Genomic DNA, 54,336 nt, shown 5'->3' on the forward strand with positions numbered 1-54,336 from the left:
GCCCGTCCGGGCTGAACGCCACCGACAACACGGCACCGACGTGGCCGGTGAGCGTGGCGGTGGTCTTGCCAGTGGCCGTGCCCCACAGCCGCACGATGTGGTCGGCTCCGCCGGTGGCGAGGGTGCGCCCGTCCGGGCTGAACGCCACCGACAACACGGCACCGACGTGGCCGGTGAGCGTGGCGGTGGTCTTGCCAGTGGCCGTGCCCCACAGCCGCACGGCTTCGTCGCTGCTAGCGGTGGCGAGGGTGTGCCCGTCCGGGCTGAACGCCACCGAATTCACGGTATGGGTGTGGCCGGTGAGGATGGCGGTGGTCTTACCGGTGGTGGTGTCCCACAACCGGGCGCTGTCGTCGTCGCCGCCGGTGGCGAGGGTGCGCCCGTCCGGGCTGAACGCCACCGACTTCACGGCACCGACGTGGCCGGTGAGGATGGCGATGGTCTCGCCGGTGGTGGTATCCCACAACCCCACGCTGTCATCCGCGCCGCCGGCGGCGAGGGTGCGCCCGTCCGGACTGAACGCCACCGAATTCGCGTCATTGCTGCGGTTGAGGGTGGCGACGGTTCTGATGGCGGCCGCATTCCACAGCCGCGTGCTGTCAGAGTGGCCGCCGGTGGCGAGGGTGCGCCCGTCCGGGCTGAACGCCACCCATTCCACTTCAGCGGGGAGGGAGGCGGCGGGCTTGCCGGTAGCGGTATCCCACAGCCGCACGGCTTCGTCGCCGCTAGCGGTGGCGAGGGTGCGCCCGTCCGGACTGAACGCCACCGACTTCACGGCACCGGTATGGCCCCCGGGGGTGACCGTGATCTTGCCACTGGCCGGGTCCCACGTCTGCACCTTGCCGGTGAGGGTGGCGGTGGTCTCGCCTGTAGCGGTGTCCCACAGCCGCACGCTGCCGTAGTAGTCGCCGGTGGCGAGGGTGCGCCCGTCCGGACTGAACGCCACCGAATTGACGTTGGTGGCGAGGGTGGTGAGGGCCTTGCCGGTGGTGGTATCCCACAGCCGCACGCCGTCGTAGTCGCCGGCGGCGAGGGTGCGCCCGTCCGGACTGAACACCACCGACAACCCGATTCTGCTGAGGCCGGTGAGGGTGGCGGCCCCCTTGCCGGTGACCACGTCCCACAACCACACGCTGCCGTCCTCGCCGCCGGTGGCCAGGGTGCGCCCGTCCGGACTGAACGCCACCGAACGCACGGCACCGCTATGGCCGGTGAGGGTGGCGGTGGTCTTGCCGGTGGCCGGGTCCCACAACCGCACGGTGGCGTCGTCACCGCCGGTGGCCAGGGTGCGCCCGTCCGGACTGAACGCCACCGAACGCACGGTACGGGTGTTGCCGGTGAGGGTGGCGGTGCGCTTACCGGTGGCCGCGTCCCACAACCGCACGCCGTCGTAGCCGCCGGTGGCGAGGGTGCGCCCGTCCGGGCTGAACACCAAGGACGACGCGCCCCCGGAGGCATCGAGGCGATGGCGCAAGGGGAGGTGCGCGCCGACGCGGAGGGCGAGGATGGCCTCCGGGGTGGGGCTGGCACGGTAAGCGGCGACCGCGAGGAGGGCGGCCAGATCCGGGTCGGTGGCGATCAGGGAAGCGGACTGGGCGGCGAGCAGCCGGGACTGCGCGCCCTGCTGGGCGGCGATCTCGATGCCGGCGGCGATCGCGGTCTGTTGGGCGGCGAGCGTGGCCTGCCATTGCAACAAGGCGATCCCCGAGGCGATCAGGGCGAGAGCGAGCGCGGTGGCCAGGACGATGTTGAGGCGTCGGCTGCGTCGGGCGGCGGCCTGCTGGCGGTGGCGTCCGGCCCGCAGGAAGTCCTCGAGGCCGGCCGGCAGCCGGCGGCGTTCCGACCAGTCGGTGCCTTCCGCGAGGAGGGTTCCGGAGGGCAGGTCCTGGGGATCGCGGTGTTCCTGCCAGCGGGCATGCTGGAGGCGGGCACGGTGGAGCCAGTCGTGGAAGCGGAGGTCCTGCTCGACCCATCCGCGCAGGGTGTCCCAGTCGCGGATGAGCGCGTCGTGGACCAGTTCGGCCACCGCGGTCCCCTCCGGGTCGTTGGGCCGTGTGCCCTCGTGTAGCCGGTCGGTGGTGACGATGCGGTGCCGGGCGAGGACCGCCAGGACCTCGTCGACGGCCCGCAACGTGTCGGGGGCGGCGTCGGCGGCGGCCAGCTCGCGAAGCTCGCCGAGCGGGAGCTGCTGGCGCGCCGCCGGAATGTTCAGGGAGGCGTCGGCGGGGCGTACCAGTGCTGTCAGGATCCTGCGGGCGATGTGCCGCTGGTCTTCGTCGAGTTCGCGCAGGGCGGTGTCGCACCACTCGGTGAGGGCACCGGTGACGGCGCCGATGCTGCGGTAGGCGTCGTGGGTGAGGCGGCCGTCGTGGTCCAGGCGGCGTTCCCACAGCCGGGTGAGGGCGACTTCGAGCAGGGGCAGGACGGTGACGGGCGCGTCGCCAGCGGTGCGAGGATTCAGGGCCAGGACGTCCGCGATGATCCGCTCCGCGAGGTCCGGGTCGAAGTGCGTGTCCAGGTCGCGGGCGGGGCCGGTGACGATCGCCTCCAGGTCCGCGGCGGTGAGGGTGGCGGGGACGTTGAGGACGCCCCTCGCCCGCAGCGCGGCGTCCAGCAGGTCCGGGGCCAGCGCGGACAGGCGGGAGTAGAAGTCGTCGCGCATCACGAGAACCACGCTGAGGGCCGCGTCGGAGCGGATCGCGGCGGTGATCCGGGCGAGCACTTGGAGGGCCTCGGGGCCGGCGGAGGGGGCGAGGAGTTCCTCGAACTGGTCGACGACCAGCACGACGCGGGTTTCAGGGGCCGCAGCGTCCGCCCCGCCGATGGCGTCCACTCCACCGGCGATGTCCGGCCCGGCAGTGGTGTCCGCCCCGGTGCCTTCAGCCTCGGCGCCGGGCAGGCCCGCCTGTGTGAGGGCGGCCGGCAGGGCAGGGCCCGGCCGCACGACCACGGGCCGCCAGCAGTCACTGCCCGGCAGCCGCCCGGCGGCCAACGCCGGCAGCACCCCCGCCTGGACCAGGGAGGACTTTCCCGCCCCGGACGGCCCGAGGAGCAGCACCACCCGCCGCCCCCCGGCCAGGCCCGTCAGGACCTGGCGCACCGCTTCCTCGCGGCCGTGGAACCAGCGGGCGTGCTCGGCGGCGAACGGTTCCAGTGCGCGATAGGGCGACACGTCGTGCTCGTCCAGCGCGGGCCACACCTCGCGCAGGACGGCGGTCGGGGTGGCGTAGGCGATGCCCAGGCCCCGGTCGTGGGGGTCCGGGGCGGTGATCGCGGTGAGCATCCCCACCACCAGGCCGGTCGTCTCGTCCAGAACCGGCCCGCCGCTGAACCCGGTGGTGAGGTCGTTGGCGGCGGTGAGCTGCAGCAGCTCGCCGGCGCTGTCAGCGGCGGGCAGCAGACCGCCCGCGGCGGCGAACCCGAAGTGCCCGCCCGGCGGCGCCTGCACGGGGAACCCGAAGGAGCGCACCCGGTGCCCCCGCGCGCCCGCCGCCGAGCCCAGGCGCAGCGGCGCCACCCCCACCACCGCGCGCTCCAGCCTCACCAGCGCGACGTCCTGCTCGTGCGGCTCACGCCACGTCTCCTCCAGCACCCGGCCGGTGACCGCCGGGGCGCCGGGTATGTGCGGGAAGACCAGCGCCACCATCGAACCGGGCCCGTAGCCGCCGTCCGCCAGGACGTGCGCGCACGTCACCACCAGGTCCTCGGCGACCAGGAAACCCGTCCCCACCACCAGATCGGCCCCGTCGCGGACTTGCGCGATGGCCGCCGGCACGCCACCGGCCACCCCGCCCCGCACTCCCCGTTCCACGGTCATCCGATCAGGCCGTCGGCTCGCCGTCGGCCACGGGATCACCGGCCGCGGAAACGTCCACCCCCAGACCGTCGGCCTCGCCCTTGCGCCACACCACACGCACCGTCAGATGGCAGTTGGCCGCAGTCTTCGTGATCACCACCCCGGCCTCCGTGGCGAGATCGACCCCGAACTCCACCTCCACCTCGGTCGGCCCCGCATCCCGCAACCGCCGCAGCACCGTACGCGCCAGACCCGTCACCGGCTCCAGCGCCGCCCCCAGACTCGCCGGAAGCTCCCGCACCGCGTCACCGACCCGGCCCGCCTTCACCGGCCCCGCCGCGACCTCCGCCGCCTCGACGAGAATCGAACCCCCGCCCTCCAGCGACACCCGCGCCAACTGCTGTCCCACGTCACCCCTCCCTCGACGCCGCCCCCACGGCGGCCACAACCACACCGTACTTGCGCAGACACACAGCGAAGCGGCGAACTCTCGAACAGGCATGGCCAGCCAGAGCGTTCACTGACCGGCCGCACGAGCACCATACGGTGAGGCGCGGGCGCACGCCGCCCAGGAAGCGATCTCCACGCTGTGGGGAAGGAAGTCTCGAAGTCCACCACGAAGTCCGACGTCACCGGATTCCGTCGGTTGGCCTTCGGCTCCCCCGCAACCTCCGACACACTGCTCGGAGAGGGCGTGCTCACCGCGTACGGCACCTGGATCCGGGCGCCCCCCGCCGCGAGCCCAGGTGCTGGTGGGACTGGCAGATCGGCGGCCGTGTCTTCACCCCGACCGTCTTGGTCGCCTTCCGACTGGGCAAGAACAGCGGCACCGCCAGCCGACCAGCCGGGCGACATGACCCTCCTGGCCGACGGCCTCCTCGCTCAGGTGCCCGGCCTCGCGGTCCTCCACCTCGACCACGAAGATATTGGCATCTCCGCTCTGGCAGGTGATCACCGAGGAGGACACCGTGCTACCGAGGCCGGTAGCACGCGAAGGCGCTGCCCGCGAGGCCCGGCACCACGACGGTGCCGGGCCTCCTGGTCACTAGCGGCGCTTCTTGCGCTTCCGGCGCGGGCCCTGCTTGCCGGTCGGCCGGGTGTCGACCGGACGGATGTTCAGGGGCCGTCCGGTTCGCCGCGACGGCTGGCCGGCGGAGCGGTTCCGCCACAGCTTCCACAGCCAGCGGGCAACGGCCTGGGCGGAGCTCACGGTGATGCCGACGATGAGGCGTTCGGCCAGGCTTCCTTCATTGTGACCGAAGTGGGCGAGCATGGAGTCGCCCGAGGTGGTGTCCTTGTCGGACATGGATGCTCCCTTGCGGAGGTTCATCGCAACTAGTGTTCACGGGAGTCGACTTGTCGAGTCTTGACAGCGACCAGGCGCCACAAGGGGCGGCGGGGCGCGGACCGGTGAATCCGCTAGGCGGCGAGGGCCGGGACGCGGTTGAGCGCGCGCGGGTGTGCCTCGGCGGTCGTCGGGCCGGAAAGGCCCGGGGCCCTTGGGGCGAGCGGCACGGTCAGCCGCGTGATCCCGCAAGCGACGGCGAGCGGCTCGATCTCAGGGCCACCGGGCGGGATCGGAGCCTGCGCCTCCTGCGGCCGCACCTTGGCGAACTGCCGCCGCAGGAGGAACCCGGACTCAAGGCGCGCCATCCGCTGGATGAACTGACTGGCCGAGTACCGGTGGAGCCGGCCTGCCGACTGCGGCAGGCCGTCAGGCTCGGCCTCCACCGGGGGGACGGTCACCGAAGGGCGGGCACCGACAGCGGTCTCGATCAGCGTCGTCAGGAATGTCCCCGGACTGCTGCCGCGCTCCTCCCGATGCCCCTGCAGCCGCTTCGCCTGGACGAAACAGACCGTACGGTTCGACCGCTCCAATGCGTCGTAGATGTCATAGACGACGTCGGCCGCAAGGCCGGGGTCGGACGACATCACGAAGTCGTATGTTGTGTCTAGGTGCTCGAGAAGCATCGCCTCGACGCGGCTGTTGCCGCGCTGCAGCGGGAGGCGGGGATTGTGGAACTCGGGCCCGAGGGAGGAGCCGTGGAAGCGGATGCCATCGCGAGGGGTAAAGATGCCCGCCTGGACGGGGGCGACCGGGATCTGCGCGGGGGGAGGCTGGAGGCGGCCGTGCAGACGGAAGGACTCGGCGGTGATGCCGGGTAGCTCCGTCGCCAGCCTGGTGTCCATGGCGGTCATGATACTGGGCGCGGCTTGGGAGCCGGACCATCGGCTGGACGTCCGCGCTGAGGGCTTCCCTCTGCAGCGCACGCCTTCGGCGGCTGCACGGCCCGAGGGCCGCGAGGAAGGTGGCGAGTGCGAGCAAGGGAGGAATCAGGAGCCTCGCCGGGGCTCAACTGGCAGCGATCACGGCGGAGATCGCGCGCCAGGTCGTCACCGGCCTTGGCGGGCGCCGGCGCGGTAGCGTCTCGTCGAGCACCATGTTGATCGGCAACCTGTCCGGCATGCAGTCCTACCCGCCGCACCGCCTGGGGACCGCCCCTCGTAGAAGCCGCGAGGGACAGCAGGAGAGGTCGTGGCCGACCCGCTCCGGAACCCTCGTCCCGGTGGTGGAGGGTGGCGGGCGCCCACACAGAAGGCCTCGATCGACAACCGCGGCCAGTGAGCCGATCCGCCAATCCGGCGGGAGCGTTCGTACCTGGCGGCCGGCGGCCCCTGCACCCAAACAGGCATGCCTGGGGGATTCTTGCCCGCGTTTGCACGGACACCTCTTCGACGGCTTCCGCCGCGATCGGAGGAGTAGCTTTGAGTACCGAGGCCGCAACCCGCTGTGGGGTTGCCCTGGCCGGTGTCGTTACCACCGACCAGGGCGAGAAGGCCGATCAACCAGGAGTGCTCGCCATGCTTGACCGACCCGTCTGGGATCGAGCGATGATCCTCTCGATGGCGCCCCACGCTAGCAGGGCCGTGCGGCCCGCCGTGGGACCCCGACTGCTCGCTGCGGTCTTCACCGTGCGCTTGAACGCGCTGTTGACGATCCCCGTGTTGGCCTGGGCGGTGACCACCGACGGGCCCATCGGATGGGAGCGGGCCGCGCTGATCCTGGCGCTGCTGCGGATGTCGCAAGACACGCAGGTCAGCGGATCGCTGCTCGGCCTTCACTGACCGAGTGTGCTGAGGTCCGCCTAGCGGGCCGGACGCCAGCGCGAACCCCTGCGAGCGGCCGGTGCGCCGGGACTTCCGGCGCACCGGCCGCGCTTCGATGCGTCTTCACCCGTATTTGCCCTTCTGCCGTGCCGAGTTGACGCCGGAGGAGCCGCGGTGCCACCACGCAGGACCGTCCTCACCCTCGGATACGCGGCGTTCGTCCAGCTGCGCCTCCGCCCCTACGAGCAGTACGCCCGCGCCCGGCTGGGCGATGGCGATCTCAGCCGCCGCGCGGTCGCCCGCGCCCTGCGGCGCACAGAGTTGAACTGGAGCACCGTGCTGGCGGGGGATCCGGCCGCCTTCGCCTGGCGCGTCCTTCGCGAAGCCATCACCGACGCCCTGGCGAGGTCCCCCGCCCCGGACCTCGACGATCTGCACCGCGTGCTGCCGGCACGCGCGGCCGATGCCGCGCTGCTGCACGAGCGGCTCGGCATGCCGACGGGCGCCGCAGCGGAGCTGATGGGACTGGACGAGCCGGAGCTGCACGTCGACCTGATGACCGCACGACGCCTGCTCGCCGAGAAGAGGAGGGCCTCACCGGACTAGCACCGACCGCTCACCCCTCTGGGCCCGCGCGGCCCCGGCGTCCTACGCCTGGAGGGGTGCGCGGGCGCGGTTGGTCACACGTGCCCGCGCCAGGTTTCGCCACATCGCGCCACACATCACCCATGTGAGTGGTGCCATATCGGCATGCCCGTCGATAGCATGACGATCCGTCATAGTTGTTTCGGAATTCGCGCCTTATGGCAACGCGAAGGGGGAACGCGTGAACGGATCATTACCGGACGAGATCGACGTGAGCAGGCCGACCGCGGCCAGGATGTACGACCACCTCCTGGGCGGGCGTCTCAACTACCCTTCCGATCACGCCGCTGTCGCAAGGCTGTTGGAGATCGCGCCGAGCACGAAGGAGCTGGCGCTGAACAACCGCGCGTTCCTGCGCAGGGTCGTGGAGGTCATCGCCCGCCAGTACGGGATCCGGCAGTTCATCGACCACGGCTCCGGCCTACCGACCCAGGACAACGTCCACCAGGTCGCGCAGCGGGTTCACCGGGACTGCCGTGTGGTGTACGTCGACAACGACCCCATGGTCCTGGCGTACGGCCGCGCCCTGCTGGACGAGAACCCGCGGGTCGCGGTGGTCGGCGCGGACATGACGGACACCCCCGCGATCTTCGGCCACGAGCGGTTCGGTGACCTGATCGACCTCAGCAAGCCGACCGCCGCCCTGTTCGTGTCGGTCGCACACTGCCTCAAGGACGAGGATGACCCCTTCGGCATGATCCGGAGGACCGTCGAGGCCCTGCCCGCCGGAAGCGTCATCGTGGTGTGCCAACTGGTCAGCCAGGACCCGAGGATCCGCGAGGATGTCACCCGGCTCATGCTCGACGGCACCGGCGGCCGCTGGGGCCGCGTGCGCACCGAAGCCGAGGTGCAGGCCTTCTTCGAGATCGACCGGCTCGACGTGGAGGAGCCGGGACTGGTCAACGTGACGAACTGGCGCCCCGACCGGGACGTCTACCCGCGACAGCGCAGCGACGAATGGATCGAGTACGGCGGTCTCGCGCGCATCCGCTGACCCGGTGCCGGTGCCGGTACACCCGCCGTCCCCGCACTGGCTGCCCCGTCCTACCGGCGTGCTGGGCTAGAGCCGTTCACGGTGCCACTCGATCGCGTCCCGGATCAGCTCGCGGCTCTTCTCCCGGCCCGGTGCGCGAAGAAGCAGGTCGTCCAGGACTTCCTTGTAGTCCTCGAACTCCGCCGAGCTGTCCTTCCGGTCCGGGTAGTAGTAGTAGCTGCTCTGCGGGCCCTGCTCGACGTAGATCAGTTCGGGCACGGCCCCCGGGGTGTCGAAGACCAGCCTGGTCACGTTGGTGAGCTGGAACGCCAACGGCAGCTCGATCGGGATGATGCGCACGCCGACACCGGCCGTCTCGGTCCACTCCGTCAGTATCTCCATCTGCCGCATCATGACCTCGTGACTGCCCACCGCCCGGTAGAGGGCGGACTGGTGCGTGAAGAACACCGCCCGCACGCCGGCCGCACGGAAGTCGCGCTGCCGTTCCAGGCGCGCGTCTACGATCTGCGCGACCCGGTGCTGCCGACTGCGCACCAGTGTGGCTTTCGTGACGGCCACCATGTACGGCTCGGTCTGCAGCAGGCCGGGGACGACGTGGGCGTCCATGGAGATCATCAGCGTCGCGCGGCTCACCATCCCGGACAGGCGGCGCAGCGCCTCCGGCTCGGCGTCCCGGTGGAACCCTGGTTGGCTCCTTATCGAGGCCGCGTGCGCAAGCTCCATCAGCCGTGCGTGCTCCGGTCCTCGCCGGAACTCGAGGACGTTGAGGATCTTCGCGATGTCACCGGGGTCGTTAAGGCGACGTTGACCGCCTTCGATGCGGCTGATCTTGGATACCGACATGTGGGTGCGTGACGCGACCCACCCCTGCGTCCGGGAGCCGCGCAAGGCCCTCAACTCGACACCGAGCTGAGCGGCGGGAATGCTCCATTCCGACTGGTCCTGTTTGTCGGACAGGGAATTCGGACCGGCGTTCGGATGCCCGCCATCAAACAAGCTAGCGGCCACAGGGCCCCCCTCGCGGAAAACTGAGCAGACTACGCTCAGCTTTCCACACGGGAGGCCCTGTCGTCATGTCGGGGTGCCCTTTAAGCGGGAAACCCTATTGGATCAGGCCGCGGGCCCGTCGAACTCGCCCTCCTTCGCCCCGTCGACCCACGCATCGATCTCGGAGGCGAGGAAGATCAGGGCCGGCCCGTCCGGGTCTGCGCTGTTGCGCACGGCCGTACGCCCGTCCGCCAACCGCCGCATCTCCACACAGAGCCCCTCCTCCTGGCTCCGCCGGCTCTTCCGCCACGGATGGGGGGATTCGATGCCGCTCGCCGGCATCCCGTTGCGGTAGCTCTCACTGTCACCCATAGCCAGCCTCCTCTTGTGCGAACGGAGCCCACCCGACCATCTGGTCATACTTTTCAGGAAATCCACAGGCCAGCAGCCCATGCAATCCCACGTGCAATTTGCCCCGGGCGAGCGAAATGAATCATTGCGCCTAAAAATCGAACGGCGCCACTCCCCAATTGGGTGACATTGAAGCGAGAATTAATTAATAATGATCATCGTCTGGTCTGACTCATTCCATATGGCGCCGGGAATGGCTCACAGATTTCTGGCGTGACAGAGGACGCGGATCGGCCCGATAGCCCGCTCGACCTTCGGCGGCACAGGGCTTCCCGATGCCGGCCGCTGGTCGCATCCCCCGCCCGCTACGAGGCGAGGCGCGCGGTACAGCCCCGGGCCGACCCGTGTTCACGGGCCGCGACGCTTCGCACCAACTCGGCCGCGGTCAAGAGAACTTCGCGCTTCCCGCCAACTCGGCACACCGCCGCCGAAGGCCCGGGCCATCAGTACGCTCCCACACACTCCGCTCCCCTCCAGTGCCTGGCCAGCTGCATGGGGCGCCCGTCGGGCAGGTGGATCGTCCACTACGCCCAGGACATGTCTGTCAGTTCAGGTCGGGTACTCCAGGCGACCAGGTAGCCGTGGTGTTCGGCGAGCCCTCCGGGGCCGGGTCGGACGACCAGAAGATCGAGTCGTACAGGCGGCATACCGGTCGCACGACGGAGGGCTGCTGCCTCCCAGCCCGGTCGGCGTTGACCTCCGGGATCGCCGATCTCCGAGATGGAACGGCGCAGGGTCCTACGCTGGCGTGAGGCCGGAATCGGCTTCCGCTCGGCCTGCCGGCGTACCGCGCCCCGGCGCTGGACGCCCTCGACGTGGCACGCGCAGGTCCGCATCCACCACCCAGGGCCCAAACGGCACCACGCTCGCGACCGGGCAGGCGGCAACCGGGCCGAGCAGCGGCTCGGCGCGCCGGGCCTACGGTTGGTGGTAGCGGGCCGGGTCTGCCTGACGGGCCTGGAGATCAGCGGAGTTCACTGGGCGCGCCTCGATGGGGGTCGGTCTGCCCAGGCGTCGCCCCGCGTCGGTCTCGTGCGCGAGGTGTGTTGCGGGGAGGGCTGGGAGGTCAGGCCGAGGCCGGGGACCGGCGGGGAACACAGGGCGGGTCGCACCGGTCGCGCGGAGCATGTCCGCAAGCCGTCGCGCAGCCTCGTCGGGCATCGGCAGCTCCCGGCGGCGGGCCTTGCCCGGATCCAGTTCGACGGCTTCGCCGCCGGCGTCCGCGGCCTTCAGGCCTGCGATCTCCTGCGTGCGCACACCCTGCAGGACCAGACCGAGGACACGGTCGGTGGAGGTGCGGGAGGCCCGGTCGACCTTCGCCTTCGCCACTCGGGCCGGGAGGATCAGCGGGTCCCGCTCGACCTCGGTCTCGCCCTGGTGTCGCGCCCAGCTTCGAAGTGCCTCTTCCACCCGCTGCCGCGCATCCTGGCCCGTCATGCGGTACACGCTACCTGTATCGCGTGCTGCATGGCGCTGGGTCCGGTCCACGCGGCCCGCCAACTACCCTGGGACCGTGCGGGCTTCGGATCACTCACCGGCGGCGAGCCAGTGGAGCCGGCCGTCCTTGGCGTAGGTCCGGCACGTCAGGGCCACGCCCGCCGAGGACGTCACGGTGGCGCCGGCTTCCCGACACTTACGGTGCGGCTCGTTGCAGCTGCCCTTCTTCTTCCCCGCCGTCTGGGCGCAGTTCTCGGTGTCGTGCGCCTCCCGCCCGGCGGGCGAGAGGTTGTCGTAGTTGCTCCCGTCGTGCCGTCCGGGAGAGTCGCTGCCCGTGGTACCGGTTCCGGCCGCCGTCCCGGTTCCGGCACGCTTGGTCGGCGAGGCGACCATCGCGGGCGGAGTCGGCTTGGCTGTCGCCGTCCTCGGTACGGGCGGCGGGACCGGCACGGGCAGGGCCGACGCGGTCGGCGAGGTCGGCGAGGTCGGCGGCGGCAGTGTGGGTGGCAAGGCCGAAGTCGCCGGCTCGATGGAGGAGACCGGCGCCGGGGACGAGGCCGTGTCGGACCCGCCGGGCCCGCATGCCGCAGTCGTGGCGAGGAGCAGAGCCACGGTGGCGACAGCCACCGCCTTCGGCATGGTGCGTACGCTGATCTCAAGGCGGGGCATCAGGCTAGTCTAGGCAACCGGTGATCTTGGCCTGCTGGGCGGCCTGGCTCAGAAGTCTTTTGAGGAGAAGACGGCCCGGACGGTGGCCTGCGAGCTTGATGACCGGCAGGTGCGCCCCGAGCAGCACGGCGGGCAACAGGCGGTCCGCCTTCGTCAGCCAGGACGGTGTGGCGGTCAGCGCGGGGGCGCGGCGCCACAGCAGCGGCGGGGTCGGGTACCGGTGATCGCGGGGGTTAGCCCACAGGGCGTGGATGCGGTCGGAGGCGAGGGTTTCCTCGAACTCGATGGCGGCGGCCTCGGGGAACTGGGTCCGGGCGTGGGCGGCGAGGAGTTCGTAGGCGGTGGCGGCGACGCCTTGCTGGGCTTCGACCTCGCGGAGCAGAGCGGCCTGGAAGCTTCGGCTGGGGTCGGTGCGCCGGTAGGGGGTGGGCCCAGTCGGCGCGAGGATCGGTCGGGAGGTCGGCATGGCGGTCCTGGGAGGGGTCGAGTCCGGGCCGGTTCGCGGCCCGGCCGGGCGTCAGTTGGTCGCGTGCAGCATGCGCTTGGAGAGGTCTGCGATGCGGTCGGTGAGCGCGACCGCGGCACGGGCCTGAGCGGGCGTGTGAGGGTTGTCGCGCGAGCAGTGCTGGGCGAAGCCCCGCGCGATCTGGGTGAGTTCGAGCATCGCCACGGGGTCGTGGGCCGGGATCGTCAGGCTCCAGCTGGAGGCGTCAATGCGGTGCGGGACGCCGGCGCGGTAGGCGAGCAGCACCCGGTCGGTGGATGCGTCCCCGGTGAAGTCGTCGGGCAGCTGCCCGTTTTCGGTCAGCCAGTCGCAGAACGGGCCGGGCAGGGTGAGCGTCCACCGGCTGGTGGCGGGGGCGTGGTTGGCGGCCTGCTCGGCGTAGGCGTGGGCGTAGCCGAGGTGGCGGGCGGCCTTCGGGGTGCCGTGGGCTTGGAGTGCCCAGTCGTAGCCGCAGGCGGCGTGCTGGTGGTAGCGGCGTGCGGTGGGGCCGAGGTTGGTGTCGGCGGCGGCTCGGCGGTGCCGGTCGCGGGCGGCCTCGACGGTCTCGGCGGTGGTGGGTTTCGGCGGTGGTGTCGGCATGACGGCCTTCGGTCGGGCAGGCATTCCTGCGACGGGCTGGGGGTGGCGGGCCGGTGATCGGCTCAACACCCCCAGCCTCCCGGCCGTCGGCCGTCTTGGGCACACCAACTCGTATGCGTGGAAGGTGATTTGATCATCTCAGTCCGGACCTGGGTGGTCGCGGTTCCCACCCGCGCGCCACGGCCTCCGGGGGCGAGGCTCCTATCCCGGTGAGGGCCTGCCCCGAGCCCGTCACACCGCTCAGCCATCCGTGGCCTCGGCGGCGCGGAGAGGTGCGTGGCGCTCGTTTGGCGAATGCCGGTCAGCCGCTCGCCTTGGCCGGCGGCGGCACCTCTACGATGCGGCCGAAGGCGGCGCCGATGCGCAGCGCGAGGATCGCGTTGCCGTGGGCGTTGGCGAAGCCGCGGCAGATGGCGCCCTTCGTGCCGGGTGGGGCGAGGGCGGGCAGGGTCGAGTGGCAGACGATGTGCCCGTCGGTGGCGAGGGCCCTGGTGGCGAGTTGCCGCACGCGGCCGGGGGCGAGGTTCATCAGGTTGCCCGGGCGGTAGATGCAGGTGTCGCACAGGCGGGCGAGGACCCGCACCTCCCTGGTGGCGGGGTCGGCGACGGCCGGCGCCGGGTCGTCGTCGGGCTCGGGCTGCGCTTCGCCGTCGTTCACGGTGTCCTCCTGGTCGTCGCGGAGCTCCGGGGCGGGCGTGCGGTGCCCGCCCGCCCCGGACCGGGCGGTCAGTTGTCTCGGCCGCGAAGGCGGGCTTCGCGCTCCTCCCGGAACTCGTCGGCGATCTTGTCCACGGAGCCCGTCATCACGAGTTCTTCCATCAGGAGCCCGGCCAGAAGGTAGCGCGGGTCGGCGGTCCTTGCCCGTTCGAGGGCGATGAGCGCGGCCGGGACTTCTCCGGCGACGGCGGCGGTGAACGCCGCGAGGGTCAGGGGTGCGGCGACGAGGGTCGTGGTGGCGCTGGCGCAGCGGCGGGCGAGCAGTGCCCACAGGTCCCGGGCGCGCGGCAGTTCCTTCGGTTCGATGTATTGGAGCGCGACGTCCCTCAGGGGCCGGTGGCTCAGTGCGACGATCAGTTCTGCCGTCTGGTTCGGGGTGAGGTCCTCCAGGGGGGTGCCGTCTCCTCCGCCGAGCAGCAGCCGGTCGAGGATCGCGGTGAGCCGTTCGGTCTCGGCGTCGAAGCTGGTGGCCTGTACGCGGGCGGCGCGCTCGCCGACGGCGTGCAGGATCGCGGCGCGCTGGGCCGCCGCATCCTTCCCGGTGACGGGTTCGAGGGAGGCGGCGATCGCGGCTTGGCTGGGCGGTGTGGGGATGCCGACGGCGCGCGCGTTCATGGTGACCACGCCCGGGTTGTCGGGGCCGTCCACGGGCATGCCCTCGTGCCGGTAGTTGGGGTTGTCGTGGTGGTACACCCACCAGTGGGTGGGGGTGACGAACATGGCGGCGAGGGTGTCGATGCCGTGGGTCTCGGCGGACAGTAGGAGCGCGGTCGCCACCGTCCGATGCCGGGTCATCGCGGCGTGGCCGTCGCCCGCGTCCTGCTGGCGCGCGCACAGGTACACGAGGATGGCGGCCGGACCCGTGGCGAGCTTCTCCAGGCGGTGCAGCGTGCTGTGCATCATGCTGTGCGCGGCCTCGTTCGGGTCGTCCTTGGCGTTGGGCAGATCGAACTTCTGGCAGAACAGCGGGCGATCGTGCAGGGTGTCGTGGACGAGGACGAACACCATGCCGTCGGGGCCGTCGGGCTGGTAGCTGAGGAGGTAGGGCAGCACTTCGACGGCCTGGGCGGGGCTGCGGACGTCGAATACGGGCACCGTGTTGATGGTCAAGGGGGTTCTCTCCGCTCGCGGTTGGTCTGGGGGGGGTGGGTCAGGGGCCGCTCGGCGCGGCCCCTGCCGGGGGCGGCTCAGCCCGTGACGGGGCCGGACCGGGTGGCGCGGAGTTCGCGGAGGTGTTCCCGCATGTGGTCGAAGGTGAAGCCGGTGTTCAGGATGTGCAGCAGGAACGTCGTCAGTTCGGCGTCCGGCAGGCAGCGTTCGGCGGCCTGCAACGCGAGGCGGGCCGGGGCGTCGTCGTCGATTGCCCATGTCGTGAAGGCGTAGAGCCCGAGCGGAGCGGCGGCATGGTCGGTGTAGGAGGCGGGGCAGCGGCGGGCGAGGGCCAGCCACAGGCTTCGCGCGGCCGTCAGCTCGTGGTCCTCGCAGTGCAGGAGTCCGGCGTTGACCACGTCGGGGTACTGGAGGACAAGGAGCAGCCGGGCGGCGAGGGTGTCGGGGATGGCCTTGGCCTTCTCGGCGTCCGGGATGAGGTCGGCGATGGTGTCGACCAGCAGGGCGATCCCGCTGTCCACGACGCTCTGGTGGCCGTCGGAGCGGATCTCGGCGTGCATGGCGCGTACGGCGGCGTTGAGGGCGGCTGTGGTGGTGGCGGCCCGGGCCCCGGTGGCGGGCTTCAGGGATGTCAGGACGTCGGCGCTGCGGGGAAAGCCGGTGGCGTCGAGTTCTGCGGGCGGTTGAGGGATCGGGCGTCCTTCGCTGGCTCCGGTCGTCAGCATCGGCCAGTAGTGGGTGCGGGTGACGTACAGCGTGTCGCTGAGGTCGAGGTCCTGGTCGTGGCACGCGTCCCGGAGGTACTCGGCGATGGACTGGTGGACGAGGCGGGACTGGGGCCCGTAGTCCGCGTCGGCCGGATCGGGGCAGATGTAGGCGACGAGCTTGCGGGTCGGCACGGTGGCCGAGGACCTTTCCTGGTAGTGGTCCACGAGTCCGCGCGCGACGGGCCGCCAGCGCGCGGGGTCGGCGGGCAGGTCTGTGCGGAGGATTCCGAGCGGTTCATTGTCCGGGGTGATGCCGGCGATGACCACGCTGGCCTCGGGGTGGAAGCCGAAGAGGTGCGGCAGCAGGTGGACCAGGTGGTCTTCGGTGCTGTAGGGCTGGTGGGTCATGGGTCCCTATCAGGGTTGGTCCGGATTCGCGGTCCGGAGCGGCAACAGAAGGAGACTTCCGCCTTCTTTCTTGACTTAAGTCTATTTGAGGGCGCGCCCGTTGGGCACACCCCAACTCCCCCGACTTGGGGCGCAGTCGGAGCCGGGCCCGGGTGCCCGCCCCCGCAGGGACGGGCGCCCGGCGCCACGCACAGCCCCCGACTACTCCTCGCGATCCTCACGAAGGGCTGCCCTCAGCGCCTCCGCCACACTGACCGGCGCACGGACGACCTGCTCCAGCTCGGCCCGGAAGACCAGCCCCAGCAGCACCTGCGCCTCCTCGTCCCCCGGCTTGACCTCCAGCGCGAGGAATGCCGCGCCTGCGGCCGCCGGCACGTCGCCGTCGAGCAGCAGCGCGATGCCCAGCAGGGTGAGCGGCGCGGCAGCCATGCGGCGGTAAGGGTCGACGCACAGGCGGGCGACGCGCGACCACAGCGGCGCCGCCCTCTTCACCTCCTCGGGTTCGCAGTACGTCGAGGCCGCGTACAGGATGTCCCCGTTCTGGACCACGAGGAGCAGGCGCACCGCCTCCTGATCGGTCAGGTCCTCGACGTCACGACGACCGGTCAGCACGGCGGCGAGCAGCGGCTTGAGGCTCCGCTTGGCGGCCTCGTGGCCGGCTTCCAGCTCGCGCGCGAAGGCGCGCACGGCGTCGGCCACCACGTCTGCGACACCCTTCGCCCCGACTGCGGGACCGCCGTCGGCCGTCTGCCGCGCGGCAGCGCGGGGCGTTCCCGGACCGGTCTCACCGATGGACGGAAGACCCCACCACTGGGTGGGAATGATGAACTGGCTCGCGACGACGTTCAGTCCGCGCTGCTCGCACACGATCAGGAGGTTGAGCCACACGGCGTTGTAGGGGCGGACATCCTTGAGGCCGTGGCCGTCGCGGGCGTAGATGAGCAGCGCGACATCGCGCTGCCCGCGGCCAGTGGCGGGCATCCCGGCGATGTCGCCGATGAACGCGCGGGCGAAGGCCGACGAGCGGGCCGACCCGTACCGGCCCTCCGGGATGTCCGCGAGGTAAACCCGCAGGGGGTCGCCGAACTCGACGACCGCGATCTGACCGGCCGGTTCGCGCCCGAGCGCACCGGCCACGAAGTCGGCCGGGTCGGCCGCCTCGATGGCGACGGGCGCGTTGTTGCTGTCGGACATGGCGGTTCCTCGTTCCAGGGAAGGTGGGGCCGCGCCGGCGGGCGGCGCGGCCGAGGCGATGTGGAGCGGCTGGCGGTCGACCGGGGGCTCGCGGGCCCCCGGCCGCCGGGGGTTAGGCCGCGAGCAGCAGGGCCTTCGCCGTGTCCTTGAGCGGGTTCTTCTGGTCGTGCAGCAGGGTGGTCATCGCGAGGTTGGCGCGGTGCTCCTGCTCGGTCAGGGCCTCGGGGGCCTTGACGGTGCGGAAGTAGTCCTCGAACTCCACGACGGCCTGGAGGGCGGCCCAGCGGGTGCCCCGGATGTTGTCCTGGGTGTCGGCCTCGGCGAACAGGTGGTGCAGCCGGTCCCGGCGCTCCTCGTGGGCGGCGACGATGTGCTTGCGGGCGCCGCCGCCCGGGGCACCGAACAGCCCGGTGATCAGCTTGTCGAACTCCTGGTTGGTCATCGCCTGCCGGTAGAGGACGGTGACCTCGGCTTCCAGGGCTGCGGCGTAGCGCTCGGTGAAGCCGAGGGCGCGCCGGGCCTCCTCCAACCGGTCGAGGGCGTCGATGGTGTGGCGGACCTTCCACACGCGCTGGGCCTCATCGACGGCGAGGTCGAGGGTGTTGGTGCACACCGCCCGCACCGGGGTCTCGACGGCGACGGCGGCGGAGCGGCCGTCGTGGCTGTTGGCGAACAGGGTGTACAGGTCGATGCGGTCGGCCGCGCCCTCGGGGTCGATGGTGATGCTCGGGGACTTGACGGACATGAAGACGACCCGGCCGCCGTCGAGCGCACCGGCGGTCTCGTAGGTGACGTGGCCGCCGCCGACCAGCTCGTCCAGGAAGGTGAAGGCGTCGCGGTTCTGGATGGGGGTCCAGGTGTTGCCGACGAGGCCGCCGACCCAGTCGCCGGTGTCGGTGCGGACAGTGGCGAAGCGGTTGGGGATCTTCTTGCCGAGCTTGCCCTTGTTCATCGGCAGGATCGGCAGCTTCTCGACCTCCCAGTCCAGCTTGGCGAGGTGCAGGACCTCGTCGCTGGTCTTGGCATCCTCGGTGACGGTGCCGAGGCCGTGCCAGGCGGGCTGACGGTGGGAGTAGAAGGCGGCCTCGCCGGTGGTGTTGTCGATGGCGCCGAGGTCGGCCCGACCGGTGATGACGTCGCTGTCGCGCATGGGGTTCTCCTGTGAGGTCTGCCCGGATTCGCGGTCCGGACTGGCAACCAAGCTGACTTCCGTCTGCTTTCTTGACCTCAGTCTATTCGTGGGCGGGCGCCCTTGGGCACACCCTTCGAGGCACGAAGTTCGGGCAGTTCCCGCACCGACCGAAAGCACCGAACCGACGTCTCGACCCTTACGTCACCGACGACCGTCAGCGCCGAACGGGCACCGAGACGCCTGGACAGAAACAGATCAAATTCGCGGAAACCAGCAGGTCATCACACCGAAGCTCATTCCTCGACTGCTTGACGTCGACAGGGTCCCCATCCCGAACGGAGTAGCGCAACAACTCGCGAAGCACGGAGACTCATGGTGTAACCGGCCTCCACCGCCGCCGAGTTGGCCCACCCCCGCACGGGGCGTCAAAGCCCCCTCCACGCCCCTACTCAGAAGGAGATCCGCATGAAGTCCCTGCCCGCTCCCGCCGCTCTCATCACCCACGCCCACCTGGCCGGCCCCGAGGCCGCGCTCCTGGTCGTCCTGATCCTGGCGCTCGCCACCCTGGCACTGACCGGAACGCCAGTGCCGGACGCGCTGACGGTGGTCGCGACCGCCGCCTCGACCGGGCTGCTCACCCGCCGGCACCCGGGCGGCAACCAGCTCGACGGACGGGGTCGCTGACCTTGGGTCGCCACGCCAACCCCGTTCCGGCGGGCACCAACCCGCGGCTGCGGGCGCTCGCCCTGGCCCTGCGCCGGATGAAGAAGGCCAGCGAGCTCACCTACGCCGGCCTCGCCGCGCGCACTGAGGCTCTCGGCACGCCCAGGGGAGCCGCGACCCTGAGCCAGGCCGCCGCCGGCCACCGGCTCGCCCGGCTCGACACCGTCCACGCGTTCGCCCGCGCAGCCGCGGACCCTGCGGACACCAAGGCCCAGCACCAGGCCGCGCAGGACATCCGCGACCTGTGGCAGGCGGCGGCCATCGGGCGCGCTGCTCCTCTGGCCTCCGAGCGGGCCCCGAAGACCGAGAAGTACCAGCCCAGACGGACCTTGGACAACCTGGCGCTGGGGCTGCGAAAGATGCGGGCCCGGGCAGGTCAGCCCACGCTCAAGGCCCTCCAGGACCTGTCTGAAGCGGCCGGGCACCGGGTGGCGAAGAGCACGATCCACCTCATCCTGGCCGGGCGCGTCTTGCCGACCCGGGAGCAGCTGGCCGCGCTCCTCACCGCTTTCGACGCCGCCGCGGGTGCCGGTCGGAACGCGGTGCGCAGCCAGTGGAAGTGGATGGCGCTGCGCGACTTCATCGAGTCCCGGACCCGTCCCGCCGCGCCTGTTCGCGTCACCGGCTACGGGTGCGTGGACGGCTTCCTCGACACGGTGTTGGAGAGTCAGCAGCGCAAGGAGGAAGTCCTGCGGAAGATCGGCAAGCTCGCCAAAGACGAGGACGAGGACGAAGACGAGGGCGAGTACCGCCTCGGCGTCGTCACCAGCCGCATCCCGTGGGAGTACATGGACGACGACGAGCTGGCCGCGATGCAGGAGGCGGCCCACGAGGCTCTCGAGACCGACCTGGCCCGGCAGGGCAGCCGCGACCTTCTCGCCGAGCTGCGCGCCCTGGCCGGCGGCTAGCTGCTCGCGCGGCGGTTGCGCAGCTCCAGTCCGGCCTGCTTGGCGTACCGGGTGACGAGGGCGGGGGACAGCCCGGAGGCGTCGGAGATGCGGTAGACCGGCACGGACCGGTCGGGGTAGGCGGCGAGGACCCCCTCGAGGCGCATCTCGCGCATGGCGGTGGCGGTGTCGTCGATCACCGTGAGCGGGTCTCGCAGCTGCTCCAGGAGCGCCATCGGCTCCAGGCCTGCGTCCTTGACGGCCTCCAGCGCGGCCTGGAGGTCCTGGACGACGGCGGCGAGTTGTTCGCCGGGGCTCGTGGCGGTGCGGCGCGTCTTGCTGCGCTTCGGCGTCGCGGCCGGCTCCTTGCCGCTCATCGGTGCTCTCCTTCGTGCTGTGGTCCAGCCGGGGCCGGGGGTCGTCTATGTCTACCAGGGGCTGCGGGGGCTGGCGAACAGCGCGGCGTGCCCGCGCCCTGCGGGGCAGGGCACGGGCACGGACGCGGGGGCACGGGTTCGGGTCCTACAGCAGGGTGCCGATCGCATCGACGGTCAGTTCGACCAGCAGGCGGGCGGCGCTCTCGCCGGGCGGCTGGTGCACGCGCTGGGTGAGGTGCCCGACCACGATGACGCGGTCGTTGGCCCGCAGTGTCTGCGCCGTCTTGTACGCGAGGTCCCGCCAGACGACGCAGCGCACGGTCAGCTGTTTGGTCTGCGGGTCGCGTGGCTGGCCGGGATTGGCGAGCTGCGGGCGCTGTAGCAGGGTGAACTTCGCCCGGGCGTGCGTGCCGGGCTCCTCGTAGAAGTCCGGGTCGCGCAGCAGGCTGCCGATCAGGGTGACGTGGTTGGGGAGGTTCACCGGCCACCGCCCCGGTGCGCGGCGTCCAGCTCGCGGGGGTCGGTGGCGGCTGCGGCGTCCAGGCAGCGCGCGATGCGCTGGAAGTGGCGGGCCGTCTCCATGGGGTGGGCGTCACGACGCGGCCACCGCGGCAGGTCCCCCAGAGGCAGGGCGAGGCGGTGGGCCTCCTGTCGGAGGCTGCCCACCCAGTCCGGCACTCCGAGGGGCAGCGCGCCGAGGCGGTGACACATGCGGCCGAGGACGAGGTGGTCGGAGTCCCCGCGCCACGACCACAGTTCGGGGCTGGCGGTGTCCTTGAGGAACCACCCGAGCTCGCAGGCGAGCCGGTCGCGGTTGCGAACAGCCGGGTCGCGGCGGTCGAGGCGGCCGTCGCACCACGACAGGTGGGCGAGGCCGGGTCCGACCGTCTGGGTGGGGTCGAGGCCGGCGCGCCCGATCGAGGCGTCGATGGCGTAGTAGGAAGCGCCGTCCTCGCGCAGGAGGGCGATGCTCACCGGGGTGACGGTCTGGCCGTCGTCCCGGTAGGTGGTGGCGATGAAGACGCGCATGGGTCCTCTCATCGGGTTGCAGCGGAGTGGCTGGCGCGCGGCGCAGCGGGCGGGCCGAGCTCGAGCGCCTGCATGCGCTGCTCGAGGCGGTCGGCGCAGCGCTCGTAGGCGTCGGTGATGGTGTGGTTGCGGTCGGCGGCGAGGTCGTCCAGGCACACGCGGATGTGCCAGGCGAGCAGGTCCTGCGGGGAGGTGTAGCGGGAGCGCGTGGCGGTGCGGTCGTCGCGGCGCACGTGCGCGGACAGGATGATCCAGCGGCCGGTGAAGGCGTAGTAGTGGATCCACAGGGTCCAGGGGCTGGTGCCGGGTTCGGCGTAGGCGAAGCGGACGTCGCCCCGGCCGGGGATCCATGTCCAGTCACCGTCTTGGGCGTCGCGGTGGATCGGGTCGCCGTCGGGGGCGAGGGTGGTGAAGCTGTCCGGGTGGACGTGCTGGAGGCCGGTGCCGTCGGGGGCGAGCAGGACGATGCACTCGTCTAGTCCGCCGAAGGGCCCGCCGGGGTGGCCGGCGCAGTTCTCGTTGGTGGTGACGGTGAAGATGCGGCCGTGCAGTTCGGTCTTGCTGCCGTGGTAGACGGCCCTGGTCGGTGTCACGGGTGTGCTCCTGCTCTGGTGACGGGGAGGGCGGTCGGCGCGGGCCCGGCGGCAGGGTGGCCCCTGCCGCCGGGCGGCTCGTCAGCCCTGCTGCGGGGAGGAGGAGTCGAGCGGCAGCTCGTTCCCGTCCGTCGCCGGGCTCCAGGCCGTGAGGTCGTCGGGGTGTACGTGGCTCAGCGCCAGTTCGCCGTCGTCGAGCAGGTCGTACAGGTGCTGCTGCGTCCCGTTCTCGTCGGTGTACGTGTCGTAGGTGCTCGTGCCTCGGCGGGTGGTGAGCATCCGGTGGTGCAGGTCCTCCACCCGCCCGAGGTACTCGACGGTCGTTCCGTCTGCCAGGGGCGGGTGGGTGCCGTTGCTGAAGGCCATCGTCGGTCTCTCCTAGGTCGGGCCGGGGGTTCGCGGTCCCCGGCTGGCAGGACCAGCCTCTCCCAAAAGTAGACCTAGGTCAATAAAATAATCTCAGGTTAATCTAGCTGGGCTCGGCGCGCTCCTCGGCGGCGGCCAGGTGCGGCGCCAGCGCCCGTTCGACCAGGCCTTGGACTGCGCACACCGCCTCGTTCCAGCCCTGCGCCCGCTCGTCGCCCCCTCGCTGCTGCCCGAGTTCGGCGATGGAGACGAGCGCGGCGAACATGGCCGACACCGGCAGGAGGACGACGCGGGTCGCCCCGTCGTGGCCGTGGATCGGCTCGACGTCGACGGCGCGGTCCCAGGCGACGGTGGAGCCGCGCTCCCCACGCCAGCGGGTAACGCCTGTGGATCCGGCGGCGGACGAGAAGATGCACCCCTCCGCGACCACTCCCGTGCCGGAGACGCCGGAGACGTCGATGTCGCGCTGCAGGATGTACGGGGTCGGCGGTTCGGGCTGGAACTGGGCGAGCAGTGCTGCCAGCCGCGCCGCGAGGCCGCTCATGCCGCACCTCCGGTCGAGGTGTGGGTGCCCTTGGGGTCCTTGCGGATCGCGCTACCGTCCTGCGGCACGCCCCGGCGGCCGTCGGCGAAGTCGCGGAACCGCGAGTGGGGGCGGAAGCGGGGGACTCGACGGGCCGGCACGACCATCGTGTCGCCGGTCTTGGGATTGCGGGCGGTCCGGCTCGCGAGCTCGACGGCCTCGAAGGTGCCGAAGCCGGTGACGGACACCGGCTCGCCGTCGACGACGGCGCGCACGATGACGTCGAGGACCGCTTCGACGGCGAGGGCGGCGGGTCGCCGGCCTCCGAGCGTCGGGGCGATGCGGTCGATGAGGACGCGCTTGTTGACGGTCATGGGTCTGGCTCCTGGATTCGGTGTTGGACCCCGGGCCGGGGACGGTGCGTGGTCACGTCGCCCGGCCCGGGGGGTCTACGGGGTGCCTACGCGGATCGGGGCGCGGGCACCGGGGTCGGGCCCGGGGAGGGCTGCGGCGAGCCCGTGGCGGGCTTGGCCGGGGCGGGGCAGGGCGGGTCGGCGGGCTGGGAGATGGTGACGGCCGGGGCCGGGGCCGGGGCGGGGCCGTCGGCGTTGCGGGCCACGGCGGCGCCGCTGATGCTTCCGAGCACCAGTCCGGCGAGGAGGGAGCCGACGAGCAGGGCGGTGCCGCGCATGGGCGGTGTCCTTTCGGGCGGGAGGCTGACCGGCCCCGCCGGGGGCGGGGCCGGTCAGGGGTCAGTGACTGGGGGTCGGGCGTCCGGGGGTGACCGGCGCGCTGGTCGGGGTCGGGTTCGGCCCGGGGGTCGGGCTGACCTCACCGGTCGGGGACGGGGACGGGTTCGGGACGCAGGCGCTCGGGCCGCCGGTCGGGGACGGGGTCCCGACCGACGGGACGGTCTGCACGTGGGTGACCGTGACGGTCACGGTCGGGACGGGGGCCGGGGTGCCCTGCTCTCCGGGCTGCGACGGCAGGGCCGGGGCCGGGCTCAGCTCGGAGGCCACCGGGACGGCCAGCGCGGCCGGGGCGGCCTCCATGGCCGGGGTCAGGGTCGCCAGCGCGGGGGCCGGGGTCGGCAGCGCGGGGGCGGTCGGGGCCTCGGTGCCCAGCTGCGCCGGGGATGCCGTCAGGCTCGGCGCCACCGGGGTCTGGGCGGACTGGGCACCGGGGGCCGGGGAGGCCGCCGGGCGGCTCATCACCAGCGTGCCGGTGATGAACCCGGCCCCGGCCAGGCCGACGGCCGCCAGGGTCCGCAGGCCCAGGCGCAGGGTCACCGCCCGGCGGGGGCGGCGGGCTCCGTCCTCGGCGGGGGCCTCGGCGGGGGTGGTCTCGTTCGTCATCGGGCTATCTCCTTCGTCGGGCCGGGGGTTCGCGGTCCCCGGCTGGCAGGACCAGCCTCGCACAAAACAGACCTGAGTCAAATAATAATACTCCAGTAACTTTTAGTTCGGGGTGGACACTCAACGCGCCCGCCCCGCGACCGAGTTGACTCCTATCGACCCCGAAGCCCGTGGGCCGTCTGGTAGGCGTACAGCCACGTCAGCGGTCCGGCCAGCCCGTCCGCCGGCCCGAGGTCGCCCACGTAGTACTCCTGAAGCGCCTGCACCTTGCGCAGGTCCAGCTGCTCCATGTCCTCGCTCGGCCCGACCCGGTAGGGCGGGCCCCAGCCGCCCGCCTGGAGCCAGGTCTGCAACTGCTTCGCGTAGGGGCTGTGCGCGCCCAGTACGAAGTGCTCGCGCCCCGGGAACTGCGGGGCCGGGATCTGGAGCTGCTGGCCCACCTGGATCTGGTCCGGGTTGGCGATGCCGTTGAGCGCGACCAGCTGCGCCACGCCGGTCTCGAAGCACCCGGCGATCGCGCTGAGGGTGTCGCCGGACTGCACGGTGTAGACGCCGGCACTGTCCCCCGACGGCTGGGGGTCGGGCGTCCCGTCGCCGCCCCCGCCGCCGGGCCGGGGCGCGCCGCGCTGCACCCAGGCATACAGCTCGTCGCCGGGGCACGACGTCGGATAGCCGTCCTTGTGGCCGCGGACCTCGCCGCCGGCGCCGCCCTGCGCCCGGCAGTACTCGATGGCGTCCACCAGGCCGTCGAGCATCGCGTCGGTCGGCGAGGTGATCCCCGAGGTGCCGACCATCGAGCACACCGCGTAGTGCGCCCCGTTCAATGCCGGGTTGCCGTTCGCCCCGTTCCTGCGACCGAGGCCTCGCCCCTCGAACACGTACCCGTGCGGGCACACCATGAACGAGTACGCGATGTCGATCCAGTCTTCCTTCGGATCGTTGATGTGGGAGCGCTGGATGTCGCGCATGTGGCCGGCGCACCGGCCGTGGTCGCCCAGCAGGCCGCCGGGGACCGCCGAGCCCTCGTAGTGGATCTTGACGCCTCGGGTGGCGCCGATGCGGGTGTAAGAGCCGGTGGGCGCGGCGGCGCCCCACTCGGAGCGGGAGACGAGCTTCATCGGCTCGCCTCCCGCCCTCGGTCGGCCTGGTTGGTGGTCGGCACGGTTTCCTCCCCTGGTCGGGTTGGTTGGTGTGCCGGGACGCTAGGCCGGGCCTGTCGTTAAGGTCGCGCTGTCAGGCGGCGGGTGTCTCGGTCAACGCGCCGTCCTGGTAGCCGAATCGGCGCTCCCGCATCCGGTCACGCACTACAAACAGCGGGACCAGGCCGCCGCCCTCGGCGGGCACGGCGCCGACGAGGTAGCCGGACGCGATGACCAGCACCCATTCCTCGGGCTTCTCCTCGGTGAACCCGACCGGTATGGAGGCGTCCTCCGCGACGCGCCGCTCGCCGGCGCGGCGGGCGTGCGGCCGGGCGATGTGCGGGCACAGGGTGAGCGCGGCCTGCGCGCAGGCCTCGTGCATCGGCGGGTCCGAGTAGTGGCCCGCCTCCGCTGACATCGGGCCGCCGAGGAACGCGACCGGTCCCGCCAGCGGCTCGTCGCACAGCGAACACTGCTTCGCGAGGGCCAGCCGCAGGGCGGCCGTGCCGTTGAGGGTCACGAAGTCGACAACACCACCGTCGTGCATGTTGACGACGGGGATCGGCAGGCCTCGCTTCTCGTCACGCGGCCGGGCCGCCAGAGCGGGGGGCAGGTCGGGCAGGTCCTTGCTGGTCATCTCGTCCTCCGGGAGGCCCCGTTCGCGGCGGGGCTCGGCAACAGGAAGTCCGCCAGCGCCGGGGCCCGGCGGTGCCGGAGCGACACAACTCCGGCACCGCGCCCTCCCCGAAGGGGAAAGGAGGGCGGCCTGCTGCAACAGGCTCCGGCCCACTCCTGGCCTTCCCCGACGGGGACGAGGAGCGGGGCCCGGTACCGGCGGACCCCACCACCCTCCCCACCCCGCCCGGAAGCGGACAACACCCTTACCTCAGAGGCCGGATGATGCCTTCGGGGGCGTGCCCGTCCTCATCGAGCAGGTCCTCCGACACCCAGTACGGCTCGATCAACCGCGAGTCGGAGAGCGTCTTCCCCGGCCCGTACCAGACGGTCTTCAGGTGCCCGCTCCGAAGGTGCGTGTACTGCCGCCACCCTCCTGCTGCGCCGCCTCCTCCGGTGCTCTGGGCAGCGCTGCGCCGCATCTCCTGGACTCGCACCCGGGCGGCCTTCAGGCGCGGGCCGAGCCGCCAGCCGAGGCGTAGGAAGGTGTCCGGCTTGTTCCATCGCCGCTGCTTGCCGGGTTTGGCGGCCTTGCCTCGCGGCACCGGCTGAACGATGTCCGCCTTCGAGGAGCACAGGTAGACGGCGACCTGAAGCGCCCGCGTCGCCAGCGCCTGCTCTGCCGCAGTCGGTTCCGTCCGACCGGCCTTGCGCGCGAGCCTCAACGCCAGGTCCTCGGCGGTGAACCTGTCGCCCGCCCTGGCCGGGATCGACAGGTGGCAGTACTCCAGCACCGGTGTCGTCCCACCAGGAGGCGGAGGCAGCGGAGTGCCGTCCTCGGCCAGCGGCTCGCAGATCACGGTCACGGCGACCTCGTCCATGCGATGGTCGCTGGTCAGGCACAGCAGCTTGTCCGGGTCGGTTCGCCCGCAGAAGAGGATCGCCAACAGCCGCCCCGGACCGGTCCCGCCGACACTGACCTCCATCGCGGGCGGCTCGGCGAAGACGACCATGATGTTCGGGATTCGCCCGAGGTTGCGGAACAGCTCGCCCGGCAGCGTGCCGAGCCGGTACGTCGTCAGCTCAGCAGCCATGTCCGGGTGCATCGCGGCGACGTTCTTCCCCCTCGCCCACAGCCGCCACAGCGCGGCCAGGGTGGCCGACTGCCGCACCTCGTACAGATTCAGCACGTCCTGCGGGATGCCGCTGAGCACGACGCCCCCGTTGATCGCGTAGTCCGGCAGCTCCCCGAGGCCGGCCTTGTGCAACACACGGTCGGCCGCTGTCAGCTCACCGACGACCCGCTCGGCTACCACGGCCGTGGCCCGGCCGAGTTCGATGTCCTTGCTCACCATGCGGGCTCCCCTGTCCCCCTTTGGGCCCATTTGGCCCGACTGCGCCCACACTCGCCAAGGGAGGGCAATCGGAACAACAGCCTTAAATGGCAAAGGAGTTGAAGAGCATGGCCTGCCCGGACATCCGAGCCGATCACGCACGGAACCGGCCCGCTCCCCTGGGAACGACAGACCCTCGCCTCAGCCCTCCAGGCCGTCCACCAGCTCCGCGTCGACCACCGCGGCGTCCTCCTCCAGCTCCGCCGCGAAGTCCTGCCGGATCTTGGCCAGCCGGACCGCCAGCCGCTCGACACCGGCCCCCTGGTCCACCGCGGCCGCCGACAGCTCGCCTCCGCCCGCCGGCGCGACCTCGATCCGGGCCTGCGCCGCCCGGCCGAACGTCTCCGGCGCCAAGCACGCGAGGAGGAACTGGGCCGCCCGCCAGTCCGGCTGAGCGAAGTCCCGCTCGACCTGCACGACCCGCTCGCCGGTCTCCGGATCGCGCACCGTCCGGGTACGCTCCCGCACCACGTGGCCGCCGCTCGCCGCCTTCCGTACGAGCAGCACCAACTGCGCCTTGCCCTCGCTGCGCGCGCGCGTGAACCTGTCGCGGAACTCGCAGAACACCTGCTCCCCGGACCGGGCACGCAGGCCAGCCTCCCGCCGCTGCTGCTCCTGCTCCCCGCGCTCCAGCCACCGATACACGGTACTGGGATGAATGCCGGCCATCGGCGCCGCGTCACTGACCGGAACGCCCGCTCGCACCGCATCCAGGAGCCGTTTCTCTACCTCCGGATCGAGGGCGGGACGGCGACCGCGGCGGCTACTCACGAAACCGACCGTACGCGGAACCCCAGGTCAACGACTCGCCGAGAGCACCCGGGCCTGGAAACCGGGCCAGCGACCGGCCCGGGTTTCACACGCCTAATACTCTCAAGCTTTTGACCCCCACAGAGAGTCGAAAGTCCAGAAAATGCAGTTCTGGCACCTCAATTAAAGCATGCTTTCTGGCGCAATGGCCTGAACTCAGGCTCCAGAAATCGGCGCCAATGGCTTTGCCTGGACTCCTTGCACACCCCGCTTGGGGTGTGCGTCCATTAGCCCTTTCAGGCTAATCCGGCGCCCCGGGTGGAGCTCGCCGCCGGTCAAAGAGGCACCGCCGAGCGACGGCAGGGACCCTCCAGCATCGTAATAACGGGCCCGGTGCCGGGTCGAGGGAGCGGCGCCGACTTGGAGGAATGCAGGCCCACGCCCGACGGTCCCAGGATGACGATCAGGGACTCAATCGGGGGCCCACCCCCGCGCGGCAAGGGGGTCCTCGGATCGCCGACCGGGGCCCCAGCCTTTCGATGGCCTAAATCCATGAACCCGCCAGCTGGGGCGATTCGTATGACGACTTTCAGGATTTGGCGAGGCAACAGCCAAGTCCTAGGATCGGTGCGCGGATGCGAGCCGCCCTCGGGAAAGGGCGGCTCGCGTGTCCCGCTTTTCCGCACGCGTTTAGCAGAAATGGAACGATGCCCATGATGACACAGCCCAAAGGCTCCACGCCTCCGCCTTCCATGGCGGACCGGCCGGTGACCTGGCGGGACCTCGCGGTCTGCGGCCACGGCGCCCTGACCACGGCGAGCCTGCACCAGCAGGTCGGGTGGCCGACCGCCACCTCGGCGCTCATCGGGCTCACCGGCCCGGTGCTGTGGTCGATGCTCCGCCGGCGGTAGCAGGCCAGCGGCCGGACGCCGACCACCTACAAACGTTTGCATGTGGTGTCGAGCGAGGGTGGGCACCCCGTAAATTTACGGGGTGCCCACCCTGGCTGTTGGACTACTCCCAGCCGAGGGTGTCGACGATCTCGTCGTAGGCGAAGCCAGTGGCACCGCTGAACTCGAACGGCAGGGTCACCGCAGGCATAGTCACTCCGGTGGCCTCGCTCACGTAGAAGGTCCTGAGCGGCGCGCTCACGGTGCTCTGGCGGGTGCCATCGTCGTCCACCCAGACGGTGACCACGAGGGCGTCGTCCGGCATGTCGGCCAACCGGACGCGCAGGAAGGCGACCCTGACGACACTCGTGTCCGCGACCGAGACGTGAGGCAGGGCGACCACAGGGACCTGCCGCCCGGACTCGTCGGGCACCGAGACCCTCACAGGCCATCCAAGCAACGAGCCCGCAGCCCCGTTGAGGCCACCGAAGTCGGCGGTGACGAGGTGTTCGTCCGGCAGCAGAGAAAGGTACTTGCGCAGGTCCCGCACACGCAGGACCTCGTCGGGCACCTCAAGGGGAACAGTCAGAACCGTCATGGTGGGTCTCCTCGACCTGTCGGCGACCGGGGTTCGCGGTCCCGGTCTGGCTCTGCCATCCTCCAGCCCCTCCAGCACCCATGGGAACAACTCACCTGCTAAATACAGGATTTGACTACCACGGGGCGGAGGTCCTCGACGTGTCCTACTGAGCCGACGCCGAGCGCGCCAGGCAGGTGGGCGGCGGTCACCGCGGTGTGCCGCGCGGGAACCGCAGTCCCGCGCTCGGATCAAGCCGTCGGCCGCCCTGGCTCGCATCGACCCACCGGCCCGCTCGTGTGGCTGCCGATCCGCCACCGGACGTTGGCCTGCGGCCGGGCGCCGGCCAGCAGTCGCACAACTGGCCACCTGCCACCCGCACCCCACACGAGGCGGCGACACGCCAGGGCCCCGGGCGCCTACTGCCAGCAGTAGGCGCCCGGGGGCCAGTGGCCTCTCCGGCTACTCCCAGCCGAGGTTGTAGGCGATCTCGTCGTAGGCCGTGCCGGTCGCGCCGCTGAGCACGGCGGGCAGCACGACCGCACGGATGGTGAGCCCGGAGTCCTCGTTGACGAGGTCGCCGAACTCGGGAGTGCCGACCGTTGTCTGGCGGGGGCCGTCTTCGGCCTCCCAGACCGCCACCACGAGCGCGTCCACGGGCAGGTCCGCGAGGAGCCCGTACAGGTGCGAGGCCGTCATGGCGTACTCGTCGTCCGCGCCGACCTGCGGGAGGCCGATCACGGGCACGCGTTGACCGGACTCGTCGCGCACCGCAGCCTTCACCGGCCAACCCAGCGGGACACGGACCGGGCCGCCCTGCCCGGGGCAGTCGGCGACAACCAGCAGGTCTCCGGGCAGCACCCCCAGGAACCCGCGGAGGTCGCCGACCCGCAGCACGGTGGCAGGCAGGTCAACAGGAACCCTAAGCAGCATCGTCGTCTCCTTGGTGTGGACGGCCGGGATTCGCGGTCCCGGCCTGGCCCTGCCATCCTCCCGTGGAACAGCCCGCTTGGGCACAACTCCCCTTACGTGTCAGGCTGGTGGCGGCATGAGGGCGAGCACTTCGGCGCGACGGGCCAGGTCGGCGTGGAGCGCCCCGGTCAGGTGGGTGGTGACCATCGCGGCGCCGTGCGCGCGGGCGCCGCGCGCGGTCATACAGGCGTGCTGGGAACGGATCAGGCAGCCAGCGCCCTGGATATCAAGGTGCGCACCGAGGGCGTCGACGACCTGCTGGCCCAGTCGCTCCTGGACCTGTGGCCGGGCCGCGAACTCCTGGACGAGCCGGGCGAGCTTGGACAGGCCGACGATGCGGGCTCCCGGGGTCGGCAGGTAGGCGACGGCGGCCCGGCCTGTGAACGGCAGCACGTGGTGCTCGCAGAGGGCGGTAAACGGCACGTCGACGGCGGCGATCAGCCCTGCCCGCTCTCCTTCCGGGGGGAAGGTGACGGCGAGGTGCCGGGCCGGATCCAGGCGCACGCCGGCGGTCAGCTCGGCAAGGGCCTTCGCCATGCGGCGCGGGGTGGCCGCGGTGGACTCGGTGTCGCACGGGATGCCGAGGGCGGCGAGCAGGCCGGCGGCGTGCTCGGCCGCGCGCGCCAGGTCGGCGGTGTTGGCAGGGGTGGTCATCGGTTGCGTTCTCCAGGCCACAGCAGCACGTGCTGCCGCATCGTCAGGTTCCAGTTGCGGGCGATCACGTCGTCGGCCAGGGCCCGGGCGACCTCGATGGTGCGCTCGGCGGTGGTCCCTTCGGGCATCACCCAGGTCGCGTGCGGGGGAAGGCAGAAGCGCTCAACCAGAGCGGCGATCTCCTCCAGGTCGTCCGGGCCGGCGGCGACGAACTTGAAGCGGGCGCGGCCGCGGTGGGCGAGGTCCGCGAAGACCTCCAAGGCGTCCGGCTTGATCCGCCGTTCTTCCGGCATGCCGGAGTTCGACAACTTGGCGCTGACGTTGAAGGTCAGCCGCGGTACGCCGAGGCTGACGGGCTGCGGCGCGAGGGTGCCGTTGGTCTCGATCTCGACGCGGCGGGTGGTGTAGCGCAGCACGGCCATCAGCGAGCGCCAGGCGTCGGTGCGCTGGTGGAGCAGCGGCTCGCCACCCGTGATGACGATGATCGCGTGCGGGTGCCCGGCTGCCCACTCGGCGAGCTCGACCACCGGGACGCGGCCGATCTCCTTGCGCAGGTCGTACCGCTTGCCGTCCCAGGTGTACGGGGTGTCGCACCAGTCGCAGGCCAGGTTGCAACCGCCCAAGCGCAGGAACAGGGCCCGCTGGCCGGCGGTCGGCCCTTCTCCCTGGATGGTGGGCCCGAAGGTCTCGGCGACGGGCAGGCCGGCGTCCGGCAGGACGAGGGCGCTCACGGAGCCACCGCCGTCCAGGAGGCGGCGTTGACGGCGGTCTCGGACACGCCGACGTGGGAGACGTACGCCCCTGCGGCTCGGGGCAGGGTGTGCAGGGCCTCCGTGGCGACGCGGCCGAGCAGCTCGGCGACGGCCTCCACGCTCGGCCAGCCGAGGCCGGCGGCGTGCTGCTCCTGCTCGGTCGGATCCTCAGCACCGAAGCGGAACAGCTTGCTGCCCTGCCCGGCGAGGACGGGGGCGAGCGGGTCGCTGGCCCCGAGCATGGCGCCGTGGTCGAGGAAGCTGTCGATCCACGTACGCAGGGCCCGCTTGAACGCGCCGAACTCCACAACGGTGCCGGCCGCGAGCACCGGGGCGGTCACAGTGACCTCGACCACCCAGGAGTGCCCGTGCAGGTTCTCGCACTTCCCTGCGAGGTGCGGCAGCCGGTGTGCCGTCTCGAAGTTGTGGCGGACGGTGACGGCGTGGCTCACAGCTGCTCCCCCGAGTCCCCCAGGTGCACGACCGCGCCGGCTTCGCCGTCCTCGGAGACGGCGACCATCGTCGCCCTCAGGCCGGCGCTCCTGACGTGGTCGGCGAGGGTGCGAGCCAGGGTCTCGCACGAGGCCGGCCCGCACTCCCGGGCGCCCGGGCCCCACCAGCCGCGGATCAGGTCGCCGAGGTCGTGGAACTCGGTGTCGCGGTCGTCGTGGGCGACGGCGACGCCGACCGTGATGTGGAACAGGTGCCGGTGCCGGGCCCGCAGGTAGGAGCGGTGGTCGGGCGCGGCAGGCCAGTAGTGGAATCCGGGCAGCTCGACTTTGGCCCAGACGGTGGCAGGTGGCTTCACGAAGATCGTGCCTCCGGTTCGGTGAGGAGCGGGTAGGACGGCTGCCCCAGCAGCTCGTCGCGGGTGGTGCGGGCGAGCCGCCACACGGCGGTGGTCGCCGAGACGGTCTGCGCGCACATCAGGCAGCAGGCGGTACGGCCGCGGGTGGGGTGGGCCGGCTGGTCGAGGTCGTACGTGAATCCGCGGCCCAGTTCGCCGACGCGCCGCAGCAGCGCGGAGTCGATGCGGACCTTGGGCCAGCGCAGCGGGCCGATCCAGGTCGAGGAGTCGCAGGAGTCCGGCGGGACGGCCAGGCACCATTCATTGACCGTCAGGCCGAGGACGTGCACCCACAGGTCGGGGTACTGGCGGTGCCGTTCCCAGAGGGTGTGCAGCAGGCGCAGCCGCACCGGCGCCGGTGCCTGGACCACATTGCCGAAGCAGATCCGGTCGTACTGCTCGGCCAGCTCATCGAAGTAGTCCCAGCCGTCCACGAGCGGGTGGTAGACGGGGATCGGCGCGAGGCCTTCGTCCTCGAGGCGGGTGCGGGTGCGGATCTTGTTGTCCCGGCCGCCCTGGTCCAGCTCGATGTAGCCCCACAGCCGCTCGCCGTGGCGCTGCACCAGCTCGACGTACCGGGAGTACAGGTCATCGAACCCGTCGATCTCCTCCGGGGCCAGGCGCAGGGCCTCGTCCATGGAGACGCCGTGGGCCCGCTTGTACTGGTTGGTGAGCCAGAAGATCCCGGAGTCGAGCAGGACGCGGTGTCCGGCGTCCAGCAGCTTGACCAGGCGCCGCTCGTGGCCGGCGGTGAGCAGGTCGTTGGTGGCGAGCAGCACGTGGTGCGGGTAGTACTCGGAGTCTCCGGCGGCGAAGTACAGGTGCCGGTCGGCCGGGTCGAACGTGCCGCCGCCGGTGCGCTTCACCGCAGCGGGCTGGAGGCTCGGGCTCACTGCTGTGCCCCTTCCAGCGCGGTGCCGTCGGGGGCGCCAGTCAGCTCCTGGACGCGGTGGGCGGCGTGCCTCCAGCAGGTGCCCAGCGCCGTTGCGGCGTCCGCGCACAGCCGGGCGGCGGCCTGGTAGGAGGCGCTGTCGCCGGGGGCGTAGCGGAAGCCGGCGGGCAGGTTGCCGACGCGGCGCAGCATCGCGGTCTCGATCCTCTGGTGGTTCCAGCGCAGCGGGGCCAGCCAGGACGAGGAGTCGCAGGAGTCCGGGGCCAGCGGCAGGCACCACTCGTTGGCGGTCAGGCCGAGCGCGTGGATCCACAGGTGCGGGTGTTTCTGGCGGCGTTCCCAGATGGTGTGGAGCAGGCGCAGCCGCACCGGGGCAGGGGCTTGCACGATGTTGCCGACGCAGATCCGGTCGTACTGCTCGGCCAGCTCGTCGAAGTAGTCCCAGCCGTCCACGAGCGGGTGGTAGACGGGGATCGGCGACAGGCCGAGGTCGTACAGGGCTCGGCGCTGCGCCCGTTTGTGCAGCAGGCCGCCTTGGTCCAGCTCGATGTAGCCCCACAGCCAGTCGCCGTAGGTGCGGGCCAGGTAGACGTACCGCTCGCGCAGTTCCGCGAACCCGTCGATCTGCTCCGGGGGGAGCGACAGGGCCTCGTCCATCGAGACGCCGTGGGCGCGGCTGTGCCGGTTGGTGAGCCAGAAGACCCCGGAGTCGAGCAGCACCTTGCATCCGGCGTCCAGCAGGTCGCGTAGCCGCCGTTCCTCGGCGTCGCCCATCACCTCGTTGACGGCCGTCAGCACGTGCGGGCCGGCGTTGAACTCGCCGCCGCCTGCGGTGAAGTAGATGGGCCGCTCCGACCGGTCGAAGGTGCCACCGGCGGTCGGCAGGGCGGTCGTCACGACTCGTCCCGGAGCGTGGGGGTCTGGCCGCTGATCCGCTCCCACTTGTCGAGGAGGTGACCGGCCAGGTAGCGCTCGGGCTGCACCATCACCAGGCGTCGGCCGACGGCCCGGTCCGCGAGCGGGGCGAGCGGGGTGGGGTAGGGCAGGAAGAGGCTGCCCTCGATGAGCAGGGGGGCCCACTGCGGCCAGCCGTCGAAGACCTCGGCGACGACGAGGCGGTGGTCGCCGAGTTCCCACACCTGGCCGGTCTCGACCTGGTGCTCGGGCTCGCCGACGGTGACGCCGGCCAGGGCCAGGAGGTCGCCGCGGTTGATCTGCTCGGGCTCGGCAGCGCCGTCGTCGTCCGCATCGCTCGTGTCGTCGGCTTGGCCGCCCGCGGCGACGTCTTCGAGCATGGCGTCGATCTGGGCGTGATCGAAACCGGTGGCGGCGAAGAGCGCCGGGTCGACCTGCTCCAGGTCGGAGAGCATCGCCGCAAGGCCCTCGCCGTCCCAGCCGCCCACGGTGGTCAGCTGGTTGGAGGCGATCAGGTAGGCCTCGGCGTGGGCGTCGTCGCGGGATGCCCAGCCGCGCACCACGGGGACGGTCCACGTGCCGTCGGCGGTGACGACCACCCCGTCCGGGGCCGGCTTCCCCGCGTCGCGGCGGCGCGCGAGGGTCTCGTAGCGGCCGTGTCCGGCCACCAGCCGGTCAGTGCGTTCGTCCAGCAGGCCGGGCTCGGTGAAGTCGAACTGCTCGACGGAGCGATCCAGCCCGTCGTCGTCGTGCCCTTTCGGGTTGCGGGCGGCGGGCCGGATCTCGTCCAGCGGCACGTAGTCGATGTAGCGGGGGGCTGCCATGAGCGGGGAACCTAGGCGGCCGCCCGGGGTTAGGTCGCGTCGAGCAACTTCCGGCGCTGGGGTCGGGGTTCAGCCTCCGACCGGACGGCCGAGGGGCCGGTGCAGGTACCGGGCTCGGATCGGGCCGAACGGGCTGAACGGATCACCGAACTCGGCGACCATCTGCTCGTAGATCGGTGCGCCGAGGTCTCCGGAGGGCCGCACCGGCACGAGGTACGCGGCGGGCTGAAGGGCGGGCGACTGCCGGGAGAACCAGGGCGAGCGCGGGACGCCTGGGGCGGGATCGTGCGGGCTGGTCACGGTGTTCCTCTCAACTGGCCTGTGATGGCCGGACGTTAGATCAGGCGACGGACAGCGGGCCGCCTCAGCGTCCGGTGTGGACCTGGCCAGGCGCAGGCAGGGAGCGCCTGGCCAGGGGGACTGATGCGCGCAGGGTTTGGCGGCCTTACCGGCGTCCACGTGCCGGCGGGTCGCCGCGCTTGGCCGCGCGCACCCGGCGGACCTGGGTGCTGCCGCTCGTACGGGTCCGCTTGGTGGGGTAGTCGAGTTCGTGCAGTGCGGGGCGCTCGTTGGGCGGGTTGTCCCAGAACGCTTCGAGCTGCCGGACGCGTCCTTGATAGTCCGGTTCGGGGTCCTTGAGCCGTCCGGCGGTGCGCACGTACTCGTAGTCGCCGTAGGTGTCGGGCTGCACCCCGTCGAGCAGCGCCTTGGCGACGTTCTGCGCCTTCTCGGCGGCGGACTTCGCGGCGCGGTGCCGGTCGTACTCGCCGAGCGCCCATTCGACGTCGGACCTGTCGGTGACGAGGGTGTACGACTCCGGGGAACGGCCAGCGGCCTGGGCCTCTGCCATGCTCCAGCAGTCGGTGCGGGCCGGGCAGAACCGCTTGCAGATCACGTCGGTGCTCGGCCCGGACCTGTCCCGGGGCAGTGCGGTGCCCAGGTCGAGGGCCGTGGCGATCGCGGTCAACCGGCCGAGTGCGCGACGGGCGGCCTGCTCGTCGAAGGGCCGGGTGAACTCCTCGTCCGCGCCGCTCTTGCGCTCGAAGTAGACGATCCTCACCTCGGTCACCCGCTCGCCAGCGAGGTGCAGAGCAAGGGCGTACAGCTGTGTCTGGTCCCACTCGGTCTCGGGCGGGCCGTCGTCGCCGACCAGCGCCCACTTCCAGTCCCCGGCGGTCTTGTAGTCGTAGAGGACGCCGGTGACCGGGTCGTACTCGTCGTAGCGGCTCGGCCGGTCCAGGCCCGGCAGGGTGACGGACTGCTCGTACAGCCGCCAGGGGTAGAGGGCGCGCCGGCGGCGGGACACCGAGTCGTGGATCAGGGTTCCGGCCCGGGCCGCGCGCCGGTCCACGGGGGCCGGGGTGTAGCCGGGCGGCGGGTTCTCCCGGTACCAGATCGCGCGGCGGCAGGAGCTGGTGTCGGACGCGCCGATCGACCACTGGCCGGGCTTCTTGGGGCGGCGGGAGCGTCGGCGGCGGCCGGTGCGCTCGGATGCCGCGAGGTCGTCGCCGAGCCGGCTGTGGGCCGCCGCCTGGGCGCGTTCGAGGAGCATGTCGGCGGGGTCGCGGCGGTAGCGGGCGCAGCTGGTGGCGGGGTGGCCGCCGGAGCGCTTCTGTCCCCGGTGCGCGTGCCGGGGCGCGCCGCACCGGCACGGAAGGGGGCTGGGCCCGATGAGGCGGGCGTCGGCGAGCGTACGGGCTCGCTCGATGGGGAGCTTCATGAGGTGTCCGTGTGGGCAGGCCCGCAGGACCGCGCGGTCGGGGCGCGGCCCTGCGGGTGGGGTGGCCGGGGAGAAGCGGGCTAGCCCTGACGGGCGTCCTCTCTGCCCCACACGGTGGTGTCGGGGTCGAGCCGGATCAGCAGGCCGCCGGCCTCGACGTGCTCGGCCGCCTCGGGGTGGGACCCCAGCGCGGCAAGAACGTAGGGGCGCAGCTCGGCGAGCAGGACGGCAAGCTGCCCGCCAGTTGCCTCGTCGAGGCTGGTCCCCGTAGCCTCCCGCCACCGGTGGGTGATCTTGTCGACGGTGCTGCCCATCACGGAGGCGTAGGCGTGCAGCTCACGGCGCAGCTCATCTGCGGTGGGCGGCTCGTCTTCCGGTCCGGCGGTCGGCTCGCCTGCCTCCGCGCCAGTCACCGGTGTGCCCTGCTCCGTGCTCTCCTCGGGGGCGGTGCGGGTGGAGGCGGTGACGACGGTGCCGGGGATCACCGTGCCCGGCTGCGCCTGGGCGCGGGCCGCCTTGCGACGCTGTGTCGAGTCCTCTCGAACCTGGTTGGTCTGGGCGGCGTCGGCCTGTTCCATCTCGGCGTGCTCGTAGATGTTGACGAACTCGCGGGGGAAGGCCACCCGCCACGCCTGGGCCTCGGCCACCTTGCCGATCATGTGGACGCCCATGGTCGGCCACAGCCCCGAGAGCACCTTCTGCCCGGTCCGTTCGCCGCGCACCCACTCGTCCTTGGTCACCGCGAACTCACTGAACAGAGCCACGGCCTGACTGACTGTCGGGTCACCTGCGATGCTGTAGTGCTCGATGCGGCACATCGCGGCGGCGGGCAGTCCGGGAGCGAGCCACACCTCCACCCATCGGCGGCGGTTGATCCCGTCTTCGCCCTGGATCCACCATGCGGGGTCGGTCTCGGGACCGGTCCAGAACGGGCCGATGCGGCGGATGAAGCGTCCGCTCCGTTGCCCGATGTGCCGGAAGCCGTCGATCCCGGTCTGCGCGGTGTAGTAGATCTCGTCCTGGCCGAACACCTTGCGCTTGCGCGGGATGTAGTAGATCTCGCGGCGGAAGGGGTCCAGACCGGTGCTCTTGCAGATGTGGAAGAACGTGACCTGCTCAGCCATCGGGGCGTCCTTGAGGCCGATGGTGGCTATCGCCGCGCGCTGGGCCTTCGTCCAGAACCGCTGTTCGCCGGTGATCTCGAGGACCTGGTCGGCCGTCTCGATGGTCATCTCCGCGCGGTTGTCCGTCAGCGGAGTGACCTGCTCGGACACGGGCTGGGTCTGCTCTGTGGGTGCTGTCACCTCAGGGTGCCTTCCTTGTCTCCGTGGCGGCACCGGGGTTCGCAGGCCCCGGTGTGGCTGCCTGCCTCCACCCTCCCGCTACCGGCGTGCACGTGGGAACACCCACCACGTGGCCAAATCGGCTGCGGAGAAGGGAGATTAGGAAGTGTGGCCGCCGGGCCCGCGGGTTGCGAATCCGCCCGGGTCCGCGTGCTCCCCTTGATAGGAGACAGCCCCGAAGGGCTTGTTGCCAGAGCACGCGGTCGGTCGGCCCGGCGGCCACATCATCACTCTAGGGTAGCGCCGGCCGCCGACACAGGGCCGGTCACCATCCGGACCGGCGGTCCGGGGCTGTCGCGCGTTCCAGCGCTCCGGCACCGGCGTACTGCCACAGGCCGTCGTAGAACGTCTTGGACGCCACGACGGCGAGGGCGACGGTGGTCAGGGCGGTCTGCACATGGGCAATGTCCCCGCGGGCGAGGACGGTGACGATGCCGACGGTCGCGGACGCCACGGTGCCGATGAGGGTCCGTACCCCCTTGCTCCAGTCGGGCTGCTGGATGAGCGAGGTCGCCCAGGGAGTGAGGGCGCCGAGCAGCAGGCCCCACGCCTCGGTGTCGGTGAGGATGTTCACGGTCGTCTCCGGTGGTCTGTGGGGCGGGGCGGGTGGTTCACAGCGGCCAGGTCGCGGCGATCGCGGCGCCGGCCGCGGCCAGGTAGCCGGCGGTGAACCGGTAGCGGGCCAGCAGAGGGCCGGTGCGCGGGGCTACTCCCGTGGCGGCCGCTCGTCCCTTGACAGCACGGCCGGCAGCCCCGCAAGGGTCAGGCCCGTGATGATCACGCTCGGGTCGACCGGCGGCGTCCACGCCTCCCTCACGATCACGACCGCTCCGATCAGGAACAGGACCAGGTCCCGGACCGTCTTCCATCCGGTGATCTCGCTCCATCTGGCCCTCCGTCGGTGTCGTCGGCCAGCGGGAGGCTGCTGGTCGTCCGGGTCCGGTTCCACAGCGGGGGACGGTAGGGCGCGGCGGTGCCTACGGTCGCGTCGAGGCGGCGGATCGCAGTTCGGCGACGGTGGCTTCGAGTTCGGCGATCCGGCGGGCCTGGTCGGCTTCCCGCGCGGCGCGTACGGCGTTCTCCTCGCGGGCGAGAGCGAGTGCTGCCTGTGCCTGGCCCCAGGCCTCGGCCATCTGGGTGCGCAGCCGGGCGATGTACGGCTCGGCGTCCACGGTGATGGGTTCTGCGGTGTGCGCCATGGTGGTGGGGGCTCCGTTCACTTGGCCGGGCTGGGGGTGTCGCCGGTGGTCGGCCGGGTGCATGCGCAGGCGGCCGACTTCCGCAGATGCTGGACGCCGGTCCTCAGCAGGGTCGCTTCGGCGGGGGTGAGCCGGCGGCGGTCGGCGGTGCCGAGCAGGTGGTCGAGCTGTTCCGGGGTCGGGTGGTTGGTCATGCCGTCTCGTCTCCGTTGCCCTGGTGGGCTTCGTCGCGTCGGGGCAGGGCGGCGTCCCACACCGGTGTGGTGAAGGCCTTCGGGTCGGAGCGGGCGGTAGTGCCGTCGGGGGACGGCTGGGGTTGGGCGAGTTGTTGCCGGGCCTGCTCCACGAGTTCAGCCTTGGCCGTCACGCCCTCGGGGGTGATGCCGTGGTTGCGGCGGATCACGTCGAGGGGGTCCTGCGCGGGCCGTGCTGCCGCCGCTCGGAGCGCGCCTGCGGCGGGGCCGGCCGTGACGGCGACACGGGTCCGCTTGGCGTGGGCGATCCGGTCGAGGTGGGCCTGGCGGGCGGTGGCCCGGTCGGGCGCGTTGTGCAGGGTGACAGGCTCGGTGTCCCCAGCGGCGAGGCCGTTCACCGCCTGGACGGCGACGACGGCGAGTCCCTTCGCGGCGGCCGGGTCGGTGTGGCCGTTCTCCAGCGGGTCCGGGACGAACGGCTCGTGGAGCAGCATGTCGAGGATCATGTCGATGCCGGCCGGAGTGGTGTGGTCGATGTCGTACTCGGCGGCCCGCCACTCCAGTGAGGAGGTCGGGAAGATGGTGATGTGGTGCTCTCCGTCGGGCCGTTGCTGGCGCACGGCCCAGCACGGCGTGGATCCGACGTTGATCCGGGTGGTGTCGAGCACCCGGTACTGCTCGGGCATGGTGATCCCCGTTCCTGTCAGATGCGGTAGCACCAGAAGCCGACGGAGCCGTCGGCGCTGGCGGAGGCGAGGGTGGTGGTGAAGCCGGTGAGGCTGGACGCGGTGACCTGCCAGGCCCGGACCGCCTGCCAGTCCCGCAGGGTGACGATCGGCACCATCGGGGACTTCATCGTCGGCCCGTAGGAGAGCGACATGGCCGTCCAGTTGGTCATCCCGGCGGTGCCGGTGAACAGCCCGCGGTCCGGCTCGGTGTACCAGTAGTTCGGGAAGGTGCCCTTGTACTGCAACGCCGAGTTGTCGAGCCACAGTTCGCTGTCGCTGCCGTCGTCGTTGCGCCGGCCGAACTGGGCGCCTCCCTGCGATGCGATCACGTAGCCGTGGACCTTGTCCTCGACCATGTAGGTGAGGGCGGCGCCCTCACTGGCGTTCATCCGGACGGTGCCGCCCCAGGGCTTCTGGGTATCGGTGCGGATGGTCTCCAGGGCGGAGACGTACTCGGTCAGGTAGAGCCGGTAGGCCGTCGACTGCCCGTTGTGCGGGAAGGTGCCGCTGTTCAGCCCGATGTACGCCGCGCCGTTGCCCCCTCCGACCGCGTTGATGAAGGCGTAGTTGTTGCCGTTGGTGGGGAAGAAGCGGATCTCCGGGAGTCCCCCGCCGGGGTTGATCTCGATGCGCTGTCCGGTGGTTCCGCTGGACAGGCCGCCGACGATCCGCACGTCGCCGGTGGTCGCGGAGACGGCGATGGTCTTCACCCCGTTGGCGTTCCACGCCTCGATGCCGCCGGAGTTCAGCTCGACCCTCGCGCCGGTGTCGGAGGTCTTGATGCGCGCGGAGACCGTGATGTCCGCGTTGAGCTTGCCGACCGTGAGCTTGCTGGCGGACACGGTGCCGATGTTGGCGTCCTGGATGGTCGCCAGCGCGATCTTCGCGCCGATGATCGTGGCGTCCGCGAGCTGGGCCGTCCCGATGATCTGGTCGGCGAGGTCGGACCTGATGACGACGGTCGGGACGGCGGAGGCCTCGGCGGATGGCTGCGAGGCGTTTCCCGCCCGGTCCCGGGCGACGAACTTGACGTAGTAGGTGGTGCCGTAGGACAGGCCGGTGATCGGGGCGGCCGCCGCTCCGGCGAGCCGGTCGACGATCGTCGCCGCGCTGGGGGCGAACCCGGCCGCCGTGGAGGCGTGCACCTCCAACTCGGCGAAGTCCGCTGGCATTTCCTCGCCCTGCGCGCCGCGTCCGTCCCACACGGCCCGCACCGCGCCGATCAGCGAGGTCACCACGGGCTTCGACGGCACCGGGGGCGGGGTGGTGTCGCTGGCGAGGATGGTCTCCTCCGACAGCCGCCAGGTGGAGGAGTTCCCGGAGGCGTCCACGGTGCGCACCCGGGCCTGGACGCGCTGCCCGGCGGGCAGCTGGTCGTAGTGCGCGATGGTTCCGTTGACGGCCTGCTCGGGGGACCACTGCGGGTCCTGGCCCGCGATCCGCAGGCCGGGCAGCAGGTAGGAGACGTAGTAGTTGCCGGCGTCGTCGTACACGGTGCCGTCGGCGTTCTGCGTCACCGCGGGCCAGGACACCGCGAGCGCGGCGTGCTGCTGCCCGTTGCGGTCCAGGTAGGCCCAGGAGCCGAGCAGCACCGCGTCCGGGGCCGTGGGGGCGACGGTGTCGTTGCGGTCGCCGAGCGGCGGCAGCGGGGTACGGGAGGCGGTCGCGGAGCCGTTGGTGAGGGCGTCCAGCTGTCGCTGGACCCGGATGCGCTGCTCCACGAACAGGTCGTTGAGCTCCAGGCTGCTGGTGGGCTGGCCGGCGTCGTCGTACGTGGTGGCGATGGTGCGTACCCTCAGCGGCTCCAGGCTGGTCGGGTCGGTGCGCCGCTGGTCGTAGCGGATGTAGTCCCCGGGCCGGTAGTCGATGCCGGGCCGGTGCCGGGTGGCGGCCGGGTCCAGCTCGATCGTGAAGCCTTCGGAGGCGGCGCCCATGCCGCCGAGGGTGACCCGGGCGAGCTCGGCGAGGGTGGCGCCGTCGGTGATGCCGCCCCGGCCGTCGAAGGCCTCGCGGCGTCCGTAGCGGGCAGCCGCCGTCGGGTTGACGACCTCGGCGAGGTTGCCGGAGTCGCCGGCCGCCAGCAGGTGGGAACGCACCGAGCGGCGGGAGCGCTGCCGGGGGCCCTTGAGGACGTCCCGGCCCAGGTACAGCACGATGCCGGGGTGGTCGGTGGCGCACACGGTGTCGGGCACGTAGGCGCGCAGCCGGTAGCTCTCCATCCGCACGTCCGCCCACCCCGCGCCGGTGATCGCCGCGACGGTCTTGAGCAGGTCGCCGCCGGCGTCGTACTGAACCGTGTACGTGGTGGGCCAGGGACGTCCGGCGCTGTCGGCGGCGGATGTGAAGTCCCAGGTGACTTCGGGCAGGGCACCGCGGGCCTGGGCGCGCTGCAGCAGGGTGGCGAGGATCGCTCCGGGGGTGGCGTTGACGAACGGGAAGTGCGCGTCGAGCCCTTGCACGGCCTGTCCGGGGGTGTGGCCGACCGGGTAGATCACGGCGCGCTCCAGCAGGGCGAGGGCGCCCCGGCAACCGACCTGGACCGGCCGGGCCTCGCCCGCGTCGTCGGCCGGGTCGTCGCCGTCGTCCTCCAGCAGGTACCGCTCGGGCTGCTCGACGCCGTCGATGACGAGGGAGAGCCGCGGGTCGTCTCCGGACAGCAGGCCGGCGCCCGGGGCGTTGCGCGGGTAGGTGAAGGTCAGCGAGCCGGCGCCGTTGTGTTCAGCCTGTGTCTTGAGGTCGGCGGGGTAGGGCAGCAGCCCGAGCAGGTTTCCGCTCGGGCTGGAGATACGCAGGTGCACGGCCACGGTGTTCTCCGGTCAGGTGAGGTAGGCGCGGTGGCCGGTGACGGCGAGCCGGGTGGTGGGGCCGGTGTTGGTGCCGTTCAGGCGCACGCTCGGCGGCTTGCCGGGCCTGCCGGGGGCCAGGCGCAGGAAGGCGGGCCCGGTGTTGGTCAGACGCCCTGGGTCGGGGACGAGGCCGCCGGTGCCGGTCAGCTGCCAGGTGGCGGCGTCCACGGTGAGGCTCTGTCCGGCGCCGATCTGCCCGGTGTAGGTGAACGAGTCGCCGCCGGTCGCGTCGGTGGTGTCGGTGACGGTCGGGGCGGTGATCGGGCCGGTGAGCAGGTAGGCGAGCTGCTCCATCGGCGCGGTGGCGTCGGCGAACTCGGTCAGCACCAGGTCCTGGGGCACGGGCGCGCCGGGCCCGGTCGCATGGGTGCTGGTGTCGGCGGACGCCCAGTACCCGGCGGGCACGTTGACCTCCAGGCTGATGCGCATGCCGCTCTGGCCCAACGGCGCCGGGGTGAGCGCGGACAGGACCTCGCCCTCGCAGCGGCGGATCTGGCCGGCGGCGGTGTGCCGCTCGAAGGTGAGCAGCCGGTGCGGGCGGGCGACGACGCGCAGCAGGTCTTCCCACGCCGCTTCGACGTCTTGCCAGCCGCCGGTGGTGGGGGCCAGCCACAGGGCGAGGGTGAACTTGCCGGGGCCGTGGTGCTTGGGCCTCCACAGCTCCCCGGTCTTGTTGGGCACGGTGGCGTTCGCGCCGATGACGGCCGGGGTGCCGGTCAGCCCGGCCCGGTACTCGACGTCGCGCACCAGGCCGTCGGTGAGGTCGTAGCCGTCCACCAGCCAGCGTTCGCGGGCCATCAGGCGCTCTCCTTGTCGAACAGGCCGAAGCTGGCGAGGGCCCGCAACCGGGTGTTGACGGTCTCGCCGGGGGTCTCGGGCAGCGGGTTGGTGATGTACTGCACGATCGCGCCGGGCGAGATGACAGTGCCGATGCGCTCGCCCTGGCCGCCGCCGTCGGCGAGCTGCCCGCGGGCGGCGTTGATGGCGCTGACGGCGCCGCCGCCTCCGAGGCCGCGCACGGCCTGCGGCGTGAGGACGCCTTCGCCGGGGCTGAGGCGGGCCAGGGCGCTGTCCCGGCCGGGCGCGTAGCCGGGCACCACTCCCCCGGTGGCGTAGCCGCGTACGAACGCCAGCACGCCGTCCACGGCCCGGTTGACCATGCCGCGCAGCATGCCGCCCCACGCGGTGTCGGGCATCCAGTTGAACCAGCCCCTCACCGGGCTGAGGGCCTTGGCCAGGGCGCCGGCGGCCCAGCCGCGCATCTTGTCGATCGCGCCGTCGACGAGGCCGCCGAGGAAGAAGCCCTGCACGGGCGCCCCGGCCTCGGCGAGCCGCCCGGCGCGGGCGGCGTCGTTGAGGGCGGTGATGCCGCCTTCTCCGCCGAGCTGGCGCACGGCCTGCGGCACGAGCACGCCTTCGCCGGGGGAGAGCATGGCGGGCACGGTGTCGCGGCCGGGCGCGTAGCCGGGCACGACGCCGCCTCGGGCGAACCCGACGGTGAAGCTGGGCAGTTTGCCGAGGCCGAAGGCGTCGGCAATCCAGTTCCAGGCCTTGCGGATCCCGCCGTCGTACACGGTGTTGACCAGGAAGCGGATCGGCGGGGCGAAGATCCCCGACAGCTTGCCCCAGGACCAGGCCGCGAAGGACACCATGCCGTCGAGCGCGGAGCGCACGCCGTCGGCGAGCCCGCTGATCGCCCCGTTGACCGCGTTTCGGAACCAGTCGACCTTCTGGTAGGCCGTGACGAACCCGAGCACCAGGGCGGCGGCCGCGGCGACGATCAGCATGATCGGGTTGGCGGACAGCAGGGTCAGGGCGCCGCGCACGGCGCCGATCGCGTTGGCGACGAACATGATCCCGCCCGCGACGCCGGCCATCGTCAGCAGCGCCGAGACGAAGGCGCCCATGCCGGGGATCGACAGCAGCACCTGCACGGCCGTGGCGACGGCCTGGATGACGAACAGGAACCCGGACAGGGTGTTGCCGAGGCCGCCGAGCTGGGCGGCGATGCCGACGATCGAGGAGAGCAGTCCGAGGAGCTGGTCCCACAGCTGGCCGTTGCCGAGCGCGCCAGCCACCTGCATGACCGTGGGCAGGACTTCGGTGCGCAGCCGGGCGATCAGCGGCGCGAGTGCAGGGTTGTTGGTGAAGTTGAACCAGGCGACGCCGAGGGCTGCGACCAGCCGCCCGACTTCCTGGAGGACGGGGACGGTGTTGGCGAAGTACCCGGCGAGCTTGGCCTGCGTCTCCCCTTCGCCCGTGAGCGTGCGGAAGGAACTCGCGGCGGCCGAGAGCGAGTTGAGGAGCTGCTGTCCGGCGGGGGCGGCGGCGCGCCCGATGTTGAGGACACCGGCACCGATGTCCCGCAGGATGCCCCACAGCTGCGCGCCGGTGTCCCCGGCGCGCTGAAAGAACGCGCTGAGCTGGCCGCCGTCGCGGCGGGCCTGGATGAACGCGGCTGCCAAGGCCATCCCGCGCTCGGCGGCGCCGGCCAGGCGCTCCAGCAGCGGCGCGGCGGCGACCGTGAGGTTGCGCAGCCCGTCGGCCGCGCTCAGCCCGGCGTTGGCGAGCGACCCGATCACCCTGGTGTTGGTCGAGGCGACCTGCGCCAGATCCGCGCGCCACGGCCCGGACGCGGCCATCTCCGCGCCGCGCAGGGCGGCCTGCCCGAGCACCTGCCCGGTGTCGCCGATCGCCCGGTTGAAGATCGGCAGCAGGGTCAGGCCGCGGTTGATCGCCTTCTCCAGCGGAGGCAGCAGCGCCTCCTGCGCGGTGTCCCGCAGCCCGCGCAGCGCGGGCTGCACCGTGCCGGAGAGGAACCGTGCGAAGCGCTGCCCGGCCGGGGAGAGCGCGGTGACCGCCTGCTCGGCGGCACTGGCGGCCCCGGCGGCGGAGTTCAGCGCCTGGGACTGGTCCCGCACCGCGCGGGCCACGTCCCGTTGCGCGTCCGCTACCTGCTCGGCGGAACGTTGCTGCTGGCGCTGCGCTTCGCGAACAGCCTTGTCGAGGTCGTTGTGCGCGTCCTGGACCTCGCGCACCGCCTGGACGCGGGCACGGGCGGCCTGCTGCTCCGCGTCCTGGACGCCCCGGACCGCGTCCTGCTCGGCCTCCTGGGCGCGGGCGAGCTGCTCCTTCGCGGAGGTGACCTGGTCGCTGCCCTCGACGCCCTGTGCGTTGGCCTTTTTGACGTCCTCGGCGAGCCGCCGGTTGCGAGTGCGGACGTCCTCGAGCTGGTTGACCGCCTCCTGGTAGGAGATCTGGGCTTCGCGCCGGTCCGTCTCCGACGAGAACGGGGAGACGTTGACCTGGTTGAGCCGGGAACGGGCCTGCTCCAGCGACAGCAGCGCCTTCTGCTCCTCCAGCGGCCCGCGCGCGGCGTCCCGGTTCAGGTCCTCCAGGGTCCGCGCTGCCTGCTGCCGGGCATCGTTGAGTGCCTGTTGCGCCTGCGCGGCGGCCTGGTGCGCGCGGGTGACCGTGAGCTCCGCCGCCGCCAGCTGCCGGTCGGCGGCCGCGACCTGCGCCGCCGCCTGTTCCTGGACGTCGGCCAGCCGGCGCCGGGACTGCGCGACCTGCTCGGCGCCGCGAAGAGCCTGCTCGTCGCTGTCGCGCTGGGCGGCGCCGAGACGGCGCTGCGCGTCCGCCACCCGGTCGGCGGCGGCCTGCCGGGCCTGCGCGGAGGCGGACGACGCCCCGGCGGACTGCTTGTCCGCCTGGCCGAGGGCTTTGACGGCGGCGCCGATGCCGGAGAACGCGGCCAGCAGGGTGCCCGCGCCTTGGACGGCGGCGCCCGCCGCACCGGGAAGGGCGCCGAGCAGGCCGACCGCGGGCGCGGCGGCCGCGCCCATCGCGAACAGTCCGGCGGCGACCTGGGTGAGGGCCTGGCCGAGGGCGAGCGCCCCGGAGGCCATCGCGGGCAGGCGGGCCAGCCCGGCGACGGTGGAGCCGAAGCCCTGTGCCGCTTGGAGCAGCCCCCCGCCCCCGCCGTCGCCGCCGGCGGAGCCGCGGGCGTTGAGCGGGACGTCGACCGGCCGGGACGCGAGCGTGCGGAACGCCGCGAGGCGGGTGGTCGCGGCGGCGGTGTCGACGTCGACCCGAACGCGCACCGACAGGCCGGCCAGCGCCTCCTTGACGCGGGCGCGCAGCCCGGCCGTCTCGACGTCCAGGTCGACCTTGACCGTGGCGGCGGCGGCCTCGGCGGCGGCCCGGACGCGCTGGCGCAGGTTGCCGGTGTCCAGGCCGACACCGACGCGCACGTACGCGGCGCGGGCGGTCGCCGCCCGGACCTTCTCCGCCAAGCCGGACATGTCCGGGTCGACGGCGACCTTGATGCGGGCACGGGTGGCCTGCGCGGCGGCTTCGACGCGCTGGCGCAGCCCGGAGGCGTCCGGGTCGAGCCGGATCTTGGCCCGCAGGTTGCGCACCGCCGCGTCGACGCGGGTCCTCGCGTCCGTGGCGAATCCCGTCGAGTCGGCGACGACCTCGACAACGAGGCGGCCGGAGTCGATCTCCTCAGCCACGGTCGGCCGCCTTCCCGCTGCGCCGCAGCTCGGCGACCGCCCGGGCCATGCCCTTGCCGTCCCGCTCGCGCGCGCGGCCGGTGCTCAGGTGGGCCGGGCGCGGCAGTTCGACCGGTCGGCGCAGGCGGTGCTCCGCCGCCAACACCGACAGCAGCTCGACAACCTGCGCCAGCAGCTCCTGTGTCAGGCCCCAACGGTCCGCGCCGACCTCCGCCTCGTCCCGGCGCAGCAGGGCCTCGGCAGGCAGCCCCCGCATCAGGGTTAGGAGGCGTCGGGTGCCGAGGAATCCAGGGTCACCGGGCCGTCGCCAGACACCGCGGGCGTCGAGCTGGTAGTACCGCTGGAAGTCGGCTTCGAGGTCGTCCCACCGCTCGAAGCAGTCGCGGACGGCCCGATGAGTTCCCCCAGGCCCCCACCACCCGAGAAGTACTTGGTCCAGGCGTAGCGCACCAGCTCCAGGAGGTCGGCGTGGCTGGGACGCTGGGCCATCAGCTGCTTGTAGCCGTCATTGCCCAGCAGGCGGCGGCCCATCTCGGCAGCGGCGGCCAGCAGATCGGACGGCAGGCTCGGCTCCGAGCCGAGCACGTCCACGATCAGGCCGGCCGCCTGCGTCTGCTGCTCCCCCTGGGCCTGAGCGGCCTCCACCAGCGAGCGCAGCAGCAGCGGCAGGTACGGGATGCCGATCAGCGGCTGCCACACCTCCAGTGGCAGCTCGGCCGGCAGCATCGCCACGGTGGCGCCGCCGAAGATCAGCGGCTCCTCGCCGACGGTGTACTCGGCCTTGGCGGCGCACGCCTTCTCGGCAGCTGCGGCCAGACGGCGCTCGCGGGCGGCGTCGAGGTCGATCCCGACCATGTCGGCTCCTCGGTCTGTCGGCAACGGAATGCCGCAGACCGTAGAAGCGGGAGCTGCTTAGCGTCGCGCCCAACATCCGGGACACGAAGGCGGCCCCGGCACGAAGGCCGGGGCCGGAGATCCTACGGTTGCCCGCGCACCACCTTGGCAAACCCGATGATCTTGTCGAGCACGTCCTTCACGTCCCTGCGGGCCTTGTCCCCCAGGAAGGGGAACGCGAACAGCAAGTACAGAAGGCCTGGGATGAGTAGAAGCCCCAGAGCACCCAGCAATATCACAGCCAAGGATTCTGCCGAGAGCACCCGAAGAATCGACGCCAGGCAATTAAGCAAATCCATTTGATACTTCCTTTCTTAGAGTTACCTATGTTTGTCCTCCTTGGGATTTGACCCATTGGGACCGAAAACGTAAGGCAACCAGAAAGTTGGTACCAGCCGGAAAGGCTCACGGGGCCCAGCATCCCGTCAAGTCGCAACACTACCAGGCCACTTGGGACATTGCACCGGTAACACACACGCGCTCGCGGCTGCCCTGAGACCGGATCATGAACACGGCGATGCCCCGGCCGGGGAGAGGCCGGGGCATCGCGGGGTCGGGTGGCCCCAGGGGGGAGGGCTGCCCGACGTGATCCACAGTAGGCGCACGGGCTGCGAATGGGCACAGGCCAAAACAGCTACCGGCAGAGGTAGTTCACGGCGCCGCCGGGGCGAATCCCGGGTCGTCGGTCAGGTCGTACCACGGGTCCGCTCCCTCCCCGCCGATCACCTTCAGCTCGAGGGGCAGGGTGGACTCGGCGTCGTTCGGGTACTTCTGGGCCACTGACGCGACCTGGTCGCACAGCGGCACGATCCGCCGGTAGTGCTTCGCGCCGTCGATCAGCTCGACCACTGCCGCGAACGGCTTGCGCCCGCCTACCTTCGGCGGGCTGTACCGGTAGAAGGTCTTGCCGTTCTGGGTGAGGCTCGTGACCTCGCCGCCGCCGTACGTCGCGATGATGTTGCCGGCGTTCCACTCCTGAAGCTCGACCTTGACGGTCGCGGCGTCCTCGGTCTGGATGGTGCGGGCCGCGTACCTCAGCTGGTGGCTCTTGAGGTCCTCGAACTTCGGGTCGGTGTTCCACTCCAGGCTGCCCGGCTTGAACAGCCCGGCTTCCTTCCATCCGGCGGGCATCGCCGCCACCGGGTCCGTGGGTGCGACCGTACCCGGCGCCGCCAGGTACAGACGGGCCATCTGGGCTACGAACAGGCTCTCCGCGGGCACCGATCCTCCTCAACGTGGGCGCCAGGGACGAGCCGGACCGTAGGCCCCGCCGAGCGGTAGCGTCGCGCCGTCACCGCGCGTGGGGCTGTCGCACAACTCGCGCAATGCCGCCTCAGGCGGTCGGCGGGTGCGCGGTGACGGCGACCACGGCGACGTACCGTGCCTGGCCGGTCGGCTCCGGCAGCCACCCGCCCGTCGACAGCGCCCGCACGGCGGTCACCACCGGCCGGCCCGGCACGGCCGTCTGGTCCGCCAGCTCGTGCAGGGCCTTGATCGCGGTGGCGAACGCCCGGCGCAGCAGGGGGCGGGGCGTCGAGCGGTCCAGGTCGCCGAGTGCTTCGACCTGGAGGTGGAAGGTGGCGGTCCAGCGCCAGCCCGGGGCGGAGCCTCCGGGCACCTGGGTGATGCGGATGCGGGGGTAGGGCGGGGTGTTGCGGGCCCCGACCCGGCCGGGGCCGCCGAGCGCCGTTGTCAGCTCGGCGTGCCCCGACAGCCAGGCGACAACCAGCTCCTCGGGGTCGAGGGCGGCCAGGTCACCCACTCGCCTGCCCTGCCGCCTTGTTCGCCGTCGGCTTGGCCGTGGCCGGCTTGCGCTCGACCGGGGCGAGGGCCTTGGCGACCGCGTCCGTGTCGGTGGGGTCCACGTTGGCGACGTACCCGGCGCTGATCAGCTGCCTGGCCTCGTGATGCGGCACCTCGATCTCGTCGCCGGGCATCAGCTGCTCGCCGTCCCGCGTGAGGTGGTGGGCGAGGACGATCCGGACGTGGTCGGGCTGGGCCATCTCGGCTCCTTCGGGCGGTATTGGGGTGACCGGGCGAAGGAAAGCAGGGCCCGGCCTCTACCGTCCGCCCCGCCCGGGCCGGGCCTCGCCCCGGTCGGGCGCCGGCGGGCGGGTCAGCGGTACCGGGCGGCGACCTGGGAGGCGGCGCCGCTCATGAAGTGCGTGCCGTCGCCGTGCGCGAACTCGGCTTCGGCGGCCCGCGGGAAGTCGCACGTGACCGTCGCGCGGACACGCTCGCCGTCGATGGCGGCCTTGGCCGCCGAGATCGTCGCGGCGACGGCTTCCGGGTCCTCGGTGACCGTGCACCGGCACCCCGCGGTCTCCTCGACGGGGCCTTCGGGGTCGCGGGGCCCGGAGAGCGTGGCGTTCCCGACGGAGAACGGCAGCGGTGCCGGTACGGTCTGCCCGTCGGCGGCCTGGTGGCTGGGCCGGGCTTGTCCGTCTCCCTGGGTGTGCCAGGCTTTGGCGGCCGGGGCTCGGCGCCGGGCTTCTTCCTCGACTTCCTCGGCCAGGCGCTGGGTGTGCTGAAGCATCAGCGGGGCCAGGCGGCGGGCAAGGTCGGAGGGCAGCTCGAGGTGGGCCATCACGGGTGTCCTTCCGGCCGGGTGCCGTCCGAGACGCGGGCGCGCCCCTTGATCCGCACGTAGGCCAGCGCCGGGTCGTCGGTGTTCGCCAACTCGTCGGCCGCCAGCACCGTCCACTGCGTGCCGGTGGACGGCTCCACCACGACGTCGCCGGCCAGCAGGAGGCCAGCCTGCCCGTCCAGGGCCAGGTGCCACGTGCCGTCGGCCTGCGGCACGGCACGGCCTGGCCACGGTCCCCGCAGCGGGCCGAGCGGCCCGGTCACCTCGGCGCCGTGCGCGTCCAGGACGGGCACGCCGCGTGTGCGGACGCCGAGCTGCCGGTCGGCCAGCAGGACCGCCATCAGAGCCCCCCTGAGCCGAAGTGTCCGGGGATCGTGAGCCCGGGCGGGTTCGGCCTGGTCGGGGCCTGGTGGACCCGGCGGCCGCGCAGCCGCCACCGGTCGGTCGTGGTGAGGTCCGGCGGCGCGAGCACCACCGGCGGCTCGGCCGCGGTGTCGTACGTGACCGACTGGCCCTCCACGGAGGCGGAGGCGACGCGGCGCTGGCGCGCGGGCGCGTCCGCCAGCAGCGGGTGGTGGCACGCCGTCGCACGGACCCACAGGCGCAGCGGAGCGGTCTGCGGGTCGGTGCGGGCGTCGATGCCGGCGGTGTAGGTGACGGTGTACGTCGGCGTGCCGAAGGGACCCGACGTCGTGCCCGTGTCCAGGGCGGCGGAGATCACCGCGATGACGGGGCCGTGGCGGAGCACCCAGCCGTCCGCCCCGGCGTGGACGCCGCTCTCGGTGTACTGCGCGGGCAGCAGTGGCCGGCCGAGGTGCGCGATCAGGGTGTCCTGGGCGTCCTCGACGGCGACCTCGATGCGCTGCCGCACGAGGTCGCCGAGGGGGGTGGGGTAGCCGAGGCGGCGGGCGACGTCCTCGGCTGTCACGATCAACTCCACCGTCGTCCTCCTCGCGCTGCTGGGTGGCGAGGAGGGACGGTAGGTGGCGTCCTTCCTTGTGTCGTCCCGTGCTGCGTGGCGCGCAGCCGGGATCACGGCAGCTACCTCGCAGGCGGCTGCCGGCCTTCGTTCACCATCTCGGCGGATGAGCGCTCAGACCTCCTGGTGACGGTCCAGCCAGATCGCCGGGTCCTGGATCTCCCGGTTGGTCGGCATCCACTCTTCATCCTTCAGGAGGCGCTCGACCGCGGGGTACCCGCCGTAGGTGTAGACGGCGGCGACGAACTGCTCGCCCAGGTCGTAGGCATCCGCCCTGGGGGACTCGGCGGTGAGCCGGGTGAACAGCTCGGTCGGCTCGGGCTCGTCGTCCAGGCGTGTGCGTGTGGCGATGCCGCACAGCCGCTCGGACGCCCCCGCCTGGACCCAGGAGGCGTGGCCCTCAAGGACAGCGGACGGGAAGCGGCATTCGTCGTGGGGCCAGCGGGCCAGCTGATCCTGGGTGCCGAGGCGCACCACGGCGTAAGGGAGGGTCGGGTTGAGCTCGAACTGGGCGAGGTGGGTGATCTCGTGAGCGAAGACGCAGGTCAGGAAGCGGTCGCTGCCCCGGGACTCGGCGTGGGCGGTGGGCATGACCACCAAGGCCGGATTCTCGGCACGATAGATGATCGCGCCCTGGACCGTGGGGGCGAACTTCGCGTACATGGCCTTGCCCTTGGTCTTGACCGCCAGCGTCGCCGCCGTCCTGAGCAGCCGGCGCTGCACGCCGCCCAGCCCCAGGGATTCAATGCCCTTGTCGACCATCAGCTGGTTGTGCTCGACCTGCCAGGCGACGAACTGCTCTGGGGTCGCTATCCGCACGGTGATGTGCTCGGGCAGCGGCAACTGGGAGAGGTCGGCCGCCAGCGGGACGGCGGCTTCCATCAGCCGTTCGTACCGGCGCTGGTCGTCGGCAGTGGCGTTGGCGTCGTTGTGGATCGTGAACATCGTGGATCTTTCCGTGGTCGGACGGTTGTCGCGCGGCCTGGGCGCCCCCGCAGGAGCGGCGTTGGCCGTGGTCCCTGGGCGGGGACAGCAGAGGTCGTGCCGTACGTGGGGCCGGTCGGCTGGTCGCTGCGGCGGCCTGCCGGTGCTGGCGGGAAGTCGGATGCCGCGCGAGCGGCGGGCCCGGCACGGCTGCGGGCCGCGCAGCAGGCCCGGTCGGAAGCGCAGGGTGGTCTTCACGCTTCCTCGGTGGGACGCGGTACCGCACCCGCTGTCGGCTGGCCGCTCACCGGCGGGTCACCGAGTCGAGCCGGCGCTTCAGACGGTCGGTGTCGTGGCTGCTGGCGAGGTCGGTGTACTGGGCGAGGCTGGTGGAGTACCAGTCCATGGCGGCGTGGCGTTGGTCGGCGCGCAGGGCGGCTTGGCCCAGGAACTCCATGGTGTGCGCGGTCCAGTGGGGCGCGCGCAGGGAGCGGAACTGCTCCAGGGCCTTCACGAGGGCGCTGGCGGCCAGGTCGTGGGCGCCCGCCAGCGAGTGGGCTTCGCCGAGGTAGGCCAGCGCGCGTGAGATGTTGAGCGGGTCCGGGTCGGTCAGCCCCGAGAGTAGCGTGCAGGCCTCCTGGAGGACCGGCACTGCGGCAACGGGTTCGCCCAGCCGGGCGCGCGCCGACCCGATGAGGATCAGGGCGAGGGCCTGGCCGCGCACGTGGCCGAGCTGTCCGTAGCGGGTGGCGGCGGCGGTCAGCTGGGGCATGGCTTCGACGTAGCGGGCATCGGCGTGCAGGCACGCTCCGATGCTGCTGCTGCACTTGGCGATTGCCTCGAGGTCGCCTTCCGCGAGGGTCCGTGCGCGCTGGAGGCAGGAGATCGCCTCGTCGTACTCGCGGTTGTCGCGCAGGCCACCGGCGAGCGCG

64 protein-coding genes (1 of these 64 running past the window's edge) are annotated in these 54,336 nt (G+C 72.0%); 6 read left to right on the forward strand and 58 right to left on the reverse strand.

All coding sequences use genetic code 11. The features are described 5' to 3' along the window. The 4 genes from ACWDD9_RS20215 to ACWDD9_RS20230 form a co-directional block, all read right to left on the reverse strand. Positions 1-3,817: nSTAND1 domain-containing NTPase (locus ACWDD9_RS20215; protein WP_449812204.1), on the reverse strand; the 3,817-nt coding region annotated here is incomplete at its 3' end. 4 nt (positions 3,818-3,821) lie between these two features. Further along, a complete protein-coding gene (locus tag ACWDD9_RS20220; RefSeq protein WP_449812205.1) occupies positions 3,822-4,205 on the reverse strand; it encodes a CU044_2847 family protein in 384 nt (127 codons plus the stop codon). Positions 4,206-4,841: 636 nt separating this feature from the next. Next, complete coding sequence (locus ACWDD9_RS20225; protein ID WP_449812206.1) at positions 4,842-5,102, reverse strand: hypothetical protein; 261 nt, start codon at positions 5,100-5,102, stop codon at positions 4,842-4,844. Between the two features lie 113 nt (positions 5,103-5,215). Beyond that, positions 5,216-5,986, reverse strand: coding sequence for a hypothetical protein (locus ACWDD9_RS20230; RefSeq protein WP_449812207.1), 771 nt, complete (start codon positions 5,984-5,986; stop codon positions 5,216-5,218). Between the two features lie 576 nt (positions 5,987-6,562). Here ACWDD9_RS20230 and ACWDD9_RS20235 point away from each other — a divergent pair. From ACWDD9_RS20235 to ACWDD9_RS20245, 3 genes are all read left to right on the forward strand, one after another. Beyond that, a complete protein-coding gene (locus ACWDD9_RS20235) occupies positions 6,563-6,922 on the forward strand; it encodes a hypothetical protein (protein ID WP_449812208.1) in 360 nt (119 codons plus the stop codon). A 156-nt stretch (positions 6,923-7,078) separates the two neighbouring features. Then, positions 7,079-7,510 carry a hypothetical protein gene (locus ACWDD9_RS20240; RefSeq protein WP_449812209.1) on the forward strand — a complete coding sequence of 144 codons (432 nt, stop codon included), beginning with the start codon at positions 7,079-7,081 and terminating at the stop codon, positions 7,508-7,510. A 220-nt stretch (positions 7,511-7,730) separates the two neighbouring features. After that, positions 7,731-8,543, forward strand: a complete 813-nt coding sequence (locus ACWDD9_RS20245; RefSeq protein WP_449812210.1) for an SAM-dependent methyltransferase — start codon at positions 7,731-7,733, stop codon at positions 8,541-8,543. Positions 8,544-8,609: 66 nt separating this feature from the next. Here the strand turns inward: ACWDD9_RS20245 and ACWDD9_RS20250 are convergent, their stop codons facing one another. From ACWDD9_RS20250 to ACWDD9_RS20300, 11 genes are all read right to left on the reverse strand, one after another. Further along, complete coding sequence (locus ACWDD9_RS20250) at positions 8,610-9,551, reverse strand: helix-turn-helix domain-containing protein (protein WP_449812211.1); 942 nt, start codon at positions 9,549-9,551, stop codon at positions 8,610-8,612. A gap of 102 nt (positions 9,552-9,653) precedes the next feature. Then, the gene (locus tag ACWDD9_RS20255; RefSeq protein ID WP_449812212.1) at positions 9,654-9,902 is read right to left on the reverse strand and encodes a DUF397 domain-containing protein; all 249 of its coding nucleotides are present in this window, start codon (positions 9,900-9,902) and stop codon (positions 9,654-9,656) included. A gap of 957 nt (positions 9,903-10,859) precedes the next feature. After that, a complete protein-coding gene (locus ACWDD9_RS20260; protein ID WP_449812213.1) occupies positions 10,860-11,378 on the reverse strand; it encodes a hypothetical protein in 519 nt (172 codons plus the stop codon). Positions 11,379-11,468: 90 nt separating this feature from the next. Continuing rightward, complete coding sequence (locus ACWDD9_RS20265) at positions 11,469-12,047, reverse strand: hypothetical protein (protein WP_449812214.1); 579 nt, start codon at positions 12,045-12,047, stop codon at positions 11,469-11,471. Positions 12,048-12,051: 4 nt separating this feature from the next. Then, positions 12,052-12,513: a hypothetical protein gene (locus ACWDD9_RS20270; RefSeq protein WP_375875681.1), complete on the reverse strand. Its 462-nt coding sequence runs from the start codon at positions 12,511-12,513 to the stop codon at positions 12,052-12,054. 51 nt (positions 12,514-12,564) lie between these two features. Then, on the reverse strand, positions 12,565-13,131 hold the full coding sequence (locus ACWDD9_RS20275) for a hypothetical protein (RefSeq protein WP_375875680.1): 567 nt from the start codon (positions 13,129-13,131) through the stop codon (positions 12,565-12,567). A 301-nt stretch (positions 13,132-13,432) separates the two neighbouring features. Continuing rightward, the gene (locus ACWDD9_RS20280) at positions 13,433-13,789 is read right to left on the reverse strand and encodes a hypothetical protein (RefSeq protein WP_375875679.1); all 357 of its coding nucleotides are present in this window, start codon (positions 13,787-13,789) and stop codon (positions 13,433-13,435) included. A 68-nt stretch (positions 13,790-13,857) separates the two neighbouring features. Next, positions 13,858-14,958: a DUF4192 domain-containing protein gene (locus ACWDD9_RS20285; RefSeq protein WP_375875678.1), complete on the reverse strand. Its 1,101-nt coding sequence runs from the start codon at positions 14,956-14,958 to the stop codon at positions 13,858-13,860. Between the two features lie 77 nt (positions 14,959-15,035). After that, complete coding sequence (locus ACWDD9_RS20290) at positions 15,036-16,073, reverse strand: DUF4192 domain-containing protein (RefSeq protein ID WP_375875677.1); 1,038 nt, start codon at positions 16,071-16,073, stop codon at positions 15,036-15,038. 201 nt (positions 16,074-16,274) lie between these two features. Then, entirely contained in the window at positions 16,275-17,267 is a 993-nt protein-coding gene (locus tag ACWDD9_RS20295) for a DUF4192 family protein (RefSeq protein WP_449812215.1), read from the reverse strand. A gap of 112 nt (positions 17,268-17,379) precedes the next feature. Beyond that, positions 17,380-18,417: a DUF932 domain-containing protein gene (locus tag ACWDD9_RS20300; RefSeq protein WP_449812216.1), complete on the reverse strand. Its 1,038-nt coding sequence runs from the start codon at positions 18,415-18,417 to the stop codon at positions 17,380-17,382. A 447-nt stretch (positions 18,418-18,864) separates the two neighbouring features. On the opposite strand from ACWDD9_RS20300, the gene ACWDD9_RS20305 reads away from it, so the two are divergent. Beyond that, positions 18,865-19,083 carry a hypothetical protein gene (locus ACWDD9_RS20305; protein ID WP_117490292.1) on the forward strand — a complete coding sequence of 73 codons (219 nt, stop codon included), beginning with the start codon at positions 18,865-18,867 and terminating at the stop codon, positions 19,081-19,083. 2 nt (positions 19,084-19,085) lie between these two features. Next, positions 19,086-20,030, forward strand: a complete 945-nt coding sequence (locus ACWDD9_RS20310) for a hypothetical protein (RefSeq protein ID WP_449812217.1) — start codon at positions 19,086-19,088, stop codon at positions 20,028-20,030. Here the strand turns inward: ACWDD9_RS20310 and ACWDD9_RS20315 are convergent. The 13 genes from ACWDD9_RS20315 to ACWDD9_RS20375 form a co-directional block, all read right to left on the reverse strand. Continuing rightward, on the reverse strand, positions 20,027-20,386 hold the full coding sequence (locus ACWDD9_RS20315; protein WP_375875673.1) for a hypothetical protein: 360 nt from the start codon (positions 20,384-20,386) through the stop codon (positions 20,027-20,029). The two genes, ACWDD9_RS20310 and ACWDD9_RS20315, sit on opposite strands and share 4 nt — an antisense overlap. A gap of 145 nt (positions 20,387-20,531) precedes the next feature. Continuing rightward, positions 20,532-20,867: a single-stranded DNA-binding protein gene (locus tag ACWDD9_RS20320; RefSeq protein WP_375875671.1), complete on the reverse strand. Its 336-nt coding sequence runs from the start codon at positions 20,865-20,867 to the stop codon at positions 20,532-20,534. After that, positions 20,864-21,415 carry a hypothetical protein gene (locus tag ACWDD9_RS20325; RefSeq protein ID WP_375875670.1) on the reverse strand — a complete coding sequence of 184 codons (552 nt, stop codon included), beginning with the start codon at positions 21,413-21,415 and terminating at the stop codon, positions 20,864-20,866. Before ACWDD9_RS20325 ends, ACWDD9_RS20320 begins: the two co-directional genes overlap by 4 nt. A gap of 8 nt (positions 21,416-21,423) precedes the next feature. After that, the gene (locus ACWDD9_RS20330; protein WP_375875669.1) at positions 21,424-22,008 is read right to left on the reverse strand and encodes a hypothetical protein; all 585 of its coding nucleotides are present in this window, start codon (positions 22,006-22,008) and stop codon (positions 21,424-21,426) included. Positions 22,009-22,089: 81 nt separating this feature from the next. Next, positions 22,090-22,374, reverse strand: coding sequence for a hypothetical protein (locus ACWDD9_RS20335; protein ID WP_388049327.1), 285 nt, complete (start codon positions 22,372-22,374; stop codon positions 22,090-22,092). A gap of 103 nt (positions 22,375-22,477) precedes the next feature. Beyond that, positions 22,478-22,918, reverse strand: coding sequence for a hypothetical protein (locus ACWDD9_RS20340; protein WP_388049324.1), 441 nt, complete (start codon positions 22,916-22,918; stop codon positions 22,478-22,480). Further along, on the reverse strand, positions 22,915-23,271 hold the full coding sequence (locus ACWDD9_RS20345) for an HU family DNA-binding protein (RefSeq protein ID WP_375875666.1): 357 nt from the start codon (positions 23,269-23,271) through the stop codon (positions 22,915-22,917). The genes ACWDD9_RS20340 and ACWDD9_RS20345 overlap by 4 nt, the downstream gene beginning before the upstream one ends. A gap of 86 nt (positions 23,272-23,357) precedes the next feature. Then, entirely contained in the window at positions 23,358-23,588 is a 231-nt protein-coding gene (locus tag ACWDD9_RS20350) for a hypothetical protein (RefSeq protein ID WP_375875665.1), read from the reverse strand. A 61-nt stretch (positions 23,589-23,649) separates the two neighbouring features. Beyond that, a complete protein-coding gene (locus ACWDD9_RS20355) occupies positions 23,650-24,252 on the reverse strand; it encodes a hypothetical protein (protein WP_449812218.1) in 603 nt (200 codons plus the stop codon). A gap of 152 nt (positions 24,253-24,404) precedes the next feature. Further along, positions 24,405-25,370: a LysM peptidoglycan-binding domain-containing protein gene (locus tag ACWDD9_RS20360; protein WP_375875663.1), complete on the reverse strand. Its 966-nt coding sequence runs from the start codon at positions 25,368-25,370 to the stop codon at positions 24,405-24,407. A gap of 115 nt (positions 25,371-25,485) precedes the next feature. Further along, positions 25,486-26,028, reverse strand: coding sequence for a hypothetical protein (locus tag ACWDD9_RS20365; RefSeq protein WP_375875662.1), 543 nt, complete (start codon positions 26,026-26,028; stop codon positions 25,486-25,488). A 244-nt stretch (positions 26,029-26,272) separates the two neighbouring features. Next, positions 26,273-27,361 (reverse strand): hypothetical protein, encoded by a 1,089-nt coding sequence (locus tag ACWDD9_RS20370; RefSeq protein ID WP_375875661.1) that lies wholly within the window; start codon positions 27,359-27,361, stop codon positions 26,273-26,275. A gap of 180 nt (positions 27,362-27,541) precedes the next feature. Next, entirely contained in the window at positions 27,542-28,045 is a 504-nt protein-coding gene (locus tag ACWDD9_RS20375) for a hypothetical protein (RefSeq protein ID WP_449812219.1), read from the reverse strand. Positions 28,046-28,917: 872 nt separating this feature from the next. Here ACWDD9_RS20375 and ACWDD9_RS20380 point away from each other — a divergent pair. Then, positions 28,918-29,061: a hypothetical protein gene (locus ACWDD9_RS20380; protein ID WP_375875659.1), complete on the forward strand. Its 144-nt coding sequence runs from the start codon at positions 28,918-28,920 to the stop codon at positions 29,059-29,061. 103 nt (positions 29,062-29,164) lie between these two features. Here ACWDD9_RS20380 and ACWDD9_RS20385 read toward each other — a convergent pair whose 3' ends face one another. The 30 genes from ACWDD9_RS20385 to ACWDD9_RS20530 form a co-directional block, all read right to left on the reverse strand. Next, complete coding sequence (locus tag ACWDD9_RS20385) at positions 29,165-29,638, reverse strand: hypothetical protein (protein WP_375875658.1); 474 nt, start codon at positions 29,636-29,638, stop codon at positions 29,165-29,167. Positions 29,639-30,079: 441 nt separating this feature from the next. Further along, on the reverse strand, positions 30,080-30,550 hold the full coding sequence (locus tag ACWDD9_RS20390) for a hypothetical protein (protein WP_147409209.1): 471 nt from the start codon (positions 30,548-30,550) through the stop codon (positions 30,080-30,082). Positions 30,551-30,649: 99 nt separating this feature from the next. Continuing rightward, on the reverse strand, positions 30,650-31,243 hold the full coding sequence (gene folE / locus ACWDD9_RS20395) for a GTP cyclohydrolase I (RefSeq protein ID WP_375875657.1): 594 nt from the start codon (positions 31,241-31,243) through the stop codon (positions 30,650-30,652). Continuing rightward, positions 31,240-31,974: a 7-carboxy-7-deazaguanine synthase QueE gene (locus tag ACWDD9_RS20400; protein ID WP_375875656.1), complete on the reverse strand. Its 735-nt coding sequence runs from the start codon at positions 31,972-31,974 to the stop codon at positions 31,240-31,242. The genes folE and ACWDD9_RS20400 overlap by 4 nt, the downstream gene beginning before the upstream one ends. Next, positions 31,971-32,447: a 6-pyruvoyl trahydropterin synthase family protein gene (locus tag ACWDD9_RS20405; RefSeq protein WP_375875655.1), complete on the reverse strand. Its 477-nt coding sequence runs from the start codon at positions 32,445-32,447 to the stop codon at positions 31,971-31,973. The genes ACWDD9_RS20400 and ACWDD9_RS20405 overlap by 4 nt, the downstream gene beginning before the upstream one ends. Further along, positions 32,444-32,803, reverse strand: coding sequence for a hypothetical protein (locus ACWDD9_RS20410; protein WP_117490258.1), 360 nt, complete (start codon positions 32,801-32,803; stop codon positions 32,444-32,446). The genes ACWDD9_RS20405 and ACWDD9_RS20410 overlap by 4 nt, the downstream gene beginning before the upstream one ends. Further along, positions 32,800-33,735 carry a hypothetical protein gene (locus tag ACWDD9_RS20415; RefSeq protein WP_375875654.1) on the reverse strand — a complete coding sequence of 312 codons (936 nt, stop codon included), beginning with the start codon at positions 33,733-33,735 and terminating at the stop codon, positions 32,800-32,802. Before ACWDD9_RS20415 ends, ACWDD9_RS20410 begins: the two co-directional genes overlap by 4 nt. Further along, positions 33,732-34,631 (reverse strand): hypothetical protein, encoded by a 900-nt coding sequence (locus ACWDD9_RS20420; protein WP_375875653.1) that lies wholly within the window; start codon positions 34,629-34,631, stop codon positions 33,732-33,734. Before ACWDD9_RS20420 ends, ACWDD9_RS20415 begins: the two co-directional genes overlap by 4 nt. Next, entirely contained in the window at positions 34,628-35,473 is an 846-nt protein-coding gene (locus tag ACWDD9_RS20425) for a ParB N-terminal domain-containing protein (RefSeq protein ID WP_375875652.1), read from the reverse strand. The genes ACWDD9_RS20420 and ACWDD9_RS20425 overlap by 4 nt, the downstream gene beginning before the upstream one ends. 69 nt (positions 35,474-35,542) lie before the next feature. Next, entirely contained in the window at positions 35,543-35,773 is a 231-nt protein-coding gene (locus tag ACWDD9_RS20430; protein WP_375875651.1) for a hypothetical protein, read from the reverse strand. Between the two features lie 145 nt (positions 35,774-35,918). After that, on the reverse strand, positions 35,919-37,193 hold the full coding sequence (locus tag ACWDD9_RS20435) for a hypothetical protein (protein ID WP_375875650.1): 1,275 nt from the start codon (positions 37,191-37,193) through the stop codon (positions 35,919-35,921). Positions 37,194-37,273: 80 nt separating this feature from the next. Next, the gene (locus ACWDD9_RS20440) at positions 37,274-38,497 is read right to left on the reverse strand and encodes a recombinase RecT (RefSeq protein ID WP_375875649.1); all 1,224 of its coding nucleotides are present in this window, start codon (positions 38,495-38,497) and stop codon (positions 37,274-37,276) included. A 304-nt stretch (positions 38,498-38,801) separates the two neighbouring features. After that, a complete protein-coding gene (locus ACWDD9_RS20445) occupies positions 38,802-39,110 on the reverse strand; it encodes a hypothetical protein (RefSeq protein ID WP_388049296.1) in 309 nt (102 codons plus the stop codon). 403 nt (positions 39,111-39,513) lie between these two features. After that, complete coding sequence (locus ACWDD9_RS20450; RefSeq protein ID WP_375875647.1) at positions 39,514-39,735, reverse strand: hypothetical protein; 222 nt, start codon at positions 39,733-39,735, stop codon at positions 39,514-39,516. A gap of 17 nt (positions 39,736-39,752) precedes the next feature. Then, the gene (locus ACWDD9_RS20455; RefSeq protein ID WP_449812220.1) at positions 39,753-39,929 is read right to left on the reverse strand and encodes a hypothetical protein; all 177 of its coding nucleotides are present in this window, start codon (positions 39,927-39,929) and stop codon (positions 39,753-39,755) included. Then, positions 39,926-40,615, reverse strand: coding sequence for a hypothetical protein (locus ACWDD9_RS20460; protein ID WP_449812221.1), 690 nt, complete (start codon positions 40,613-40,615; stop codon positions 39,926-39,928). Before ACWDD9_RS20460 ends, ACWDD9_RS20455 begins: the two co-directional genes overlap by 4 nt. Before the next feature lie 17 nt (positions 40,616-40,632). Next, positions 40,633-43,461, reverse strand: a complete 2,829-nt coding sequence (locus ACWDD9_RS20465) for a hypothetical protein (protein WP_449812222.1) — start codon at positions 43,459-43,461, stop codon at positions 40,633-40,635. Positions 43,462-43,473: 12 nt separating this feature from the next. After that, on the reverse strand, positions 43,474-44,301 hold the full coding sequence (locus ACWDD9_RS20470) for a hypothetical protein (RefSeq protein WP_449812223.1): 828 nt from the start codon (positions 44,299-44,301) through the stop codon (positions 43,474-43,476). Beyond that, positions 44,301-48,020 carry a hypothetical protein gene (locus ACWDD9_RS20475; RefSeq protein ID WP_449812224.1) on the reverse strand — a complete coding sequence of 1,240 codons (3,720 nt, stop codon included), beginning with the start codon at positions 48,018-48,020 and terminating at the stop codon, positions 44,301-44,303. Before ACWDD9_RS20475 ends, ACWDD9_RS20470 begins: the two co-directional genes overlap by 1 nt. Next, on the reverse strand, positions 48,013-48,276 hold the full coding sequence (locus ACWDD9_RS20480) for a hypothetical protein (RefSeq protein ID WP_449812225.1): 264 nt from the start codon (positions 48,274-48,276) through the stop codon (positions 48,013-48,015). Before ACWDD9_RS20480 ends, ACWDD9_RS20475 begins: the two co-directional genes overlap by 8 nt. Before the next feature lie 5 nt (positions 48,277-48,281). Then, positions 48,282-48,875, reverse strand: coding sequence for a hypothetical protein (locus tag ACWDD9_RS20485; RefSeq protein WP_449812226.1), 594 nt, complete (start codon positions 48,873-48,875; stop codon positions 48,282-48,284). A 122-nt stretch (positions 48,876-48,997) separates the two neighbouring features. After that, a complete protein-coding gene (locus ACWDD9_RS20490) occupies positions 48,998-49,213 on the reverse strand; it encodes a hypothetical protein (protein ID WP_449812227.1) in 216 nt (71 codons plus the stop codon). Positions 49,214-49,565: 352 nt separating this feature from the next. Next, positions 49,566-50,135, reverse strand: a complete 570-nt coding sequence (locus tag ACWDD9_RS20495) for a phage tail tube protein (protein ID WP_449812228.1) — start codon at positions 50,133-50,135, stop codon at positions 49,566-49,568. 112 nt (positions 50,136-50,247) lie between these two features. Further along, on the reverse strand, positions 50,248-50,676 hold the full coding sequence (locus tag ACWDD9_RS20500; protein WP_449812229.1) for a hypothetical protein: 429 nt from the start codon (positions 50,674-50,676) through the stop codon (positions 50,248-50,250). Beyond that, entirely contained in the window at positions 50,669-50,917 is a 249-nt protein-coding gene (locus tag ACWDD9_RS20505) for a DUF7210 family protein (protein ID WP_449812230.1), read from the reverse strand. Before ACWDD9_RS20505 ends, ACWDD9_RS20500 begins: the two co-directional genes overlap by 8 nt. A gap of 113 nt (positions 50,918-51,030) precedes the next feature. After that, entirely contained in the window at positions 51,031-51,501 is a 471-nt protein-coding gene (locus tag ACWDD9_RS20510) for a hypothetical protein (protein ID WP_449812231.1), read from the reverse strand. Further along, entirely contained in the window at positions 51,501-51,842 is a 342-nt protein-coding gene (locus ACWDD9_RS20515; RefSeq protein WP_375875634.1) for a hypothetical protein, read from the reverse strand. The genes ACWDD9_RS20510 and ACWDD9_RS20515 overlap by 1 nt, the downstream gene beginning before the upstream one ends. Continuing rightward, positions 51,842-52,441: a hypothetical protein gene (locus ACWDD9_RS20520; RefSeq protein ID WP_449812232.1), complete on the reverse strand. Its 600-nt coding sequence runs from the start codon at positions 52,439-52,441 to the stop codon at positions 51,842-51,844. Before ACWDD9_RS20520 ends, ACWDD9_RS20515 begins: the two co-directional genes overlap by 1 nt. Positions 52,442-52,594: 153 nt before the next feature. Beyond that, complete coding sequence (locus ACWDD9_RS20525; RefSeq protein WP_449812233.1) at positions 52,595-53,425, reverse strand: hypothetical protein; 831 nt, start codon at positions 53,423-53,425, stop codon at positions 52,595-52,597. Between the two features lie 283 nt (positions 53,426-53,708). Continuing rightward, on the reverse strand, positions 53,709-54,336 hold the end of the coding sequence (locus tag ACWDD9_RS20530; RefSeq protein ID WP_449812234.1) for a hypothetical protein. 632 nt of this gene lie beyond the right edge of the window; only the last 628 of its 1,260 coding nucleotides appear in the window; its start codon lies beyond the right edge, outside the window; it ends in the stop codon at positions 53,709-53,711.

The sequence above is a fragment of the Kitasatospora sp. NPDC001119 genome, from assembly GCF_053598475.1.

Excerpts from the sequence above, each read along its gene's own strand:
- ACWDD9_RS20290 (WP_375875677.1), bottom strand. The coding sequence starts at position 16,073 with ATGACCCACCAGCCCTACAGCACCGAAGACCACCTGGTCCACCTGCTG.
- ACWDD9_RS20510 (WP_449812231.1), bottom strand. The coding sequence starts at position 51,501 with ATGGCCCACCTCGAGCTGCCCTCCGACCTTGCCCGCCGCCTGGCCCCG.
- folE (WP_375875657.1), bottom strand. The coding sequence starts at position 31,243 with ATGACCACCCCTGCCAACACCGCCGACCTGGCGCGCGCGGCCGAGCAC.
- ACWDD9_RS20315 (WP_375875673.1), bottom strand. The coding sequence starts at position 20,386 with ATGAGCGGCAAGGAGCCGGCCGCGACGCCGAAGCGCAGCAAGACGCGC.
- ACWDD9_RS20450 (WP_375875647.1), bottom strand. The coding sequence starts at position 39,735 with ATGGCGCACACCGCAGAACCCATCACCGTGGACGCCGAGCCGTACATC.
- ACWDD9_RS20300 (WP_449812216.1), bottom strand. The coding sequence starts at position 18,417 with ATGCGCGACAGCGACGTCATCACCGGTCGGGCCGACCTCGGCGCCATC.
- ACWDD9_RS20275 (WP_375875680.1), bottom strand. The coding sequence starts at position 13,131 with ATGCCGACACCACCGCCGAAACCCACCACCGCCGAGACCGTCGAGGCC.
- ACWDD9_RS20325 (WP_375875670.1), bottom strand. The coding sequence starts at position 21,415 with ATGCGCGTCTTCATCGCCACCACCTACCGGGACGACGGCCAGACCGTC.
- ACWDD9_RS20490 (WP_449812227.1), bottom strand. The coding sequence starts at position 49,213 with ATGGATTTGCTTAATTGCCTGGCGTCGATTCTTCGGGTGCTCTCGGCA.
- ACWDD9_RS20350 (WP_375875665.1), bottom strand. The coding sequence starts at position 23,588 with ATGCGCGGCACCGCCCTGCTCGTCGGCTCCCTCCTCGCCGGACTGGTG.
- ACWDD9_RS20485 (WP_449812226.1), bottom strand. The coding sequence starts at position 48,875 with ATGGTCGGGATCGACCTCGACGCCGCCCGCGAGCGCCGTCTGGCCGCA.
- ACWDD9_RS20370 (WP_375875661.1), bottom strand. The coding sequence starts at position 27,361 with ATGGTGAGCAAGGACATCGAACTCGGCCGGGCCACGGCCGTGGTAGCC.
- ACWDD9_RS20360 (WP_375875663.1), bottom strand. The coding sequence starts at position 25,370 with ATGAAGCTCGTCTCCCGCTCCGAGTGGGGCGCCGCCGCGCCCACCGGC.
- ACWDD9_RS20265 (WP_449812214.1), bottom strand. The coding sequence starts at position 12,047 with ATGCCCCGCCTTGAGATCAGCGTACGCACCATGCCGAAGGCGGTGGCT.
- ACWDD9_RS20255 (WP_449812212.1), bottom strand. The coding sequence starts at position 9,902 with ATGGGTGACAGTGAGAGCTACCGCAACGGGATGCCGGCGAGCGGCATC.
- ACWDD9_RS20230 (WP_449812207.1), bottom strand. The coding sequence starts at position 5,986 with ATGGACACCAGGCTGGCGACGGAGCTACCCGGCATCACCGCCGAGTCC.
- ACWDD9_RS20335 (WP_388049327.1), bottom strand. The coding sequence starts at position 22,374 with ATGGCCTTCAGCAACGGCACCCACCCGCCCCTGGCAGACGGAACGACC.
- ACWDD9_RS20225 (WP_449812206.1), bottom strand. The coding sequence starts at position 5,102 with ATGTCCGACAAGGACACCACCTCGGGCGACTCCATGCTCGCCCACTTC.
- ACWDD9_RS20260 (WP_449812213.1), bottom strand. The coding sequence starts at position 11,378 with ATGACGGGCCAGGATGCGCGGCAGCGGGTGGAAGAGGCACTTCGAAGC.
- ACWDD9_RS20480 (WP_449812225.1), bottom strand. The coding sequence starts at position 48,276 with ATGCGGGGGCTGCCTGCCGAGGCCCTGCTGCGCCGGGACGAGGCGGAG.
- ACWDD9_RS20390 (WP_147409209.1), bottom strand. The coding sequence starts at position 30,550 with ATGCTGCTTAGGGTTCCTGTTGACCTGCCTGCCACCGTGCTGCGGGTC.
- ACWDD9_RS20470 (WP_449812223.1), bottom strand. The coding sequence starts at position 44,301 with ATGGCCCGCGAACGCTGGCTGGTGGACGGCTACGACCTCACCGACGGC.
- ACWDD9_RS20340 (WP_388049324.1), bottom strand. The coding sequence starts at position 22,918 with ATGAGCGGCCTCGCGGCGCGGCTGGCAGCACTGCTCGCCCAGTTCCAG.
- ACWDD9_RS20505 (WP_449812230.1), bottom strand. The coding sequence starts at position 50,917 with ATGGCCCAGCCCGACCACGTCCGGATCGTCCTCGCCCACCACCTCACG.
- ACWDD9_RS20355 (WP_449812218.1), bottom strand. The coding sequence starts at position 24,252 with ATGACGAACGAGACCACCCCCGCCGAGGCCCCCGCCGAGGACGGAGCC.
- ACWDD9_RS20425 (WP_375875652.1), bottom strand. The coding sequence starts at position 35,473 with ATGGCAGCCCCCCGCTACATCGACTACGTGCCGCTGGACGAGATCCGG.
- ACWDD9_RS20270 (WP_375875681.1), bottom strand. The coding sequence starts at position 12,513 with ATGCCGACCTCCCGACCGATCCTCGCGCCGACTGGGCCCACCCCCTAC.
- ACWDD9_RS20460 (WP_449812221.1), bottom strand. The coding sequence starts at position 40,615 with ATGCCCGAGCAGTACCGGGTGCTCGACACCACCCGGATCAACGTCGGA.
- ACWDD9_RS20385 (WP_375875658.1), bottom strand. The coding sequence starts at position 29,638 with ATGACGGTTCTGACTGTTCCCCTTGAGGTGCCCGACGAGGTCCTGCGT.
- ACWDD9_RS20525 (WP_449812233.1), bottom strand. The coding sequence starts at position 53,425 with ATGTTCACGATCCACAACGACGCCAACGCCACTGCCGACGACCAGCGC.
- ACWDD9_RS20515 (WP_375875634.1), bottom strand. The coding sequence starts at position 51,842 with ATGGCGGTCCTGCTGGCCGACCGGCAGCTCGGCGTCCGCACACGCGGC.
- ACWDD9_RS20435 (WP_375875650.1), bottom strand. The coding sequence starts at position 37,193 with ATGAAGCTCCCCATCGAGCGAGCCCGTACGCTCGCCGACGCCCGCCTC.
- ACWDD9_RS20455 (WP_449812220.1), bottom strand. The coding sequence starts at position 39,929 with ATGACCAACCACCCGACCCCGGAACAGCTCGACCACCTGCTCGGCACC.
- ACWDD9_RS20365 (WP_375875662.1), bottom strand. The coding sequence starts at position 26,028 with ATGACCAGCAAGGACCTGCCCGACCTGCCCCCCGCTCTGGCGGCCCGG.
- ACWDD9_RS20295 (WP_449812215.1), bottom strand. The coding sequence starts at position 17,267 with ATGTCCGACAGCAACAACGCGCCCGTCGCCATCGAGGCGGCCGACCCG.
- ACWDD9_RS20345 (WP_375875666.1), bottom strand. The coding sequence starts at position 23,271 with ATGACCGTCAACAAGCGCGTCCTCATCGACCGCATCGCCCCGACGCTC.
- ACWDD9_RS20305 (WP_117490292.1), top strand. The coding sequence starts at position 18,865 with ATGAAGTCCCTGCCCGCTCCCGCCGCTCTCATCACCCACGCCCACCTG.